This is a genomic window from Actinokineospora spheciospongiae, assembly GCF_000564855.1.
GTDB lineage: Bacteria > Actinomycetota > Actinomycetes > Mycobacteriales > Pseudonocardiaceae > Actinokineospora > Actinokineospora spheciospongiae.
Genome location: NZ_AYXG01000101.1, coordinates 1 through 57,259, shown reverse-complemented (window position 1 = coordinate 57,259; position 57,259 = coordinate 1). Strand labels below are relative to the sequence as shown.

Genomic DNA, 57,259 nt, shown 5'->3' with positions numbered 1-57,259 from the left:
CGGCCTGCACCTGGTCGCCTCCATCGGCGGCGGTGACATGCCGGTCGTGGTGTCGATGCTCAACAGCTACTCGGGCTGGGCCGCCGCCGCCGCGGGCTTCCTGCTGTCGAACGACCTGCTGATCATCACCGGCGCGCTGGTCGGCTCCTCCGGTGCCTACCTGTCCTACATCATGTGCAAGGCGATGAACCGCTCGTTCGTCTCCGTGATCGCCGGTGGCTTCGGTGCCCCGACCGCCTCCGGCGCCGCCCAGGTCGACGGCGAGCACCGCGAGATCGACGCGGCCGGGGTCGCCGAGCTGCTCACCTCCGCGCGCACGGTCGTGATCACCCCCGGCTACGGCATGGCCGTCGCCCAGGCCCAGCACCCGGTGGCGGAGATGACCCGCCGCCTGCGCGCCCAGGGCGTCGAGGTCCGCTTCGGCATCCACCCGGTGGCCGGGCGCCTGCCCGGGCACATGAACGTGCTGCTGGCCGAGGCGAACATCCCCTACGACGTGGTCCTGGAGATGGACGAGATCAACGACGACCTCGCCGACACCGACGTGGTCCTGGTGATCGGCGCGAACGACACCGTCAACCCGTCCGCAGCGGAGGACCCGGCCAGCCCGATCGCGGGCATGCCGGTCCTGCACGTGTGGGAGGCGCGCAACGTCGTGGTGTTCAAGCGGTCGATGGCCTCCGGTTACGCCGGGGTGCAGAACCCGCTGTTCTTCCGCGAGAACACCCAGATGCTCTTCGGCGACGCGAAGGACCGCGTGGTCGACATCGTCGCGGCGCTGCCCGCCCCGGTGTCCGCAGGCTGAGCAACCGGTGGCCGGTCACTGCCCGCGCACGGGCGGTGACCGGCCACTGTCGTGCGTGCGGTGCTTGAGCGCGCGTCGGAGGGGGTATGGGAGGAGTGACCGGTATGTCCGCTGAGGATGGGAAGCACACCATGGCACCCGACACCACCCGCCGCTCGCTGCGCATGCTGGCGGCCACGGCCGTTCTCGGACTGCTCCCGCTGCTCGCCGCCTGCGGCGACGACGACGGTGACGACGACGACCGCGACGACGACGGCATGCGCGCCCGCGCCGCCGTGGTCATGACCATCACCGACTGACCCACCCCGACCACCCACGACGCCCGGTCCGGATCACCCGGACCGGGCGTCGTGGCGTGTCCGCCGGATCAAGACTGCCTGGTCAGCCGCAGGTCCGGTCCGTCGCGGGGAGTGCTCCGCCGAGCAGGTGGTCCCGCACCGCCGTGTCGACGCAGGAGTTGCCCGCGGCGAGGTAGACGCCGTGGCGGAACGCGCCGCGCAGGGTCACCAGGCGGGAACCGGGGAGGGCGCGGTGCAGGGCGAGCTGCCCCGCGTGCGGGGTGACGGGGTCGCCGTCGGCGCCGACGACCAGGACCGGGGCGCCGGTGTCGATGGTCGTGGGCGGTTCGACCGGGCGCACCGGCCAGAACGCGCACGGGGTGATGTTGCGGGTCAGCGGACCGAACAGCGGTTCGGCGGCGCGGTGGGCCTGGATGTCGCGGAAGTAGGTGGCCGGGTCGCGGGACGCGGCCCGGTCGGCGCACAGGATGGGCGTGCCCGCCCGGTCGGTGGCCGGACCAGCACCGGTGAGGACACCGGCCAAGGTGTGCTCCAGGGCCGGTGGCGGGGTGACGGCGATCCCCCGGGCCGCCGCGTCGAGCGCGCGCACGGTCGCGGTGAGGTCGGCCTGCGCCTCGGGACTGTCGTCGTAAAGACCTGCGAGCAACAGGTAGGGCAGGACGTGTTCGTCCACTGAGTACTGTCCAACGCGCAGCGGTCCCCGGGTGGCGGTCTGGTTGATCCGGTTGACGGTGGCCAGGACCGCGTCGGCGTCGGCGCCCAGTTCGCGGGCCGCCGCCGAGCCCGCCCAGTGCCGCAGCGCGGCGGCCATGGCGGGGGCACTGCGCCGCAGCAGGTTGGGTCCGTGGACGGCGGGGTCGACCGCGGAGTCCAGCACGAACCGGTCGGCGTGCGCGCCGAACATCTGGAGGTACACCGCGCCCAGGTAGGTCCCGTAGGACACCCCGAGGTAGGAGATCCGCTCCTCGCCGAGCGCCCGCCGGACGAGGTCGAGGTCCCGGGCGGTGTTGCGGGTGGAGGCGAAGGGCAGCCGGTCGCGGTCGGCGGCGCAGCCCGCCGCGAGCCGCCGGGCCAGGTCCGCGCTCTCGGTGAACGCCCGCCGGTCCGGACCGGCCGACCGCAGGAAGGTGTCGGTGTCCCAGTCGCAGCGCAGCGGCGCGCTGCGCCCGACGAACCTCGGGTCCACCCCGACGAAGTCGTAGCGCGCGGCGACCTCCGGCACCGCCCCGGCCAGCAGCACCTGCTCCATCCCCGGCACGCCCGGCCCGCCCGGGTTGACCACCAGCACACCCCGCCGCCGCGCCGGGTCGGTCGCCCGCACCCGCGCCAGCGCGATGTCGATCGACCGCCCGCGCGGCTGCCGGTAGTCCACCGGGACGCGCACCCGACCGCACTGCGCGCCCGCCTCGTCCAACGCCGCGCCCAGCGGGTCGTCCGGCCCGGTCGAGCACCCGTGCCAGACCACCCCCGCAACCCCCGACTCCGCCAGGGCCGGGGGAGCGCCCACCACGGCCCCCACCGTCAGCACCACAGCCGCGGCCACCGCCACTCGACGCACCAGAACCCCCTTCGTAGGTGGTGTCGAAGGTAGGAACCGGCGGCGCCCTGGGCGATGGGGCAGACCCCCGCAACAGTCCGGTGGCCCGCCCCACCTGTCACCGCCCGCACGGCCCCGGCGGGCTGTCAGCGGCGGCTCTCGATCTTCAGGTCCCCCCTCATCACGGTGCGGATGTGGTCACTGGCCAGCAGGTCGTGCGGGAAGCCGAGGTCGATGGCGCTGGCCTCGTCGAGGCGGGCCAGGTGGGCGGCGGTGAGGTCGACCTCCAGGGCGCCCAGGTTCCCCTCCAGCTGCTCGGGGGTGCGGGCGCCGATGATCGGTGCCACCACGTCCGGGTTGCCCAGGGTCCAGGCCAGCGCGACCTGCGCGGGGGTGTGGCCCAGCTCCGCGGCGACCTCCCGCACGACGTCGGCGATCGCGAGGTTCCGCTCGTTGACCAGGCCCAGGCCCGCGTTGAAGCTCCTGCGGGTGCCCTCCCCGGTGTCCGCCGCGGTCAGGTCGGCGCGGCTGTACTTGCCGGTCAGCAGACCGCCCGCCAGCGGCGAGTACGGGGTCACCCCCAGCCCCACCGCCCTGGCCATGGGGATCAGGTCGCGCTCCGCGGCCCGGTTGAGCAGGTTGTACTCGACCTGCAACCCGACCAGCGGCGACCAGCCGCGCAGATCGGCGATCGCCTGCATGCGCGAGACCTCCCAGGCCGGGGCGTTGGACATCGCCACGTACAGCACCTTGCCCTGGCGGACCAGGTCGTCCAGGCCGCGCAGGACCTCCTCGACGGGTGTGGTGAAGTCCCACACGTGCAGGTGGAGCAGGTCGAGGTAGTCGGTGCCCAGCCGCCGCAGGCTGGTCTCCACCGACGCGAACAGGCTCTTGCGGTGGCTCCCCGTGGAGTTCGGGTCGCCGGGCCTGCGCAGCGTCGTGTACTTCGTGGCCAGCACCAGGCCCTCGCGGTTGTCCCGGGTGAACTCGCCCAGCCAGCGCTCGGCGCTGCCGCCGGTGTAGGTGTTCGCGGTGTCGACGAAGTTCCCGCCGCGCCCGACGTAGGTGTCGAACAGCGTGCGCGCCTCGTCCTTCTCCGCGCCCCAGCCGAACTCGGTGCCGAAGGTCGCCGTGCCCAGCGCCAGCGGTGAGACCCGCAGCCCGGAGCGGCCCAGCAGCCGGTAGCTGTCCAGGGTGAGCGACATCGTGTCCTCCTGTGCTCGTGATCCGCCGTCGGGACCGAGTCTGCGACCGCCGCGACCCGGGGGTAAGGGAGAGGACTTCCTGGGAAGAGCAGTCCCACCCCGGCTGTTGGACCGGGCATGACGACCCGCACGATCGACCCGGCGCAGGAGTTGGCCGCGTTCCTGCGGACCCGGCGCGAACGCCTGGACCCGCGCGACTTCGACCTGCCCCCGCGCGGGCGGTCCCGGCGGACCCCCGGGCTGCGCCGCGAGGAGGTCGCCGAACTGGCCGGGGTCAGCGTCGACTACGTCGTGCGGTTGGAGCAGGCCCGCGGGCTGCGGCCCTCGGCGGAGGTGGTGGAGGCGCTGGCCGGGGCGCTGCGCCTGGCCCCCGACGAACGCGCCTACCTGTTCGACCTGGCCCACCAGCGCCCCCGCACCGCCGACCGGCCCGCCACCGCCGCGGCGCCGCCCCTGGCCCGGCTGGTCGCCGACCTGTCGCCGCTGCCCGCCATGCTGATGAACCACCGCTTCGACATCCTCGCCTGGAACAGCGAGATGGCGGCGCTGCTGGTGGACTTCGGCACCCTGCCGCCGTCGCAGCGCAACGCGATGTGGCTGTGCCTGCTGCACCCGGAGGTGAGCCGGTTCCACGACGACCGCGAGCACGTCGTGCGGCAGGGCATCGCCTACCTGCGCGCTGCGTGGGCCGCGCACCCGGAGGACGCGGAGTTGACCGGGCTCATCACCGGGTTGACCACCCACCACGAGGAGTTCGCGCGGCTGTGGGCCGAGCGGGACGTCAAGGTCAGCGGGCGTGGCCTCAAGGTGGTGCGGCGCCCCGACGTCGGGGTGATCGCGTTGGACTTCGAGGTGCTGGTGCCGGTGCAGGACCCGGACCAGCGGTTGATGATCTGCCGCGCGGCCGACGAAGTCAGTCAGTCCGCGCTGGACCGGCTGTGCGCGCGGTGAGGTCGAGCCGTCAGCCCTGTGGGCCCACGGCCAGGTGACGCCGGAACCAGGCGGTCAGACCCGCGTCCACCTCGCGCGCCTGCGGCAGCTGCGGTGCGGGCTCGATGCCGGGCTCCTCGGCGAGCGGGTGCGCCAACCCGGGGATCGACAGCAGTTCGGCGCGTTCCCCCACGGCGTCGACGAGGTCGACCGCGTCGGCCCGCAGCGCCGGGTGGTCCAGCTCGCCGCTGACGACCAGCAGCGGCGCGCGACCGGCGATCGCCCCCGCCCTGGCGACGAAGTCCAAGCCGTCGACGACCTCTGTGGACTCGGCGTCGTACGCGTATTCCCCCGGGAAGAGGTCGACGACGGACCGCATCCGGATGGCGGCGTTCACCACGGCGCCCGCCGCGACCGGGATGTCGGTTTCGGCGAGCACCCGCAGCGCGACGGCCCCACCCAGCGAGCCACCGAGCACCCCGATGGGACCGCCGCCGACCGGCAGCTGCTCGCGGATCGATGCCAGCGCGGCCGGGAACTCCTCGGTCGCCTGCCGGACGAACGGGTGCAGGAACGACATCAGGGCGTCCTCGCGCATCAGCGCCACGATGGCGTCCGTGCTCCCGTCGACCATCCGCGCCCCGCACATCGGCATCCCCAGGTGCACCCGCCACGCGGGCAGGTCGAGCATCGGCAAGGCGGCGGCGAACGCGGCGTCCGACCTCGGCGGGTCCATCATGTGCCAGCTGACGACCAGCGGCGCGGCGCCACCGCCCGCGGGCGGCAGCGCGGTGAACGGCACGCCCGCCGCCGTACCCGTGATCATGGGGTCCATGCGACCAAGGTAGGGCCGCCACCGGGCGTCGGGCCCCGCTTACGCCACCGGCGGAATCAGCACAGCGGCCACGCGCGGCCCACCCGCCGTGGCCCGCGAGGTGGTGTAAGTCCGAGCCGGGTGGGGCACCCGGTGGAAGAGGGTGTTGACCAACCCGCGCGAGCAGGGAAGATTACCCGTGCGGCCCCGGCGTCAGGTGTGTTACCTTGGGTAACAGTAACCTCGGGTAACATTCTCCATGACGTCAGGAGGCCCCATGACCAGCGTCGATCCTCGTGGCCGCACGGACGTGTTCGCGCCGGACCGGCAGGCCGTCGCGCGCACGCTGCTGGACTCCGCGCGCACCTCGTCCTACGACCCCGTGGAGGAGGTCGACTGGGAGACCCCGCTCGACACCGCCTACCACGGCGCGAGCCCGGAGTGGAGCACCCTGTACGGCACCTCGTACTGGGACGAGATGACCCCCGAGCAGCAGCGCGAGCTGACCCGCCACGAGGCCGCGTCGGTCGCCAGCACCGGCATCTGGTTCGAGATGATCCTGCAGCAGATGGTGCTCAGGGACTTCTACGCCAAGGACCCGACCGACCCCGCGTTCCAGTGGGCGCTGACCGAGATCGCCGACGAGTGCAGGCACTCGATCATGTTCGCCCGCGGCGCCGCCAAGCTGGGCGCCCCCGCCTACCGGCCGCGCCGGGTCGTCGTGGAGTTGGGCCGCGGGTTCAAGACCCTCGCCTTCGGGGAGGCCGCCTACGCCGCCATCCTGGTCGCCGAGGAAGTCCTCGACGTGATGCAGCGGGACTGGATGCGCGACGAGCGGGTGGTGCCGTTCGTGCGCACCATCAACAACATCCACGTGGTCGAGGAATCCCGGCACATGAAGTTCGCCAGGCAGGAGACCAAGGAGCGGCTGGCGGGCGCGAGTTGGGCGCGCAAGCAGTTCAACGCCCTCGTGGTCGCGATCGCCGCGTACGCCATCGTCACGAGCATGTGGAACGAGGACATCTACGCCAACGCGGGCCTCGACGCCGAGCGGGCCCGCCGCGAGGCCAAGGCCAACGAGCACCACAAGGCGATGCTGCGCTCCAGCTGCGCCGGGCTGATGGAGTTCCTGCACTCCGCGGGTCTGCTCACCCGTGCCGCCACCGTCTTCTACAAGCGCGCGAACCTGATCTGAGCCATGGCCTTCGCGATCACCCAGACGTGCTGCAACGACGCGTCCTGCGTCTCGGTGTGCCCGGTCAACTGCATCCACCCGGCACCGGGTGAGCCCGACTTCGGCAGCACCGACATGCTCTACATCGACCCGGGGACGTGCATCGACTGCGGCGCGTGCGTCGACGCGTGCCCGGTGGACGCGATCTTCCCGGTCGCCGCCCTGACCGGACCGCTCCAGGTCTACGCCGGGATCAACGCCGAGTACTTCGCGGGCCGGGACGTGATCGCGGAGGCCGCCACGCCGAACCTGCACCCCTGGGGGCCGCCTGCGTTCGAGCGCACGATCCCCGGCAACCCGGCGCCGCTGGAGGTGGCGGTGGTGGGGACCGGTCCGGCGGGCATGTACGCCGTGCAGGACCTGTTGCTGCGCACCAACGCGCGCATCACCCTGATCGACCGGCTGTCCGTCGCCGGTGGCCTGGTGCGGTTCGGTGTCGCACCGGACCACCCGGCCACCAAGAAGATCGGCGAGGCGTTCGCCCGCTTCCACAGCCACCCCAGGCTGCGACTGCGGTTGGGCGTCGAGGTGGGTCGGGACGTCACGACGGCGGACTTGACGGCGCGGTACGACGCGGTCGTCTACGCCGTCGGCGCCTCCTCGGCCCGCACCCTCGGCATCCCCGGCGAGGACCTGCCTGGCAGCCTGGCCGCCACCACCGTCGTGGCCTGGTACAACGGCCACCCGGACGTCGCCGGGGACGCGGTCGACCTGTCCGCCGAGCGCGTGGTCCTGGTGGGCAACGGCAACGTCGCGGTGGACGTGGCGCGCATCCTCACCGCCGACCCGGACGCGCTGGTGGGCACGTCCATCGCCCCCGCCGCGCTGACCCGGTTGCGCGAGAGCAAGGTCCGCGAGGTCGTCCTCCTCGCCCGCCGGGGCCCGGAGGACGCCGCCTACACCCGCGCGGAACTGATCGCCCTCCTCACCCGGGACGACGTCGACGTGGTCGTCGACTCCGAAGACCCCCGCACGGTGCAGACCATCGCCGAAGCGGCTCCCGCCGACAAGGCGGCGCTGCTGCGCGGGGTGGCCCAGGAGGCCGTGGACTGGTCCGCCCCGCCCGCGGCCGGCCGCAGGCGCATCGTGCTCCGCTTCCACTCCGCGCCCTTCGAGGCGCTCGGGGACACCCGGGTGCGCGGGCTGCGCGTCTCCGGTGCCGACGGCATGGTCGAGATCGCCGCCGACCAGGTCGTCCGGTCGGTCGGCTACCACGGCACCCCCGTGCCCGGCCTGCCGTTCGACGAGCTCACCGGCACCATCCCGAACGCCGACGGGCGGGTGGCGGGCAGGCCGGGGGAGTACGTCGTCGGCTGGATCAAGCGCGGCCCCACCGGCGGCATCGGCACCAACAAGGCCGACGCCGCCGAGACGGTGGACGCGATCATCGCCGACGCCGCCGAGGGCAGGCTGCCCAAGCGCAACCGCCGGTCCGTGACCGCCCTGGTGTCCCGCCTGCGCAGCCGCGTCTGACCCGCTGCCCGCCACCGCCCCGGCGGTGGCGGGCAGCGTCGGAACCCGTTCCCCCGCGCCATTCCGGCGCTCCCTCTGCCCATCCGGGTCGAAGATGGCGAAGCACCAGTCTGCCCAGAAATACATTTATTAGCTATCAACTATAAAGATATCCAGGTCACCGATCACCGCAGCGGGCGGACCGCTGCCGGAGGGTGACCGCTACCGGATGACGACCGCTGCCGGAAGGCAGGTCACCGCCGGATAGTGACCGCTGCCGGAGGACAAGCCACTGCCGGACGGCGGACCGGGGAGCACCCGGGCCGCCGTCCGGCCGGTGGTCACCGCGCCGGGAAAGCCTGTTCGTCCGGCTGGCACACGGTCCCCTTCGCCGGGACCGCGAGGTTGATCAGGTAGTCGGTGGCGATGCGGTCGGCGCAGGCGCTGCGGCCGAGGATGGTGTGGCCGATCGCCTCGACCGTCACCAGGCGGGCGTTGCCCAGCTGGGTGGACATGCGCTGCGCGAAGGTGTGGCGGGTCGCCGGGTCGTGGGTGTTGTTGACCAGCAGCACCGGGTTCGGGGTGCGGCGGTTCCAGGGGCCGGTGTACCGGTCGGCCCAGCGCGCGGCGAACGGCCACTGCACGCAGACCCCCGGGTCACCCCAGGCCAGGCCGCGGCCGAAGGTGGGCATGGCGCGGTCCCACGCGTCGGCGATCGGGGGCACCAGGCCGGGCCAGTGCAGGAACGGCTTGTCCGCGCAGTTCACCGCGGCGTAGGAGTCGTCGCCGGTGTAGGGGGAGTCCGGGAGGGCGTCGACGACGGGCTCGAAGGCGTTGGCGGGCAGGGTGATCGCGGGTGTGGCGGCTGTCCGGGCCTGGGTCCCGCTCGGGTGCAGGGCGTCGTAAGCGGATTGCAGGAGGATCGCCACGGTCGGCAGGTCGATCGTCTGGTTGTAGACGGCCCTGGACATGAAGTTGGTGAACGCCTCGAACGTCATCCGCCAGTCCGGGCTCAGCGCAGGGAAGCGCAGCGTGCCGTCCCGCTCGGCGGTTTCCCGCAGTTCGGTGAACTTGGCCTTGGCGTCGCCGCTGAACGCGCACGCCGCCGGGCCCGCCAGGTCGCACTGGGTCAACACCTCGTCCAGCACCAGTTCGAAGCTCTCGGTGCGCTGCCGGTCGTACTCCAGGCCGTTGGTGGTGCGCAGCCGGGGGTCGACGTTGCCGTCCATGACGATCGCCCGCGCGTTCTGCGGGAACAGGTTGGCGTACGTCGCCCCGATGAGCGTGCCGTAGGAGAAGCCGAGGAAGTTCAGCTGCGCGTCGCCGACCCCGGCCCGCAGCAGGTCCAGGTCGCGGGCGACGTACTCGGTGGACATGTGGTTGAGCAGCGGCCCGCCGAGCTGGGCGCAGGCCCGGCCGTAGTCGCCGTAGGCGGCGTTGGTGCTGCGCTCCTGCTCGTCGGTGAGCGGGATCGCGGAGATGCGCGCGTTGAGGGCGTCGAAGTTTTCCTGGGTGGTGAAGCAGCGCACGGGCGAGCTGCGTCCCACCCCGCGCGGGTCGAACCCGATCAGGTCGAACCGGGACAGCACGTCGGCGGAGAGGTAGCTCTTCATGGCCTTGGGCAGCGCGTAGCCGCTGCCGCCCGGGCCGCCGGGGTTGAGGAACAGCGACCCGATCCGGGTGTCCGGGTTGTCGGCGGCCCGGCGCATCAGCGCCAGTTCCACCGTGCCCAGCTGCGGCCGGGCCGGGTTGATGGGGACCGGGTACCGCGCGCAGGAGTAGCGCAGCACCTCGTTGGCGGGCAGGCTGACCAGGTCCTCGTACGCGCACGGCCCCCAGGCCACGGGGGCGGGTGCCGCGGGTCCGGCGGCAGCGGGTGCCGCGACGGCCCCGGTGGCACCGACCACCAGCGCCGCCACGGCGACCAGCCGTCCGAGTGATCTTCGGGAATGGGTGCTCATCGTTGACTCCTCCCAGGACCCGCACACGATGCGGGCTCGGGAAGGATCACACTGCGGCGGTGTCCGCCGACAGCGTCCGACAAGTCCAATCGTCTTCGGCGAATGGACGCGCTCTCGCATTCTTGTCAATCCCGCACAGGCGTTTTCGTGGTGGTTCCGTGCTTTTCCCGTGAAGATCCCGCGTGTCGGGTCTGTTGTTGCTCGACAACGTTCTCCGGCTGTGGCTAGCATGTTTTCGACACTGGGGAGTGGCCGGGAGTCGCGGGCGGGGGCCGCGGCCCGGCCTTCGACCGCCGGCGGGGGCCGGCTCGTTGTGGGGATTTCCATTCGCGTGGTGCGTGCGCCGCGGGCTTTTCGCCCGCGCGTTCGGTGGCGCGCGTCCGCATTGCCGTCCGAGGGGCGGCGGGGAGGTCTGTGGCGTGGTCGACGAGATGGTTGTCCGGGCGCAGCGGTTCATCAACTCCTATTCCGTGGCCGGGATTCCGAAGGTGGCGGAGAACGGCAAGACCGGGTGGCCGGTGATGTACGCGCTCACCCGCGCGCTGCAGTACGAACTCGGCATCACCGCCCTGTCCGACAGCTTCGGACCCACGACGCTGGCGGCGCTGCAATCGCGGTTCCCGGTGGTCGACGCGGGCACCAGGCACGCGAACGCCTACCGGATCGTGCAGTCCGCCCTGTACTGCAAGGGGTACGACGGCGGCAACATCGACGGCACCTTCAACTCCCGGGTCTCGACCGCCGTCACCCGCCTCAAGCAGGACATGGGCGTGTCCGCCGCCTATCCCGGTGACGGTGTCACCCCGAAGGTGTTTAAGGCGCTGCTGACCATGGACGCCTACGTGACCCTCTCCGGTGGCGGGGAGCAGATCCGGTCCGTGCAGCAGTGGCTCAACGGCCGCCACCAGGCGCGCCGCAACTTCTTCATCATCCCGTGCGACGGCCACTTCTCGCGGGACGTGCAGAAAGCGCTCGTGTACGCGATCCAGTACGAGATCGGGATGGGCGACGACGTGGCCAACGGGGTCTTCGGGCCCGGCACCAGGGACGGCATCCGGGCGCACCCGCTCGCCACCGGCAGCACCGGCACCTGGGTGTCGCTGTTCAGCGCCGCGCTGGTCTTCAACCAGCGGCCCGGGGTGGCGTTCACGAGCGCGTTCGGCAGCGACCTCGCCGCGGCGGTCCGGAGCTTCCAGGCCTTCGTCGCGCTGCCGGTGACCGGCACCGGGGACTTCGCCACCTGGGCGTCGCTGCTGGTGTCCACCGGGGACGCGACCCGGCGGGGGACCGCGGCCGACTGCGTCACCGAGGTCACCGCGGACCGGGCCGTCGCCCTGCGCGCCGCGGGGTACCGGGTGGTGGGCCGCTACCTGGCCAACGCGCCGGGTTCTTCGCTGAACAAGCAGATCCAGCCCGGCGAGTTGCAGCGGCTGCGGTCGTTCGGGCTCAACTCGTTCCCGATCTACCAGACCCTGGGCGGGTCCGCGGACTACTTCAGCCACCAGCAGGGCGTGGCCGACGCGCTGGCGGCGGTGCAGCGGGCGCGCCACCACGGGTACCGGCCGGGCACCCGGATCTACTTCGCGGTCGACTTCGACGCGCTGGACCACCAGGTCACCGAGGGCGTCCTGCCGCACTTCCGGGCGATCGCGGCGACCGCGGCCCAGTACGGGGCGGAGTACCGGGTCGGGATCTACGGCCCGCGCAACGTGTGCAGCCGGGTGGCGGCCGAGGGGTTGGCCGACGCCAGTTTCGTCTCCGACATGTCCACCGGGTTCTCCGGCAACCTCGGCTACCCCATGCCCGCGAACTGGGCCTTCGACCAGATCTCCACCATCTCGGTCGGGTCGGGCAGCGGGGCCATCGAGATCGACAACAACATCTCCTCCGGTCGCGACCCCGGCCAGTCGAGCTACGACCCCGAGGTCCCCGACAGCGCGCTCGACGTCAGCTTCGACCCGGCGAAGCGGGACGCGCTGCTGGCCGACGTGCGCGCCTACCTGGAGGGCCGGGGGGTGCCGGAGACCGGTGGCGACGGGTGGCAGGCCCTCACCCTCAACAGCACCACCGAGGCCGTCGACGTGGTGCTCGCCCTGGACTGGCTGATCACCCGCCTGGCCCGGTCCTACCGCATGCGCAAGGCCCTCATCCAGTGCCCGCTGCTGTGGGAGTACCGCGCCTACAACGTCGGGGACCCCGCGGCCGACGCGCTGGTGCGGCAGTACCACGAGGGCACCGGGGTCGGCCCGGCCGATTCCAGCACCGGGCTGGGGCAGGTCTTCGCCCGCACCGCGATCACCGCCACCAACCACTGCGTCCGGCAGGGTGTCATCGGCGGTCAGCTGAGGAACCCCGACGCCGACGCGGACCTGTGGGAGGTCTGGCAGAAGCTCAACGGCGACCCCGTGTACAACGTCGGCGTCATCCCCGCGGTGCACGTCTGGGGTGCGGCGGACATCGGGGTGGCCCGGCCGAACCCGCTGACCAACGAGGACGACAGCAGGCGGATCATGGCCCGGTACAACGGGACCGCGAACAGCTCCGTCGGCTACGGCGTCGCCATGGTGGACCTGTACCGGATCTTCGAGAGGTACCAGGCGCCGCTGCGCTCGTGACGCGCGGGAGATCGGGGGGACGTGGTCGGGGCTCGGCGGGTGGCTGCCTGGGCGGCGGCCACGATGGCCAACTGGCTGCTCGGGCACCTGGCGCTGGTGCCGCTGATCCTCCTGGTGTACGCGATCGGGCAGGGCCTGCTCGCCCCGGCGGGTCTGGTGGTCGCGGACTGGCGGTACACCGGGCAACCGGGCGTCGACGCCGTCGTCGGCGGCGTGGGCGTGGTGTTGGTCGCGGGGGTGTACCACCTGGTCAACTTCGGCTTGGCGTTGCTGTGGGGGGTGCCGTGGGGGTGGAGGTGGGCCTGGGGTGGCCTGCTGGTCCTGCTCCCGGGCACCCTCGCGCTGGCCTGGCCGTCGCTCTGGCACTGCGTCCAGTGGTTGTGAACCGTCCCTGACCCGGAAGGCCCTGTCATGTCGGAAGAACTCGCCGCACCCGAGCCCACCTCCGTGTTCGGCCGCCGGGCGCTGCTGCGCGCCGGCGTCGGTCTCGCCGCGGTGGCGGGGATGGGCGCGGTGTCCACCACCCCGGCCGCCGCCGCGCCCGCGGCGCCGCCGGTGCGCGCCCCGCGCGACCCGCGCACCGGTGCCACCAGTGCGAACGGCTGGCCGGTCGAGTCGTCCGCCGACGCGGGCGGGGCCGTGTGGACCCGCCCGGTCCCCGGCAGCGACCTGCGCGTCCCGCTGCGGGTGGGCGCGGTCGAGGCGGTCCTGGTGCACGTCGTCCGCCGCTACCACTACGAGGTCGACGCGTTGCGCGCGGACGAGGTGACCGGCTTCCGCGCCACCGGCCTGTCCCGGCGCGGTCCGGACAGCAACTTCGGCTCGGGCACCGCGGTCGCGATCCGCCCCGGCTGGTACCCGCCGGGCACGACCGGTGACCTGACCGGGTTCCAGCGCGCCGTCGTCGCCGACATCGTGGCGTCCTGCGAGGGCGTCGTCCGCTGGGGCGGCACGTTCGCCACCCCGTGGGAGGCGCACTTCCAGATCGACGTCCCACCCGGGGACCCCCGCCTGACCCGGGTGGCCGAGCTGGTCGGCACGGGTCGGGGTGCGGGGGCGCTCGTCCTGGGCGCCTGAGCCGCCGGGCGCCAGTACACGATCCGGGACTGTCCGGACGCCGCCGACCACGTGACAATCGAGCCATGCCCCACGACGCCGACCCGGACGGTCCACCCAGCGTGCTGGTGGTGGGGGCCGGGATCGCCGGGCTCGCCGCGGCGCGGGCGCTGCGCGGACTCGGCCACCCCGTCACCGTCCTGGAGGCGCGCGACCGCGTCGGTGGGCGGATCTGGACCGACGGGCACGGGGTGGACCTCGGTGCGCACTGGATTCACGGCACGGACGGCAACCCGATCACCGAACTGGTGGAGGACCTGGGCATCCCGCACAGCTACGTCGGTGGCGACAGCGCCTACACCGGGGGGTTCGACAACCTCGACCTGTTCGGCGCGGACAACCGCCCGGCGGGCCACCGCCACAAGAGCCGCACCCGGGAACTGGCCGACGACGTGCTGCACGAGCTCGAACAGCGGGCCGAGGCCGCGCGCCGGGGGCAGCACCCGGACACGCCGCTCGGCGAGGCCGTGCGCCAGGTCCTCGCCGAGCGCCGGTTGTCCCCCGAGGACGAGCAGGCGGTCCGCTACCACCTCAACGTGATCCTGCGCGAGGACGTCGCCGAGGACCCCGACAAGCTGTCGCTGAAGCACTGGGAGGACGGCTACCTGGTCTACGGCTACGGCGACAGCGTCCTGCACGAGGGCTACCGGTCGGTCGTCGACGCCCTCGCCGAGGGGCTGGACGTCCGGCTGGGCCACGTGGTCACGCGGATCGACACGGGGGCCGTGCCCGTGCGGGTGACGACCGACCGGGGTGGTTTCGAGGCCGACAAGGTGCTGGTGACGTTGCCGCTGGGGGTGCTCAAGGCCGACGCGGTGCGCTTCGAGCCCCCGCTGCCCGAGGCCAAGCGGACGGCGGTCGCCCGGTTGGGCTTCGGCACCTTGAACAAGATCGCCCTGCACTACCGGGAACCCTTCTGGCCGAAGGAGCAGTACGTCTTCGGCTACCTGTGCCGCGACACCGACCGCCACCCCACGGTCGTCATCAGCATGTGGAAGTCCCACGGCGCACCGGTCCTGGTGATGCTGCTCGGCGCCTCGCTCGGCCGCGAGCTGGAAACCTGGTCCGACGAGGAGGTCCGCACCTACGCCACCACCATCGTCGCGGACGTCTTCGGCGCGGGCGTGCCCGCGCCCGAGCACATCTCGCGCACCGCGTGGTCCGCCGACCCCTTCGCCAGGGGTTCCTACACCTGCATCGGCGTCGACGCCTCACCGAGGGACATCGGCACCCTCGCCGAACCGGTCGGCGACCGGCTGTTCTTCGCCGGTGAGGGCACCAACCCCCACCACTGGGGGTGCGTGCACAGCGCCTACGAGTCCGGCCTGCGCGAAGCGGCGCGGATCAGCGGGAACCCCGCCACCCACACCCCGCCGAACGCGGGCACCTCCCGCCGCCGGGCGCGCGACACCGACCGCGTGCTGCGCTTCGCGCGGATGCGGATGGCGCACGTCGGCGAGCGGGAACTGGCCGAACGGGTGGCGTGCCTGCGGGACAGCGCCGACCCGCACGGGGTGCGGCTGTTCACCTCGCTGGCCGACACCGAACTGGAAACCCTCGCCTCGATGTTCGACGAGATCCCGTTCACCGCGGGCGATTCCCTGTGCCGCGAGGACGACGCCGCGCACGGGGTGCTCCTGGTGGCCGGCGGCGAGGTCGAGGTCGACTTCGGCGGCGTCTACGACCGCGCGGTCCTGGGCCGAGGTGCCCTGCTCGGCCACCACGACCTGTTCGCCGACGCCCGCACCACCTCGGTCACCGCCCTCAGCGACGAGGTCCTGGTGTTCTACCTGGACCACTACCGGTACCGGAGCTTCCTGCACGCCTTCCCCGAGGTCCTGATGCTCATGATGGCGGACCTGGTCAAGCGGTGGGAGCAACTGGAGAGCGCCCTCGGCCCCACGACCCTGCGCCGCTAGGGAGGCGGTGCCGACCCGGTCACCGGGGGGCGGTCACCCCCTGGCCGCGGAACCCCGCCGGAGCGGCAGGAGCAGCGCCGCGCTGATGAGGAGGAACACGCCCGACGACACGGCGTTGAGCAGGTTGTCGGTGGCGCTGTGCATGTCCAGGTGGCGCAGGTGGTAGGCGGTGTGGAAGACGTTGAACACCAACCAGGCCGCGCCGGTCGCCCGGACCAGGGCGGTGTCGGCCGCCCTGCCCGCCGCGAGCAGGGTCAGCACGGCGAAACCCAGGTAGAGGGCGCCGACGTCGGAGGACAGGTGCTGGTTGTAGGGGCCGAGCACCGGCAGCCACCGCAACCCGAAGCCGGGGAAGGAGCCGTACCAGGCCTCCGGGGCGAAGTAGGCCCACCCGCCGATCCCCAGCGCCACCACCCCGAGCACGACCAGCAGCACCCGGCGGGTCCCCGGGCTCACCGCCAAGCCGGCCCCCCGCCGGACCCGGCGCACCTCGTCACCGCGACTCACATTCGCCTCCCGTTCCCCTGGGTTCTACCCCGGGACGCGGGGGAGCACCTGCCGTCGGGCCAACAAGACACGATCGGGCGGTGCGACGGGTACGAGGTCACGGGAGCCGGGCGACGGCGGCGGCGGCGAGGGTGCGCGCGGTCTCGCACAGCGCCGCCTGGTCGGTGCCGCCCGGGTCCTTGAAGTCGACGACCACGATTTCCTCGCGGTCCTCCTCGGTGCCGTGCAGCACCGACGGCGGGGTGTAGAACCTGTGCACGACCTGCACCTGGCACGTCTTCCCGGTCGCCGCGATGACCGCGTCGCGGTCGCCGACGCGGATTCGCGTGCCGACCACGTCCGCGTCGTCCTCGATCGGCCACTCCCGGCTGAAGTGGACCCGCACCGTTCTGCGGTCGTGGTCCCAGTCGCACTGCCAGCCGCCGAGGCTCGCGTCACCGGCTTCGACCGATCCGAGAGCGGTGGCCACATCGGACCCCGACAGCAGGGCGCAGGCGTCGACGTGGGCCAGTGACCAGGAGGGGAGGGGTTGGGCGCGGTGGGGGAGCGGGCCGTTGGCGAGCATCTGCGCCACCGTGCCCACCACGGCTTCGGAGATCGCGCACACGGGGGTGTTCTCCGCGTCGTCCAGCGGCCGGGACGTGATGACCACCCGGTTGAGGTCGGCCAGGGGCAGTGCGCGGGTGCAGGCGCCGTCGCGGACGTCCGGGCGTTCGATCCCACCCACCTGCCCCGGTGTCGGTGGCCGGGGCGGGTACCGGAGCGGGCCGGTCAGGTCGAGGTGGGTCTGCACCTGCCCCGCCTCGTCCGGCAGCGTGGTGGTGACGACGCAGGTGCCGAAGTTGCCCAGTTCCGGGTCGATGAAGGCCTCGCCGAACCCGGCCAGGGCGTCGGTGGACAGCGCGGCGCAGGGGTCGGCCGCGGCCGGGTCCGCGCCCAGCGTGCCGGGGAGGTCGCCGTCGCGCTCCGGTGGGCCCGCCGTGAGGGCGAAGGTGGTCACCAGGGCGATGGCGCCCACGCCCGCGGCCGCGGCGGCGAGCCTGCGCCGCCGGCGACCCGGCGGGCCCGGCCGCCGCGGGGGGACCTCCTGCCCGCCAGCGAGCGCGAGGGTGGCCTCGGCCGCGGTCGGGCGCCCGGCCGGGTCGACGCGCAGCAGGGCGGTGAGCACCGGGCGGAGCCGGTCGGCGCGGCGGAAGGGGTCGACCCGGCCCGCGGCGGCGCGGCGCATCTGCACGAACGGGCCGTCTTCCCCGGTGCCCCAGGGCGAATGGCCCTCCACGGCCGCGTACAGCGTCGCGCCGAGGGAGAACACGTCCGCGGCCGGTCCGGCGTCGTGGCCGTCGGCCACCTCGGGGGCCACGTAGCCGACGGTCCCGGTGAGCTGCGCGCCGCCGGTGCGGGTGACCTCGGCCCAGCGCGCGATGCCCAGGTCGGTCAGCTTCGCGGTGCCGTCCCCGGTCACCAGGACGTTGCCCGGCTTGACGTCGCGGTGCACGATCCCGCGCGCGTGCATGGCCGCCAGCGCGTCCGCCAGTTGCGCGCCGATGCGCGCCACCAGGTCCTCCGGCAGCGGCCCGTCGGCCTCGATCACCTGCTCGAGGCTGCGGGCGGGCAGGTACTCGGTGACCAGCCAGCGCTCCTCGCCGTCGACGACCGTGTCGAAGACGGTGACCACGTTCTGGTGCAGCAGCCCGGCGCCGATCCGGGCCTCGCGGCGGATCTGCCCGGTGTCCCCGTCCCGGGACCGCTTCAGCGCGACCGCGCGACCCAGTTCCAGGTCGGTCGCGCACCAGACCACCCCCATCCCGCCTTCGCCGAGCTCTTCGTCCAGGCGGTAGCGGTCGGCGATGACGTGGTCGGCTCGCACCGGACCAGTCTAGGCAGCGCCGGTGCCCGGCGCGGTCGGCCCCGGACCGGGGCACCTGAACGGACCACCGGGCGCGGGGGACCGGTCCCGCGCACCGGGGGTAGAACCGGGGCGACGCCGGGAGTGCCCGCGTCGGAACAGGGGGGCGATGATGCTGGAACGAGCCTGCGCGTTGGCACTGGTGGCGGTGGTGGTCCTGCCGGGCACCGGCTCGGCGACGGCGGCGGCCGGGCGGGTCCTCGCGGTCGGGCCGGGCGCCCGGTACGCCACGCCGCAGGCCGCCGCCGACGTCGTGCGGCCCGGCGACACCGTCGCGATCGCCGCGGGCACCTACCCGGGCGGGCTCACCATCCGCACCGACGGCACCCCGCGCCGCCCCATCACCTTCACCGGCGTCGGCGGCCCCGCCGTCATCACCGGTGCGGGTGGGCCCGACGGGCTGCTCGCGGTGGGGAACCACTCCTGGCAGCGGTTCCTGAACCTGGCGGTGTCCGGCTCGCGGGGATTCGGTGCCCACGCCAACGGCGGCCACGACCTGGAGTTCGGCGGCTTCACCGTCGACGGCTCCCGCGACGGCGGGCTGGTCCTGGTCGGCACGTCCCGCGTCTCGGTGCACTCCTGCGACATCCACGGCACGAACGCGCGGGGCACCTCGGCCGACCACGAGGCGCTGAGCATCGCGTCCGGTTCCCGCGACGTCGAGGTCCGGCACTGCCGGGTCCACGACAACGGCGAGGAGGGCATCGACGTCAAGTACACCGACCACGCCCGGGTGAAGATCCACGACAACGTGGTCACCGACAACCGCGGCCCCAACATCTACGTGGACTCCGCGACCTCGGTCGACGTGTACAACAATGTCGTCTCCGGTGCGGAGAACAGCACCAAGGCGGGCATCGCCCTGGCCGTCGAGGACTACTCGACCACCAGGCGGCTCGCGGAGGTCCGGGTGTTCAACAACGTCTCCACCGGGAACGCCCAGGCCGGGCTGAGCCTCTGGGTGGAATCCACCGGCACGATGTCCGACGTCCAGATCGTCAACAACACCTTCGCCGGGAACCGGCTCGGTGCGGTGGTCATCGACGCGGACCGCTTCCGCGGCCACAACGTCCTGCGCAACAACATCTTCGCCGAGGGACCCGTCGACACCGGCCCCTTCATCAGCGACCACAACATGACCGGCGACCCCGGTTTCGCCGACCCGGCCGGGGGCGACTTCCACCTCACCGCGGGCTCGCCCGCCGTCGACGCCGGCTCACCCCGCCTGGCCCCCGCCTTCGACCTCGACGGCACACCCCGACCGGCGGGAGCGGGCCACGACGTCGGCGCGTACGAACTGGGCGGGACGACCACGCGACCAGGGCTCGGGCTTCGCCGCCCGGGTTGTGCTGGCCGGAGCTGACCTGGCCCAGGGAGGCGCTGTGCCCGGTGGACTCGGTGAGCTGCCCGCCGCCGGGCAGCGGTCAGGGCGCGTTCGGGTCGTCCACGAGGTCGAGGTCGAGCGGGACGAGTGTGGTGGAGGAGATCAGCTCGCGCAGCAGGTTGACCGTCAGCGTCAGCCCGACCGGTTCGCCCACCTCTTCGCGCAGCAACCCATGGACACCGCTCGCGGCGAGGCGGCCGCGGACGCCCGCGATGGTGTGCTCCACGCGCTTGGTCGTCCAGTTGGCGGCTGGCCGCAGTTCCCGGAGCTGGTCGGCGGCCTGCTGCCGGGACAGCGGCTGCGGGTGCGGGTCGTGCAGGAGGTAGCGCCTGCCGAGGACGACGAGGGCCAGCCGTTCCTCCTCGGTGAGGCGCCAGCGCTTCGGCGGCTGGGTGATGTCGTTGGGGCGCGGGGCGAGTTGGCTCCCGCCCGCGTCGGCGACGTACAGCTCCACCAGGTGTTCGCGGCCCCGGGAACCGCGCAGGAACAGCGGCGTGTACCCGGGGGCGAGGGGGAGCGGTTCGCCGTCTCGGTGCAGCAGCGGGGAAGCGGGCAGGCGGATGGGGGAGCGACCGGTGTTGGTCACCCACCAGCGGCCGCCGCGGTGGTCGAGCACGCCGTGCTCGCGGCTGACGGTCACGTCGTTCTCCCCGACGCACACCTCCACCCGCGGTCGGTTGCGGCCGAACCGGACCCGCCTGCCCTCGCTCGGCTCGACGGTGACCCCGCCGGTCAGCGTGAGCGCGGACAGCCCTCCGGGCGGGACCCGCGCCGCACCGAGCACCAGGCTCCGCACGGCGATCGGCTCCACGGGCGCGAACTGCATGTCGATCTCCCCAGGCGGTTGTGCGTAGTCCGACCACGATATTCCGGTCACCCGGGACCGGTCCCGAGCGGCGGGCCGGGGATCTGCCGCCGCCGCGGGTGGGCGCGTGGAACCCTGACGGGCAAAGGCCATCGCCCCTCGACTTGGCGGTTCGGGCTGTTACCTTTTCGCTCATGCAGCGTGGGGACATGATCGCGGGGCGTTACCGGCTGGAGGAGCAGATCGGTGCCGGGGGGATGGGTGTCGTCTGGCGGGCCACCGACTCCGAACTGCGGCGGGTGGTGGCGCTCAAGCGGTCCACCGGCGGGAACGACGCGCAGCTTCGGCGGGAGGCGCAGATGGCCGCCGGGTTGCAGCACCCGAACGTGGTCAGCATGTACGACGTGGTGGTCCACGGTGCCGACCGGTGGCTGGTCATGGAGTACTTCCCGGCGCGCAGCATCGCCGCCACCCTCGCCACCACCGGCCCGCTGACGCCGCGGGCCGCGGCCGGGGTGGGCGCGCAGATCGCCGCCGCGCTCGTGGCCATGCACGACCGCGGGATGGTCCACCGCGACGTCACCCCGGGCAACGTGCTGGTGGCCGAGGACGGCACCGCCAAGCTGACCGACTTCGGCATCGCCCACTGGGCCGAGCTGACCAACACCGGCGACGCCAGGGTCGTCGGCACCCCCGCCTACATGGCGCCCGAGGTGGCCAACGGCACCCCGGGCGGCCCGGCCGCCGACGTGTTCTCCCTCGGGGCCACCCTGTTCGCCGCCGTGGAGGGCCACTCCCCGTGGGGACCGCCGAGCCACGACCCGCACGCCCAGCAGCGGCGGGCGATGGCGGGCGACCGCTGCCCCACCACCCGGGCCGGGGCGCTCGAACCGCTGCTGTCCGACCTGCTCGCCCACCACCCCGACGTCCGCCCGACCCTGCGCGCGGCCAAGATGCAGTTGGAGGTGATCTCCGGGATCACCGTCCCGATCAACCCGATGGCGGGCACGGCGGACGGCGCGACCGTCCCGGTCGGCCCGCCACCGCGCAAGCGGGGTGTCCTTGTCGGGTCGGCACTCCTGGCCGCGGCGGTGGCGGCGGGAGCGGTCGTCTACGCGAACAGCGGCTCGTCCTCCCTCGCCTCCCCGCTGGTGGGAAACGGCAACGTGGGGGACAAGCGCACCGCCGACCCGTGCTCCCTGCTCGACCCGAACTCCCTCGCCCGGTTCGGCAACCACGTGGTGCGGAAGGACACCGAGTACGGCGAGTTCAACCGCTGCGGCATGACCGTGCGGCTGGGCAAGGAGGAGAAGGACGTCGGGGAGGTGTGGGTCCGGATCGTGAACCCCGACGAGTACCGATCCCAGCCCCACACCCCCGGGGAACTCGAGGCGGGCGAGTTTCCCCCCGAGCGCAACGGCGAGTGCGAGCGCCCGATCACGCTCCCGGACGGCAACCGGGTCGTCGTCACCGCCCGGAACCAGGGCGGGCACCCGTCCGAGCTGTGCTCCATGGCCTCCGACGTGTCGGGCAGCGTGCTGTCCAAGCTCGGCCAGGCCACCCAGATCCCCCGTCGTGGCAAGCCGTTCGACCCGCGGTCCCTGGCGAACGCCGACGCGTGCGCCACCCTCGCGGAGGACGAACTGGCCACGGTGTTCACCACCCCGGTGACACCGGAGCCCGACTTCGGCAACTGGACCTGCTACTGGCAGACCGACTCCTTCGACCTCACGCTCGTGTTCAGCCGGGAGTGGCCCGAGGATGCCGATGACGACGAAACCACCGTCTCCACCGGGGTCGGCGAAGCTCACGTCGGCACCGACTCCAATGCGGACGAAGGCGCCACGGGGTGCGAGATCGAAATCATCCACCGCAGGTACGTCGAGCACACCGCGATCAACGACGACTGGATGGAGGTCGCCACGCTCAGCCTGGACAGCGAGGACGGCAGCGTCCCGGAAGAAGCCCTGTGCGAGAAGGTGACCGCGCTCGGCCGGTTGATCGCCCCCCGGTTGCCCGGTCGCTGACGCCCACCGTCGACCTGGCCCACCCCTTCGCGGGCACCGCCGTGGAGGGGTGGGCCGACGGTGAGGCCGGGATCGTGGCCCCCGCCGCGGCGCCGCTCGCCGGGTTCACCCGGGCGCAGGTCGCCGACGCGCTCGACCGGGCCCGCCGGGCGCTGATCAGCGCCCGGATCGACCCCCGGGTCCTCCACGGCACCGACGTGCACCTGCTGGCCGACCAGTTCGCCGCGCCGAAGCGGGCCGAGGTGCTCGCCTCCCCGCACCTGCGCACCGCGATCGCCGAGGGCAGCACCCTGCTGGACGGGGTGCCGGTCAAGGTCACCGGCACCATGACCGTCCAGGCGGGCCGACGCGGCGAGCTGATCATCGACATGAACCACTCGTTCGCCTACGCCTTCACCCCGCGCAACCGGGCGGTGCTGACCGGACCGATGCAGATCATCAGCGTCGTCCGGGCCCAGTCCCAGTACGGCTTCTACGGCTTGGCCGACTGGCCGGGCGTCGGCCGGGGGCTGACCCCGTTGGACCACTCGCGGTTCTTCTACTCGATGAGCTGCTCGGCCGCGGTCCGGGGCTACCTGGCCCCGGCGGACGCCGAGCTGGTCAACCCGGGCGGCGCCACCCCCGAGGAGGACCGCAAGCGGATCTTCGACCCATCGCTGCCGATGCCCGACCCCAAGGGAACCTGCTGACCGGGAGGGTCGTGACGCCGGAGAACTCCGAGGTGGTCAGCTTTCGCCCCCGGCCGCAGTGGGCGGAATCGTGGCTGCTCTCCCCACTTCTCGGGTGAGGTGGGCCTACTCGTCTGCGCATTCCGTGGGAAGAATCCGGACGCCCCGTGCTCGGTGGTGATCGGTCACCACCGAGCACGGGGCGTTGTCAGGGCCTCCGGTCTGCCGGTTCGGCTCGTCAGCCGCCGATCTGCTGTCGAATCCAGCCCAGGTTCGCCGCGATGCCGGTGTAGAGGGTGGTGGTGGCGCACTCGCCGCCGTTGTCGCCGGGGCCGTGGGTTTCACCGACCAGGGTCCAGTTGCCCCGGGTGCCCACGACGGCCGGGCCGCCGGAGTCGCCGTGGCAGGCCGAGTGGGCGCGGTCGCCGGAGACGCAGATGTCGGTGGACGTGCCGCCACCGGCGGCGCACCGACTGGCGGGCAGCAGGGTCAGGTCGATCTCCTGCAGCGTGGTCGGCGTGTAGCAGGACGGCCAGCTCAGGCAGCCCCAGCCCAGCAGGCGCACCGCGCCGCCGGGGGCGGGGTTCGCGGTGGCCATCCGCACCGGCGCCTGGCGCGAGGCGGTGGACAGGTGCATCAGCGTCAGGTCGGTGCCCGCCCGGTTGACCCGCCGGTCGACGCGCAGCAGTTCACCGCCGGAGTTCTTGTTGGTCGAGCCCACCCGGGCCTGGCTCGCGCTGCCGCAGTGGGTGGCGGTGACGACCCACTGCGGGGCCACCAGGCTGCCGCCGCAGCCGTTGCTCAACGAGACCATCCAGGAGTAGGTCTCGGTCGCGTTGTGCCCGCCTATGACGTTCGGCTGCATCCCGCCCGACGGCTCGGCCGAGGCCGAGGCCGAGCCCGCGATCGAGAGCACCGCCGCACCGGCGACAGCCAGGGCTGCGAGGAATCTGCGCATGAGAGCCTTCCAATCGGCGTGGGAACGCCGTGCAGGGGATGGGCGAGGACGATTCGCGAAATGTCGGTCCAGTGGAGATGAAATCATCCCGGGTGCTTTCGCCTCCTGAATATGCACCAGCTCGCGATCCGGGCACAAGGTCACCGATCCCATTGCCTGGGAAGGATTTTCCCAGTTGGCCCGGGTGTTCGTCGACCTTATGGCGCACGCTTATGGCTCGGACGGCGGTCGGATTATCCGGTTCGGTCGGCGACGCCGTCCACCCGACGAAAGTAGTGATGACACGTGCTCCGGCGTCCACCGATGTGCTTGCCCCGGTTTGTCGAAACCACCTTTTCCGCACCACCTCGTCCGCGAACGCCATTCGCACCGGTCGCGCCGTCGTCGGCGGCGCCCCTCGACGCCGCCCTGCCGAACCGCCCGCCCGCGATTACTGTGCGGGCATGCCCGCTCCCGGCCGGTCGTCTCCCGCCCTGTGCCCGTGGTGCGCGCCGAGGGGGGACCGCTGAGGTGGCCGGTGTCGTGGTGGTGGGGGCGGGGATGGGTGGGCTGGCCGCGGCCGCGCGCCTGGCCGCGCTGGGACACCGGGTGACCGTGGTGGAGCAGGGCGACACCCACGGCGGCAAGCTGGGCACCCTGCGCCGGGACGGGTACACCTTCGACACCGGCCCGTCGCTGCTGACCATGCCGCAGGTCTACCGCGACCTGTTCGCCGCGACCGGGGCGCCCCTCGACACCGTGGTGGACGTGGTGCCGGTGGACCCGGTGTGCCACTACCGCTTCGCCGACGGCACCGAGGTCGACCTGCCGCACGCCGAGGAGGACGTGCCCGCGGCCCTGGCGGCGGCGTTCGGGGAGCGGTCGGCCGCGCAGTGGCGCCGGGTCATGGCGGACGCCGCGCACCTGTGGGGCCTGGTGGGCGAGTCGGTGCTGCAGCGCCCCCTGGGCGGGCTGGGCGACCTGGTGCGCCGCTCGGCCAACCCGCGCGACCTGGCCGCGATCGCGCCGTGGCGGACGCTGCGCGCGCTCGGCCGCGCCCGGTTCGACGACCCCCGGCTGCGGGTGCTGCTGGACCGCTACGCCACCTACAGCGGGTCGGACCCGCGCCGGATTCCGGCTGTGCTGAGCGTGGTGCCCTACGTCGAGCAGCACTTCGGCGGCTGGTACGTGCGCGGCGGCCTGCGGGTGCTGGGCGACGCGCTGGCCGACCGGTGCCGCGAACTGGGGGTGCGGTTGCGCTTCAACGCCCCGGTGACCGGAATCGACGCCACCCCCACCGGGGTCAGCGGCGTGCGGCTGGGCGACGGGGAGCGGATCGCCGCGGACGTCGTCGTGTCCGATGTGGACGCCGAGGTGCTCTACCGCGACCTGCTGCCCGCCCGGTCGGCGCGCCGACCCCGGCGGGCGCTGCGGCGCGCGGTGCCCTCGCTGTCCGGGTTCGTGCTGCTGCTCGCCCTGCGCGGGCGCACCCCCGGTCCGCGCCACCACCACCGCGTGCTGTTCCCCGCGGACTACGACGCCGAGTTCGACGCGATCTTCGGCCGCGCGCCGCGACCCGTGCCCGACCCCGCGGTGTACGTCTGCTCACCCGACGACCCCGCCGTGGCGCCCGAGGGCGACGAGGCGTGGTTCGTCCTGGTCAACGCCCCGCGCCAGGGCCCGGTGGACTGGCGGGCGCCCGGGCTGGCCGACGACTACGCCGACCGGGTCCTGCGGGTGCTCGCCGAGCGCGGGCTGGACGTGCGCGACCGGGTGCGCTGGCGGGAGGTGCGCACCCCGGCCGACTGGGAGCGCGACACCGGCTCGGTGGGCGGCTCGATCTACGGCACGTCGTCCAACGGGCCGCGCGCCGCGCTGCTGCGCCCGCGCAACCGCGGCCCCGTGCCCGGCCTGTTCCTCGTCGGCGGGTCGGCCCACCCGGGTGGCGGCCTGCCGCTGGTGGCGCTGTCGGCCGCCATCGTCGCCGGGCTCATCGGACCGGCCTGACCCGCCCGCCCACGGTCATCCGGCGGATGACGAGCGCGGCGCCGATGAGCTGCAGGTGGGCGGGATCGGCCGGGTCCAGCGCGGTCAGCGCGACGGCCTTGCGCACCCGGTAGTCCACGGTGTTCGGGTGCACGTGGAGCCGCACGGCCGTCTGCCGCCGGTTCAACCCGAGCCGCAGGTAGGTTTCCAGCGTGACGAGCAGGTCCGGGTGCTCGTCGAGCGGCGCGAGCAGGGCGCGCAGCGCACCGCTCGCCGCGGTCGGCCTGGTCAGTTGGTACTCCAGGACGACGTCGGCCAGCCGGTAGAAGCCGGGGCCTCGGCCGAACACGCTCGCCAGTTCCAGGATCTCACCACCCTGGCGGACGGCTCCGGCGACGCCCGGTGGTTCCGCGGCGACCCCGGCGGCGGTCACCTCGACGCCCGCGGCGCGGCTGAGCCCGTCGACGACCGCCTCCGCCGCGGACCAGTCCTCGCCCGCGAGCAGTGCCGTGCCGCCGGTCGTGTCGAGCAGCGAGAGCACCGGTTCCCCCACCGCCGCCGCCAGTTCCTGCTCGGCCCGGTGGACCTTGCGCTGCGCGGCCATCGTGGCGTCCACGCCGGGCTCCGTCTCGTCCTCGTGCGCGGCGAAGGCCAGGCGCAGCACCAGGTAGCGCGGCGCGAGCCGGACACCGGCGCGGCGCGCGGGTTCCTCCAGCGGGTCGCCGCGCAGCAACGCCGACACCAGCGTGTGGCGGCGCTGCTGCTCGCCGCTGTCCAGCCTGCGGCGCTCCTCCAGGTAGGCCGCCGCCGAGGCGGTGCCCGCGCCGTGGATGTAGCCGAGCACGAGTTCGGTGAACGCCAGGACGTGGTCGAGGTCCTCGGGTCGCGCGTCGGCGACCATCGCGCGCCAGGTTTCGAGCATCCCCATGCTGTACGCGCCCATGACACCGTCGAGCGCCATCCCCTCGCCCGCGCGCCGGGCGGCCGACACCGTGATCGGCCCGACCAGCTCCCCGGGCGACGGCGCCGCCCGGTCGCGCACCGACTCGGCGAAGATCCGCAGGTTCTCCTCGGTGACCGCGGCGATGGTGTCGAGCAGCTCCGCACTCGAAAGCCGCTGGTAGGCACCGATTTCCCGGCCGAACCGCTCCACCAGCCGCCGCGCCATGCGGCGCCGCTCGGCGAACAGCCGCTGGTAGAGCACCCGGCCGCCGATGGTCAGCGCCTCGTTGTCATCAGTCACAACTCCCGTCTACCACTGTTGGGTCGGGGGCCGGTGTCGCCGCGGGCCGGTCTTGGTGAGGATTGACAAGACAGGGAAATCCGATGGGGAGAACGAGAGGAAAATCCATGGGGGTCAAGACCAAACGGGTGCTGCGGGCACTCACCACCCTGGTGCTGGCACTGGCGTCGGTGACGTCGCTGTCGAGCCAGGCGTCGGCGGCGGGCGGGCGCGACGAGCGGGCCACGTTCGTCAACTTCTGGGGGCGGCTCGACTACGAGGTCCACCTGCCGCCGTCCCACCGGCCGGGCACGCCGCTGCCGGTGCTCGTCGCCCTGCACGGGTGCGACATGACCGGCTACGGGGACAACTCGATGAAGGCCATGACCCGGTTCAACGACCTCGCGGACGCCCGCGGGTTCATCGTCGTCTACCCGACGCAGAACCGGCTGTGGAACATCAACGGCTGCTGGAACGGGCTGCTGCCGGGCAACCAGAAGCGCGGCAGCGGGGAACCGTCGCTGCTGGCGGGCGCCACCCAGGCCGTCGTGGCGCGGTACGGCGCCGACGCCGAGCGGGTCTACGCCGTCGGGGCGTCCGCCGGTGCCGCGATGGCCGTGGTCCTCGGGGTCACCTACCCGGACGTCTACGCGGCGATCGGCAGCCTCGCCGGTGGCGAGTACGCCGCTGACCGGGTCATCCTGGGCGGTCGGGACAAGGTCAGCCCGGTCGACACCGCGAAACTCGCCTACGCCGAGATGGGCCCGCGGGCCCGGCAGGTGCCGACGTTCATCGCGCAGGGCGACGCCGACACCACCGTCGAACCGGTCTTCGGCGACCGCCTGGTCACGCACTGGGCCGCCATCGACGACCTGGCCCGGGACGGCGTGCTCGACGGCGACGTCGACGACGTGGCCGACTCCCGGCAGCGCGTGGTGGAGCCGGGCGCCTACCCGTACGTCAAAACGGGCTACACCGACGCGGGCACCGGCGAACTGCTGATCGAGAAGTACAGCGTCGAGGGCCTCGGACACCGGTGGCCCGGTGGCGGGGAAGGCGCCTACGCCGACCCGATCGGGCCGGACCTGAGCACCCTGGTGTGGGACTTCTTCAGCGGCCGCTCACTGCCGTAGTCCGACCGGTGTCGACCGGGGCAGGCGGCCGGTGACCCACGGGGGGTCTGGCCGCCTGCCCTCGCAGCCCGGGTGAAAAAACTCCCACCGGCCGGGTTCGGCGAATGGGCTCCGGTCGACGGTCCACCTGCGACGACGATCTTCGACAGGTGAAGCTGTTCTCGCGGGGCAGGCAGGCCGCGGCGGAGCCGGTCACCGCACGGGACCAGGTGCTCGGGGCGTTGTGCCCACCGGTGCCCTGCTGGCCGCGGTGCGCAGCCCGGTGGGCCTCTGGCTCACCGCAGTGGAAGCCTTGCTGCTCCAGGAGAATTCGCGGCCTCGACCGCCGCCGACCCGCTGGTGCGCGGACCAGCCCACCGCCGCGCGGTCGCCGAACCGGTGGCGCGGGCGAACGAAGACCTCTGAGGCAGCACGACGAGTCCGCTGTCGGACGGCAACTCCCACCGGATCGCCACCTGCGGCAGCTCATGGCTCCGGACCGACCGCGTCGGTGTTCGTCGTCACCGTTGAGCCGCTTTCGGGGTCACCGGGTTCCGCGCCGCCGCCGGTCCAGGTCGGCGGCGGCGCGGAACCACGCCTCGCCCCACGGGCGCAGGCCCGAGGGCGGGACGCCGAGCGCCTGCACGATCCGGTCGAGCGCGTCGACCGGGGGGAACGCCCGCCCGCTGACGTAGGTGTGCACGGTCGAGCGGGGCAGGCCCGCCCGCCGCGCGAGGGTGCTCAGGCCGACCCGCGCCTTGCCGGTGCCCCGGGCCGCCCGCCGCCGCAGCAGGTCGAGCTGTTCGACCAGCCCCGCGTCGTCGGTGACCCGGTCGGGGTCCGGGCACCACTGCTGTTCGAGCACCCCCATCAGCTCACGAGCACGCAGGTGGCGCGGTTCTGCCAGTTCACGCCGCCGAGCCGCAGGTCCGCGCTCTGGTCGACCCAGGTGCTGTGCGCCCCGCCGCGCGGGCAGTCCCGCGCGTCGTACACCATCACGTCGCACTGGCTGTAGGTGTGCACCGAACCGGCCCGGTTGTCCCAGCCCCACCCGGCCAGGTTGTAGAGCCCGTTCACGTCCCCGGTGGTGGCGGTGCAGTTCCCCAGCCGGTAGAAGGTGATGCAGGCGCCGGAGTACCCGGCGTCGTCGTAGAGGGTGTACTCGGCGACCGAGCCGGACACCCGCCCGACGGCCTGGCACGCCACCGCCGGGGCCTGCGCCGCCACCTGGGCCGACGCCGCCTGCGGCCCCACCACCAGCGCCGCCGCGGCGGTCAACGCCACCCCGGCCACCTTCGCCACCCCGCGCGCCACCCTGTTCCCGATCATGTTCGGCTCCCTCGTCCGTTCGGCTTGCGCTGTGCGGCCATACTGGGACGCGGGCACTGCGGATCGCTTGCGACGTTTCCGCATTCCGCGGGTCAGGGGCGGTACGGGGGAGGTGGCGGCGTGTTGCGCCTGCTCGGGGAGGTGGCGGTCCACGCGGGCGGGCACCGGGTGGACCTGGGGCCCGCGAGGCAGCGGTGCCTCCTCGCCGCGCTCGCCCTCGACGCGGGCCGGGTGGTGCCGGTGGACCAGTTGGTCGAGCGGGTCTGGGCCGAGGACGTGCCCCGGCGCGGCCGGGCGACGCTGCACAGCTACCTGTCGCGGCTGCGGCAGGCGCTCGCGGGCGTGGACTGGCTCGAGATCGCCCGCAGACCCGGCGGCTACGCGCTCGTCACCACCGGGGCCCGCGCCGTCGACGTGGTCGCCTTCCGCGACCTGTGCGCGCGGGCCCGGTCCGAACCCGACCCCGCCGAAGCCGCCCGGCTGCTCACCGACGCGCTGGACCTGTGGCGCGGGGAGGCGCTGACCGGCCTGGACAGCGCGTGGGCCGCCGTCGAACGCGCCGGGCTCGACGAGGAGCGGATCGCGGCCCAGTGCGACCTGGTCGACGCGCGGTTGCGGACGGGCCACGGCGAACACCTGGTGGCCGAGCTGGCCACCAGGGTCGCCAACCGGCCCCTCGACGAGCGCGTTGCCGGTCAGTACATGCTCGCGCTGCACCAGGCTGGGCGCACCGCCGACGCGCTGGCGCACTACCGCCGGATTCGCGACCGGCTCGTCGAGGAGCTCGGCACCGAGCCGGGCACCCGGCTCCAGCAGTGGCACGGCACCCTGCTGGCCGCGGGCCGGGCCCCGACGATCACGCCCGCCGCGCTGTGCCGCCAGTTGCCGCGCGCCCCCCGGCGGTTCGTCGGCCGCCACCGGGACCTGGCCCGGCTGGACGCCGCGCTGGCAGGCGTGGACCCCGGCGCACCGGTGGTCATCTCGGCCCTGACCGGCGCGGGCGGGATCGGCAAGACCTGGCTGGCCCTGCACTGGGCGCACCGGCACGCCGACCGCTTCCCCGACGGCCAACTGTTCGTCGACCTGCGCGGCTTCAGCCCCGAGGGGGCGCCCCTGCCCGCGGCGGCCGCCGTCCGCGGTTTCCTCGACGCGTTCGGCGTGGAGCCCGCGCGCATCCCGGTCGACCCGCACGCGGCGGCCACCCTGTTCCGGGGGCTGGTCGCGGGCAAGCGGGTGCTGGTGGTGCTGGACAACGCGGCGGACAGCGCCCAGGTCGCGCCGCTGCTGCCCGACAGCGACCGCTGCACGGTCCTGATCACCAGCCGCACCGTCCTCACCGGCCTGCTCACCCGGCACGGCGCGGGTCACCTGCCGCTGGACGTGCTCTCGGCCGGTGAGGCGCGGGCACTTCTCGCCGACCGGATCGGCACCGACCGGGCGACGGCGGAGGCCGAGGGGCTGGACCGGCTCGTCGAGCTGTGCGGCGGCTTCCCGCTGGCGCTGAGCCTGGTCGCCGCCCACGCGCTGACCCGGCCGCGGCTCACGCTGGTGGGCTTGGCCGCCGCGCTGGGCGACCTCGGGCTCGAAGCGCTCGCCGACACCGACCCGGCCGCCAACCTCCGGGCGGTGCTCTCGCTGTCGCTCACGGTGCTCACCCCCGAGCAGGCCACCGCCTACGCGCTGCTGGGCACCGCGCCGGGCCGCGACATCGGCCTGCCCGCCGCCGCGAGCCTGCTCGGCCTGCCCGAGACCGCCGCGGCGGCGGTGCTGCGCGCCCTGGAACAGGCGTCGCTGCTCACCGGCTCGGACACCGGGCGCCACCGGATGCACGACCTGATCCGGCTGCACGCGGGCGAGACCGCCCAGGACCTGCCCGCCGACGTCGTCACCGCCGCGCTGGACCGGTTGACCGACTTCTACCTGCACACGGCGCGCAACGCCGACGCCGTCTTCAACCCCGACCGCCCCTCGCTGGACCTGGCCCCACCGGTGGCGGGCTGCGCCCCGCTCACCGCCGAGGACGACGCCGCGGCCACGCGCTGGTTCAGCGCCGAGCGCGACAACCTGCTCGCCACCCAGCGGGCGGCGGCGGACCGGCAGCTCCACCGGGTCACCTGGGGCCTGGCGGGCGCGCTGGAGACCTACCTGCGCAGGCGCGGCCACCTCCGCGACCGGCTCGCCGTGTGGACGGCCGCGGTGGACGCCGTGGCCCACCTGTCCGACCCGACCGCGCACGTGCGCGCCCACCGGCTGCTCGGCCGCGCGCACGCCGACCTCGGGCAGCACGACGAGGCGGGCCGCTGCCTGCGGGCCGCGCTGGCGCTGGCCGAGCACCACGACGACGACCTCAACCAGGCCCACACCCACCGGACCCTCGCCTCCGCCGCGATGTCCAGGGGGGACAGCCACCAGGCCCGCGACCACGCCGAGCACGCGCTGCGCATCTGCCGCACCCTCGGCGACCCGCTGTGGGAGGCGGGGGCGCTCAACGCGGTCGGCTGGTACGCCGCGATATCCGGCGACCTCGCCGCGGGGCGCGAGCACTGCCGGGAGGCCTACGACCTGTTCCTGCGCCACGACAACACCGAGGGGCAGGCGACCACCCTGGACAGCCTCGGCTACATCGCCCACCACAGCGGCAGGCACGCCGACTCGGTCGACCACTACCTGACCGCGCTCGCCCTCCTGCGCGAAATCGGCTCCGCGGCGGAGGAAGCGGACACCCTCGACCGGCTCGGCCACGCCCACGCGGCACTCGGGCAGCACGATCGAGCGCGTGCGGCCTGGCAGAGCGCGCTGGGCAGGTACGAGGAGCAGGGCCGCGAGGGCAACGCGCGCGAACTGCGGGCACTGCTCCACTCCGCCCGAGTGGACACGCCTGCGGAGGGGGCGGGCGGGTAGACCGCAGGCGCGCCGCCGCAGAGGTGCGCGCCACTCGAACGAGTGAATCCTCTTCGGTCGGCGGCCATCGCCCGGGAAAGCGGACGGTTCTGTCGGTGGTCTGGGGCATCCTGGTTTTCAGGTCGACCGGGGGAGTGAGATGTCCGCAACCGTCGAATGGCAGGCACAGCACCGAAAACGGCTGCCGGTGGTCGCGCTCGCCGTGCTGGCGGTCGTGCTGCTGCCCGCGTGGACCGCGGCCGTGTCCACCGCGGACAGGGCACCCGCCTACGACCACAGCCGGGCGAAGGCGACCCGTGCGGCGGTCCTCGCCGATCCCTCCGCCACCGAGGTCGCCGTCAAGTTCCGCGCCGACCGCGCCGTGCGCGTCCGGGACCGGCGGCCGGTGGCCCAGGACGCGCGGGACGCCTCGGCCGTGCGGACCGTGCTGAGCAGGCACCCCGGCGCGTCGATGCGCCCGATGACACCGCTCCCGGAAGACGTCGTCACCGGGGAACGCCTCCGGCTGGAGCAGCGCGCCGACCGAGAGCTGCCCGACCTCAACTCGTGGTTCACCATCACCGCGCCCGGCGGCGCCGGCGCGCTGGTGGCCGACCTCAACGCCCTGCCCGCGGTCGAGATCGCCTACACCCCACTGCCACCGCGGTCACCCGCGGCCGACCCGTTCCGCCCGAACCAGGTCTACCGCAACACCGTCGGCGCGACCGCGGGCACCGGGATCGGCGCGGACGCGGCCAACGCGCGGCCCGGGGGCGGGGGCGAGAACGTCACGGTGACCGACATCGAGGCCGGGCACGCGGACCGGGTCGCCGTCCGCCCCGGCGCGATCGCGGCCGGGCGGACCCACGCGCTGGCGGTGATCAGCGACGCCGACGTGCCCTCGGCCGACCGCACGGTCCGCGCCTGGGGGGCCAACGGGAGCGGCCAGCTCGGCACCGGCACGACAGCGGGCAGCTCGGTGTTCACGCAGGTCCCGGGGCTCGCGGGCGTCGAATCGGTGGCGGCGGGCACCGACTTCTCCGTCGCGCTCACGACCGACGGCACGGTGTGGACCTGGGGGGCCAACGACCTCGGCCAGCTCGGCCTCGGCGACACGACGGCCAGGCAGGCGCCCGTGCCGGTCCCCGGGCTCGCAGGCGTCAGGAGCATCAGCGCGGACGACGCCCACGTGCTCGCCGTCCGCTCCGACGGCACGGTCCGCGCCTGGGGCGACAACTCCCACGGCCAGCTCGGCGCACCGCCCGCCGGGGTGCCGTTCAGCACGACCCCGATCGCGGTCGACGACCTCTCCGGCGTCTCGACCCGGCCGGGCGGGGTCGCCGCGGGCCGCGACCACTCGGTGGCGCTGCTGGACGACGGCACCGTGCGCGCCTGGGGTGCCAACGACAGCGGCCAACTCGGCGACGGCTCCACCGCGGGCAGCGCCACACCGGTCGCGGTGACGGACCTGGGCGCCGTCGCCCAGGTCGGCGCGGGCGGCGGGCACAGCGTCGCGCGGCTGCTCGACGGAACGCTGGTGGCCTGGGGCGACAACTCCCACGGCCAGGTCGGTGACGGGACCACCACCACGCGCCTCACCCCGGTCCGGGTCGACGACCTCGACTCGGCCACGGACGTGGCCGCGGGCGACCAGCACACCGTCGCCGTCACCGAGGGCGGCGCGCTGTGGGCGTGGGGCGCGAACGGCAGCGGCCAGCTCGGCACCGGCGGCACGGCGGACGCGTCCTCCCCGTCCGAGGTGCGGTCCCCGCCCGGCGACACGGCCACCCGGTCGCTGGTGGGCGCGGGCACGGCGTTCAGCCTGGCCGTCGGCGCTGACGGCGCGCTGTGGGGCTGGGGGACCAACGGCAGCGGTCAGCTCGGCGACGGGAGCACCACCGGCAGCCCGGTGCAGAAGCGCGCGGCGAGCCTGCGCAACCTGTGGAACACCTGCCACGAGGACCTGGCCGACCGCCCCGCGCCGGTGCGCTTGCAGACGATGGTCTCCTCGCCGTGCACCCCCGCGGGCGTGCACGGCACCGCGGTCATCGGGATCGTGGCGGCCCAGGCGGACAACGGCCTCGGCGTCGCCGGAATCCTGCCGCGGGCGCGGTTGCAGCTCGCCAGCGGCGCCGAACCCGGCTCGATGACCCTCGCCAGGCAGCACTCCGAGCCCGGCGACGTGATCCTCGTCGAGATCTCGTCCTACGACCGCGAGACCGGCGGCTGGTACCCGTGGGAGGTCGACCCGGCGGTCTACGACGAGGTCGTCCTGGCCACCGCGGCGGGCATCACCGTCGTGGAGGCCGCGGGCAACGGCGGCAACGACCTCGACGACCCCGACGACCCACTGGCCCGCACCGTCATGGACCGCCCGGACTCCGGTGCCATCGTCGTCGGGGCCGGAGAGCCGCCCGACATCCCCGGCACGGCCGAGTGCGTGCCCGGCAGGCCCGCCGAGCGCACCTCGATGCCCTTCTCGACCCACGGGTCGCGCGTTGACCTCCAGGCGTACGGCAGGTGCGTCGCCACCCTCGGCGGCGGTCTCGACCCGCTCCAGGACCTGACCCCGACCGAGACCGACCCGAACCGGGTGTACTGGAGCAACATGAACGGCACCTCGGGCGCCTGCCCCATCGTGGTCGGCGCGGTGGGTGTGGTGCAGAGCATCGCCCAGGAGTCCGGACCCCCGCTGACGCCGGTGCGGGTCCGCCAACTCCTCAAGGCCACCGGCGCCGCGCAACCGGCCGCCGACCCGCGCCACATCGGCCCCCAACCGAACCTGGAGGCCGCCATCGCCGCCCTCCGATGAATGTCCACGCTGGACGAGACCGGTGCGTCATGTGAAAAGAACTCCGAAACCGGGATGAAATCGATCTTGGGGAAGTTCGCGGTGTCGTCCAATCGTCGATGAAACCCCCCGATCGTGGTATCGGAAAATGAAAACATGTCCTTGTCTGCCTGGGATTGGGTGTGCGCGAACCGGGGTATCCCACTGCCACGGAACCGGCGGATGGAAAAGATCTCCTGCCGCCGGCTGGCTTCTCCACGGCACAGGAAAGGAACCTGCGATGTCCGAAGCCGACGTCATGCCCCTGCGCACCGCCTTGGCCAAGGTTCGTGTCGCGAAACCGCAGGACAAGCCGAAGGCGGCGTCGGACGCGGGCAGGCTCGCGATCGACGTGGTGCGGGAAATCGACGACAGGCGGATCGCCAAGCAGTTCGTCGACCTGTTCGAACACGACCTCCGGGAGGTCGTCGAGGAGGACGGGATCGCGGAAGCACCCAGGGCTTCCGCCTGACCCCAGTGGTGCGCCCGGCGGTATCCGGAACTCCGGTTCGTGCGGGGTTCCACCGAATGGAGTTCGGGCAGCGGCTCCGGTGTTCGCCATTGCGGAGCGGAAAGTTCTTCGTCACGACGTCACCGGCTGTTCAGTTGCCGTCGCGGGCGAGGTTGTCGAGGCGGCGCAGTTCCGCGCGCAGGCTGTGCGGGGCGGTTTCGAGCAGTTGTCGGATCGTCTCCCCGGCGAGCGGGGCGTAGCGGAGCACGTCCTCCGCTGTGCGCTCCAGTTTCAGCAGTTCCAGCAGCGCGGGCACGTGGTCCTGGCGGCAGGCCCGCGCGTGGGCCACCGCCAGGTAGAGGTCGGCCTGTTCGTCGGCCGGGTGCTGGTTGTCCACCCTGATCTTCTCGGCGAGGTCGACGGCGAGGTCGACGTGACCGAGGCGGATCATCGAGCGCACCTCGCCGATCTGCGCGGAGACCGGGCCGAACACCGGGTGGCCCGTCAGGACCTGCCGCTCGGCCAGCTTCTCCGCCCCCCGCAGCATTTCCTGGCAGGTGGTCACGTCGTTGGCCTGGGCCGCGGCTTCGGCTGCCAGCAGGTGCAGGGCGCCTTCTGCGGCGTAGCGCTGCCGGGCGGGCACCGGGGCGCAGGCGAGCGCTTCCAGCGAGGCGAGCGCCAAGCGCTGGGCGTCGGCGGCGAAGCCGAGGCCGAGCAGGGAGCGGGCCGCGCCGTGCCCGCCGACGCCGGTCAGGACGGCGTCCTCGGCAGGCAGGGTGAGCGCCAGGCACTGCGCCGCCGCGACGTGGGCGAGCCAGTGCTCGTTGGCGTGGCTGAGCACCGCGCGCGCCAGTTGCAGGGCCTGCACGTGGGCCCGCCGGGCGCCGGGCAGCTCGCGCGGCTGCTTCCCGGCGCACCACGTCATGGCTTCGCGCGTCCCGTTCAGCAGCGAGGCGACGTCGTGCGCGATCGCCCCCAGGTTCCGGCCCGGCGCGTGCCACCGCGACCAGACACCGGCGACCCGGCGGTCGAGCACGGGCACCCTGGGCGGCCCCGGGACCCGCGATCCTCCCTCCCGCACGCCGAGGAGCGAGCGCCAGAGCAGGTGGACGAAGTCCTGGCGCCCGGCCGGTCGGGCGTCGAGGTCGAGACCGGTCGGCAGGTCGACCAGTTCCGACCAGCTCTCCACCCGCAGCGCCTCGGCGATGCGACCCAGCACCTCCAGGCTGTCCAACGGGCGCATTCCCTTTTCGATCTGCCTGAGCCATTCCTGGCTCCGCCCGATCAAACCGGCCAGTGTTCTCCTGGACAGTCCTTTCGACCGGCGACGCTGCTCGATCTTCCTGCCGTCAGGCACAACGCGCATGGGAATGGGCCATCCCTCTACGGCGAGTGGGCGAGTTCGGTCGGAAAATCATCATCCGCTGATCCGATGGTGCGGGCTAGCGCCTAACGGGTGTGATCCTCGACTTAGGGTTTGCCTCACCTCGCGCTCGAACCGCGTAAGAAGAACCCGGTGAAGTATGAGGTGGTGACAAGTGCGGGCTTCCGATTGGGAATCTGTAACTCACCTCACAACTCCCGCGCTGATGTGCGGGCGCGGATCAATGCGCCCGCGGGACCGCCGGGTACTTTTCCGGTGCCCGGCCGCGTTCCCGTCCGGGGTCAGCCCGCCTGCCACAGCGCCGGGTCGTGGCGCAGGATCTCGGTCATCCGCCTGCGCAGTGCGGGTGAGGGCTCCAAGCCCAGTTCCCGCGAGATGCGCTCGCGGTGGCCGTGGAACGCCTGGACGGCTTCGACCTGCCGCCCGCAGCGGTACAGGGCGACCATGAGCTGCTCGTGGAACTTCTCCCGGAACGGGAAGACCATGGTCAGCTCGCGCAGCTCGGCGACGACGTCCTGGTGCCTGCCGCTGGTCAGCGCCGTGTCGACCAGTGCCTCGAACAACGCCATCCGCGACTCCTGGAGCCGGGCGCGGGCCAGGTGGCCGCGCAGCCCCAGTTCCAACCCCTCGAAGGGTTCGCCGCGCCACAGCCGCAGGGCGGCTCTGGCCAGTTCCGGCACCTCGCCCGCGGCGGTGCGCCGCCGCCGGTGGGCGGTCGCGGCCAACCCCTCGTAGTCCTCGACGTCGAGACCGACGCCGGTCATCCGGAGCCGGTAGCCGCCCTGCTCGGCCGCGATGTCGATGCGATCACCGACGCCCCAGCGGGCCAGGTCCCCGCGCAGCCTGCTGACGTGCGCGTGCAACGAGCCCACCGCCCCCGCCGGGGGGTCGCTCGGCCACACCTCGTCGACCAGGCACTCCCGGGAGACGAGGTCGCCCGCGTTGACCACCAGCACCACGAGCACCCTGGCCCGCAGGGACGACCGCACGACGACCTCCCGCCGCCCGGTTCCGATCACCATCGGGCCAAGACACCGGACCTGCATGCACATCCTCCTCCGCCTGCCCCACCCGACCTCATCCTGACGCGGGCCCGCCCGGTGGTGAGCCAGCACCGCAGCGGTGGCCGGCGGCAATTGGACGTGAAACAAGTTCCCAACAGCGCGGGTGTTCCATCACCGACAGTCGCCGGTTCCGCTCGCATATTCCCCCGTTCCCCCAGGTGAGCGGACGCCTGTCACCGAACGTGCCTGTCGGTGGGATGTCAGCGGGCGCGTCCGGATTTCGTCGGCCCGTCGTCGGAGCCGTTCCCTAGCGTCAAGCACGACCTCGACCGGTGATCCGCGCGTTCGGGGAGCCCCCGGCCACCCGGGCGGCCCCGGGACGCGACCGAGAGCGAAGGGACCCGACCGGGTATGAGCAGGGATTCGACGCCACCCCCGCCCGCGCACCACCGCTCGGGCCGCGGGCACCCCGTGGTGCTGATCCACGGCCTCGGCGGGACGTGGCCGATCTGGCGCCCCGTCCTGCGGTTGATCGAGGAGCACTGCGACGTCCTGGCGCCGACGACGGCGGGGCACTGGGGAGCCCGGTGGCACGGCCCGGTGCGATCGCCGATGCCGGAGGTCATGGCCGACGAGGTGGAGGCCTGGATGGACCTGGCCGGGTTCCGGCAGGCGCACGTCGTGGGCCACTCCCTGGGGTCGTGGGTGGCGCTGGAACTCGCCCGCCGCGGCCGGGCGCTGTCCACGACCGTCCTGTGCCCACCGGTGGCGTGGCGGCACGCCTGGCACCGGGCGCGGCTGATCGCGCAGCTCAGCTCGATCTTCCTGGCCGCCCACCTGACGATCCCGTACGCGCCGTTCCTGATGCGGTGGGCGCCCGTGCGCCACACCGTGTTCCGCTCGGTGGTGGAACGGGTGGACACCCTGTCCGCGGACGACGCGGTGGAGGTGCTGCGCGGGTTCGTCCGCGCCGACGCGTACTGGCCCGCCATGCGGGGGCTGGTCGGGTCGGCGGGCGTGCGCCCGGTCGACGGCCGCGCCCACGACGTCCACGCCGCCTGGGCGCTGGAAGACCGGATGGCGCCCGCGGCGGTCTACGCGAAGCCGCTGGTCGACCGGGTCGGGGTCATGACGCACAGCGTCATCCCGAGGAGCGGTCACCTGGCCCTGTGGGAGAACCCGCACGCCGTCGCCGAGCTGATCCTGGACCGCGTCGGCGCGGTGTCGCGGCGACCGCCGCCGGTCCGCGAACGATGACCCCGCCGCCCGACCCCCACCGGGAGCCCGGTCGGTGCCGGGCCCGCCGCGTTCACACCCCCACTGGCCGAAGGAGCGGACGTGCACAGCCACCACAGCAGGAAAGTCGTCGGCAGCAGGAAAGTAGCCGACAGCGGGAAAGTGGTCGACAGCAGGGTGTTCGTCGACGAGGTCCCCCCGGGCGCCGACTCCGGGATGACCGGCATGGAGGCGGTCATGTGGCGCACGGGGCGCGAGCCCCTGCTGCGCTCGCCCATCGTGCTGGTGCACGTGCTCGACTCGGCGCCCGACTGGTCCCGCCTGGTCGAGGAGTGGACCAGGTTGACCGTCCAGGTCCCCCGGTTGCGGGAACGGGTGGTCGAGCCCGCGGGTGGGATCGGCACCCCGCGCTGGGCACCCGACCCGCACTTCGAGTTCGACCACCACCTGCACCGGGTCCGGCTGCCCGCCCCCGGCGACCTCAGGCAGCTACTGGACTTGGCCCAGCTCATGGAGCGCACCCCGTTCGACCCCTCCCGCCCGCTGTGGGAGGCGGTGCTCGTCGAGGGGCTCGACGGCGACCGGGCCGGGTTCCTCCTCAAGCTGCACCACAGCAGCATGGACGGTCTGAGCGTGCAGCGGATGATGTCGCTGGCCTTCGGCCGCGCACCGGACGAGCGACCGGGACCGGGACGGCTGCGGGTGCTCGAACCGCTGGACGGCGAGGACCGCGAGCGGCACGGCCTGCTGGGGCGCTCGGCGGCCGTGCTGGGCGAGGGTCGCAGGCTGGTCGGGCGGGTGCTGCGGCAACCGTTCGGCACTCTCCTGCACGCGCAGCGGCTGGTCGATTCGGCGTTCCGCGTCCTGCTCCCCGGCCTGGGCGATACCTCCCCGCTACTGGCCCGGCGGAGCACCTCCCGGCGGTTCGACGTGTTGGAGGTCCCCCTGGACGTGATGCGGGAGACCGCTTCGCGCCACGGGGTGTCGGTCAACGACGTGTTCGTCGCCACGGTGCTCGGCGGGATACGGCGCTACCACGAGGGGCACGGCGTCACCCTCGACACGCTCCCCGTCGCGATCCCCATCGCGATGGAGAACGGTGCCCGCTCCAGCGGGAACAGCTTCACCGTCGGCCGGTTCCCCGCCCCGGTGGGGGAAACCGACAACGCCCGCCGGATGCGCGTGGTGAGCGACCTGATCGCCTCCGCCCGCGCCGAGGAGGCGGCGGCGGCCCCGGTGCACCTGGCCGAACTGCTCGTTCCTCTTCCCACCCCGGCCGTCATCCCGCTGTTCCGCCGCGTGGCAGGCGCTCACGACGTGCAGCTCAGCAGCATGAAGGCGTTCACCGAGCCGGTGTACCTCGCTGGTGCGCGGGTCCAGCGGCTGTACCCGTTCGGCCCGCTCCCCGGGGGCGCGATCTCGGTGACGATGGTCTGGTTCGACGGCAACTGCTGCATCGGGGTCAACCTCGACCCGGCGTCCGTCGCCGAGGCCGGGATGCTCGTCCGCTGCCTGGAAGTGGAGTTCGAGGCGGTGGTCGACGCGGTGCGCAAGGCCGGGCGGTGACCCCACCACCGGCGTGACCGGTTCCCGTCCTCCCCGGCCGAGACCCGGAACGACCCAGACCGATACGAGAGGTGCGGTGTGATGGCACAGTTCGACACAGGTGGGCGCACTCGCTGGGGGCGCTTCGCCGGAACCCTCGGTGCGGGACTGGCCGGGGCGGCGGTGCTGGTGTTCGGCATGGCCCAGGGCGCGGTCGCGGCGTCCTTCGCGGTGTCCGGCGTCAGCTTCAAGGTGAGCGCCGACAAACTCGTGGGCGACGGGTTCGTCCAGCTCGTCGGGGTGGACCAGGGGTCGGGCGCGGCGCACCCGGTCGCGGTGAGCGGGTTCCGCGGCGCGGTGCTGGACAACTTCTGCCAGTCGGTGCTGCTGCGCTCGGTCCCCGTCGTCGGGGACATCACCCTGGTCATGGTCTCCGCGGGCCCGGGCGGGATGGCCGCCACCGACCTGGTCATCGGTGTCGCCGGGCTCAGCGGCGACCTCACCCTGGTCAACCCCCAACTCGGCGTCGACGCGGCCCGCCTGGACAGGGGGCCGGTCAAGGGCGCCGCGGGCAGCTTCGGCCTCCAGGCCGACCGGGCCACGATCGTGGGACTGCGCCAGACGTCCTGGAGCACCAGCGCGCAGACGATCCGGCTGAAGAACATCGACCTCTCGCTGCGCAAGGGTGACCAGGGATGCTTCTGAGCGGCGCGTGGACCCCGACCCTGGCGGGCCTGCGCCCGGCGGCCCGCCGCTGGGCCGCGGCGGCGGGCGGGCAGCGCAGGGTGTTCGCCCGCTGGCGGCGGGGACGCCCCTTCCGCGCGGGGGTGTTCCTGCTGCTGTCGGCGGTGGCCATCGCGGTACCGCCGTACGCCACCTTCCGCGTGGGCGACGCCGTGATCTCCATCAGGACCCTCGGCGGTGTCTCGGCGCTGCTGATCGGCGCCCTCATGGCGATCTGCGGCCTGTCGCTGTGGGTGCGACCGCAGTACCGGATCGCCGCGGGCACCACGGCGGCCCTGCTCTCGCTCGTCGCGCTGGTGACTAGCAACCTGGGCGGGTTCCTGGTCGGCACCCTCAGCGGCCTCATCGGCAGCGCCCTCGCCCTGGCCTGGACCGACCGACCACGAGCGGGGCAGGGGGCAGCCGGGCAGCGGTGGTGGCGGTCGGTGCCCGGCGCACCGGGGGAACACTGAGATCCACCTCGTGCGAGCGGGCGGAGAGCCCCGGTGGGCCGGTGTCGCATCTGGACCCCGCGAACGGTGGCCCGCCCGGACCGGGTGCGTGCCCACCGGAACGTGTCGCGGGAGCGGCCACACCGGCACCGAGCCGCGTCACAGTGTGCTGCGGCACAGCGCGGTATCGACTACGGTCAGTGCGTCAGGCCCTTGCCTGTGGTGTGCCGGGAAGCCTGGTCGGCGCCTGGATGACCGCACCCCTGGAGGCGCCCGTGGCCGACGAGAACCCCATGCCCGACCCCGCTCCGCAGCGCCCGCCCGGTGCCACGGCCCGCGCGCTCGACCGGCGGTCCTGGCCGGAAGCCAGCCGCGCCGCCGACATCCTCCGCAAGGAGACCGTCGGCGGCGTGCTGCTGCTCATCGGTGCGCTCGTCGCCCTGGTCTGGGCGAACTCCGCGTGGGCCGACTCCTACACCGCCCTGCGCGAGCTGCGGGTAGGGCCCGCGGCCTGGCACCTGGACCTGTCCCTGGGGACGTGGGCGGCGGACGGGCTGCTGGCGATCTTCTTCTTCGTCGCCGGGCTGGAGCTCAAGCGCGAGTTCGTCTCCGGTGACCTGCGCGACCCGCGCCGGGCGATCGTGCCGGTGGCCGCCGCGGTCGGCGGCGTCATCGTCCCCGCCGTCGTCTACGCCCTGGTCAACCTCGGGAACCCGGGGGCGCTCGGCGGCTGGGCGATCCCGACCGCCACCGACATCGCGTTCGCGCTGGCCGTGCTCGCGGTCATCGGGCACAGCCTGCCCTCGGCGCTGCGCACCTTCCTGCTCACCCTCGCCGTCGTCGACGACCTGATCGCGATCGTCATCATCGCCGTGTTCTACACCGACGACCTGTCGATCGGGCCGCTGCTGCTCGCCCTCGTCCCGCTCGCGGCGTTCACCGCGGCGGTGCAGCGGCGCATCCGCTCCTGGTGGCTGCTGCTGCCGCTGGCCGCCGCGACCTGGGCCCTGGTGCACGCCTCCGGGGTGCACGCCACGGTGTCCGGGGTGCTGCTCGGGTTCGCGGTGCCGGTCATCCGCCGCCGCGCCGGGGAGGGCCCCGGGCTGGCCGAGCACTTCGAGCACCGCCTGCGCCCGGTGTCGGCGGGCCTGGCGGTGCCGGTGTTCGCGTTCTTCGCCGCCGGGGTCACCGTCGGCGGGGTGAGCGGGCTGGTGTCGGCGGTGACCGACCCGGTCGCCCTCGGCGTCATCCTGGGGCTGGTCGGGGGCAAGGCGGTGGGCATCACCCTGGCCACCTACGCGGCGGTGCGCTTCACCCGCGCCGAACTCGACAGCGACCTGCGGTGGCTCGACGTGGTCGCGGTCGCGGTGCTCGGCGGCATCGGGTTCACCGTGTCCCTGCTCATCGGGGAACTCGCCTTCGGGCTGGGCACCCCGCGCGACGACGTCGCCAAGATCGCCGTGCTGACGGGGTCGGTGGTGGCCGCGGTCTTCGCCACGGTGCTGCTGCGCCTGCGGGTGCGGGCGCACCGCCGGATCTGCGAACAGGAATCCGTCGACGCCGACCACGACGGCGTACCCGACGTCTACCAGCGCGGCGACTGACCCGGGTTCCGTTCAGGCGCCCAACCACCGGTAGTGCAACCGTGGTCGGCCGACAGTCCCGTAGTACGGGACGCGGTCGGCGCTGCCCGCCAGGACCATGTACTCCAGGTAGCGGCGGGCGGTGACGCGGGACAGCCCCACCCGCGCGGCCAGGTCGACCGCGGTCAGGCCGGCTCCGCCCGCCGCCCGCAGCGACCCGCGCACGGTGTCGAGGGTGCTGCCGCTGATGCCACCCGGGGGAGCGGGCGGGGTGCGCGGCACCGCCATCGCCCGGTCCACGTCCTCCTGGCCGTCGAACCCGCCCGCCGCCGCGCGGTACTGCGCGTACCGGACCAGGCGGTGGCGCAGGTGCTCGCCGGTGAGCGGTTTGAGCAGGTAGTGCAGCACACCGAGGGAGACGCAGGCGCGCAGCCCGGCGGGGTCGGGGGTGTCGGCCACCGCGATCACGTCGACGTCCAGGCCGGTCGCGCGCAGCCACCGGAGCAGGTGCACGCCCGACCCGTCCGGCAGGCGCGGGTCGAGCAGGACCAGGTCCACCCGCCGGTGCACGAGCGCGCGCCGGGCCGCGGAGGCGGTGTGGGTGGTGGTCACGACGGTGAAGCCGGGCAGGCCCTCGACCTGGCCGCGGTGGGTGCCCGCCGCGGTGCGGTCACCGTCCACGACCAGCACCCGGAGGGGGGCCGCAAGGTCAAGTATGTAGTTCGACATTGTCGTACACGATACCCGATAGGTCGACAATGTCGAACCGAGTGTTGATTTAAGGAAGCCGGTCTGCGTACAGTCGGAACACGGCGGACGACAACGAGGAGAACGCCCGGCCACCCCGGTGGGTGTCGGTGTCCACGCCGGACACATGTACCCCCTGGTGGCGTGTGTTTCCCCTGTAGGTGCCACTCGACGTAGAGGAACACCGATGTCCTTCACCACGCGCAAATCCCTGGTCAGCCTCGCCTCCGCCATCGCGCTGAGCGCCGGTGCCCTGACCGTCGCGACCGGGGCGGAAGCGGCACCCGTCGCCGTCGCTCCCGCCGCCGTACCCGTCCACGGTGTCGACCCCACGGACGCGAACCTGCGCCAGCCGGTCGGTGACCTGGCCTTCAGCCAGGTCACCATCGCGGATTCGCAGACCCCCGGCTTCGGCGCGGCCACCATCTACTACCCCGACGACACCACCCACGGCACCTACGGCGGCGTGGCCGTCGTGCCCGGCTACACCTCACCGCAGAGCGCCGTCGCCTGGCTCGGCCCGCGCCTGGCCTCCCGAGGCTTCGTCGTGATCACCATCGCCACCAACAGCATCTACGACCAGCCGACCACCCGGGGCCGGGAACTGCTGTCCGCACTGGACTACCTGACCACGTCGTCCCCGGCCGCGGTCCGGCAGCGGTTGGACCCGCAGCGGCTCGCCGTCATGGGGCACTCGATGGGCGGCGGCGGCGCGCTGTACGCCGTCTCCCAGCGGACCACCATCAAGGCCGCCGTCCCGCTGGCACCGTACAACCAGGACAAGACCTGGCAGACGGTCAAGACCCCGACCATGCTCATGGCGGGCAGTGCCGACAACGTCGCAGGCATCGGCACCTTCTCCCGCCCGTTCTACCGGAGCATGACCGGCGCCCGCGAACGCGCCCTGGTCAACGTCCAAGGCGCCGACCACGGCACCTTCGTCCGCGAGAACGCCACGATCGGCAAGTACGCCACCGCCTGGCTCAAGCGCTTCGTCGACGAGGACACCCGCTACGACCAGTTCCTCTGCCCCGCCCCCACCGGAGACGGGCTGACCGAGTACACCGCCTCCTGCCCCAACGCCTGATCCCGGCGCCCTGCTGACCGTCAAGCCGAAGCGGGCCTGATCCACAGGTCCCGGTTGCCCGCGATCACCACCCTGCCGTCGCGCAGGGTGGTGATCGCGGTGGCGGGTTGCTGGGCGCAGCCGAGGGAACCGCGGGCCCAGTCGGTGGTGGTCCGGGTCCAGACGGTGGAGCAGTACGTCTGGTTCTGCTCCGGCACGTGCGGCAGGTAGGTCCTGCCGAGCAGGACGGGCAGGCCGCGGGCGTCGACGGTGGCGGCGACGATCCCGCCCTCGCCGAGGGCGGCGGTGTCGTCGAGGCGCCAGTCGCCCGGCGTCCCGGAGATGAGCACGGGCCGGTTCGGGCCGCGCTCGGCCTCGGCGGAGCCGAAGAGCAGCCAGCGGTCACCCACCGGCAGCACACCCTTGACGTTGGTGGACTTCGGCAGGTCGTCGAGGTGCTCGACGGTCCAGGTGCGCCCGGCGTCGGTCGAGGACCAGATGCTCAGCGGCGACCCGAAGGTGACGGCGACGACGGTCGAACCCGCCGCCGCGACCGACCACGGCAGGTCGGTCGCGTGGGTGCTCGCCGGGTCGCGCGGCAACGGGACCTCCGCCACCGTCGCGCCGTCATCGGTGGAAACCCACGCGATCGGGCTGCTCGCGGGCTCTTCCGCCGTCCCCACGGCCACGAGCATTCCACCCGCGCGCGCCAGACCGGTGACCCGCTGGACGTTGCCCGGCTTCGCCAACCGCACGACCTCGCCGGTGCGGTCGAGGCGCGCGAACTGCCCGCTCTCGTACACCCCGATCACCGAATCCGCAGGCCCGGCCACGACGGAGGTGGCCGCGAGCCCGCCACCGGGCCAGCCGCGCCCGCGCTCTCCCGCGAAGTCCCCGCCGCCCGCCGACCCGTCGGGTGCGGGGCGGATGTCCAACCGGGCGCACCCGGCGTCCGGCAGCCAGTTGGCGCTGACGTTCCGGTAGCCGTTGGCGTAGGTCCCGACACCGACGACGCAGTCGCCGACCGGAACCAGGTCCCGCAGACCGACGTTCTCCGGCACCCAGTCGCCGTGCGCCCAGGGCGCCTGCACGGCCCCCGGGTGCGGCGCGAACCCGAGCGGCGCCGACTCCTCCGCCTTGCCGCACCCCACCAGCACGATGGCGAGCAGAGCCGCCAGAACTCCCCCAGTCCTGTTCACCGCTCCACTGTGCCACAGGGGTTCGGGCGGTGTCCTCGCTCGCCGCGCACCGGCTTCAAGCGGCCGGGTCGGAGCGGTGCCTGCCGAGGTCCAGGGAAAGCCAGACCACGGCCGTGCCGACGACGGCGTGGAGGGCGCTGGTGAGCGGGGAGTCGGGGAGCGGGGCCAGGAGGGCGAACAGGGGGAATGCCCCGGTGTAGAGCCAAGAGGCGACGGTGGGGGCGGTCCTGGAGCGGATGAGGAAGGCGCCGAAGAGGACGCTGCCGACGGCGAAGAGGGCGGCGCTGGCGAACAGGGCCGGGCGGGTGGGGCCTTCGAGGAGGGTCTGCAAGGCCGGTTGGGGCAGGTGGAACAGGGCCAGGTTGAGGGTGAAGGCCGAGGCGCCGAAGAGGCCGAGGCCGATCAGGTTGGTGGCGAAGGCGGTGAGGGCGAAGCGGTCGCGGGGGTGGGCGTGGCGGAGGTAGAGGGCGATCAGGAAGGGGAAGGCGAGGGCAGGGGACACGCCGACGAGGGTGCTGGTGGGGGCTGTCTCGCCGGTGAACCCCTCGATCGCACCCGGCACGCCGATGAGCGCACCCGCGGCGATGCCGCTCGCGCGGCCGAAGCGGAACAGGCCCGGGGGGACGGTGGTGCCGGTGGTCGGGGTGGTCAGAGTGGCCATGGTGGCTCCTTTCGTCGGGGTGGACGGTAGGAGCGGCGGGGCCGGGTGATCGAGTCCCAGCGGGCCACACCGCGATGGCCGGGTGGCACGTGCCGGGTGGCCACACCGCGTCGCGGGGCCGCGACCGGCGGGTGGGTGGGCCGTAGCCTGGGCCGCATGGTCAGGGCGGTGTCAGCGGCGGTCTACGGGGTGGTGCTCGCGGCGGGGGTCTACTACGCCATGGTGCACGGAGACGCTGTGGACGTCCTCGGGTTCGGCGGGGTCATGCTCGTGCTGTTCGGGGTGTTGGCCGTGGGGCGGGAGTGGGACCCTCGGCTGTCGTTGGCGGTGGACGTCGTGCTGTTCGGGCTGGCCGCCGCCACGGACGGTTCGGGGTTGGCGAAGGCGCTGTTCGTGCTGGTCCCGTTCGCCGCCCACCTGGCCTTCGGGCGCCGGGTCGGGTTGCTGGCGGGCGGGTTGTGCGTGGCGGGGATGGTCGTGGTCTTCCAGGTGGTCGAGCCGGGGTGGCTGGGGGAGGCCGAGTACGTCAACGACCTGCTCATGTTCGCCGTCGGGCTCGTGCTGGCCCTCGCCATGGCGGAGACGGCGGCGGGGGAGGCGCGGGTCCGCGCGCGGCTGGAGGAGCAGGCGGCGCGGGTGGCGGAGCTGTCGGCCGCCGCGGAGCGGACCCGGATCGCCCGGGACCTGCACGACAGCCTCGGGCACCACCTGACCGCCGTGGCGGTGCAGTTGGAGCGGGCCGACGCCTTCCGGGAGCGCGACCCCGGGGTGGTGGTGGAGGCCGTCGCCGAGGCGCGCGCGTCGACGCGGAAGGCCTTGGAGGACGTCCGGCGGTCCGTGCGCCTCCTCCGGGCGGGCTTCCGCCTCGAACCGGCACTGCGCGAGCTGGTCGGGTCGACGACGGGCCCCGCGGTCGCGGTGGAGTTCCACGGGGACGAGGAAGGTGCCGACGAAACCGCGTTGACCACCCTCTACCGGGCCGCCCAGGAGGCCCTGACCAACGCCCGGCGACACGCCCGCGCGTCGGAGGTCCGCATCGCCGTGCACTTCGACCCCGCGTGGGCCCGGCTGGAGGTGGCCGACGACGGCCGGGGCACCGGCGGTCGCCGCGAGGGCCACGGGCTGTCCGGCATGCGGGAGCGGGCCGTGCTCGCGGGCGGCGACCTGGAGGTCAGCAGCACCGGGCACGGCACCACGGTGACGGTCGTGGTCCCCAGGAGGGCCGGGTGACGCGCGTTCTCGTGGTGGACGACCAGCGCCTGATCCGCGACGGCATCGCGTCGCTGCTGTCCATCCAGCCCGGCATCGAGGTCGTCGGCACCGCCGTCGACGGCCGCGACGCCGTCGACCGGGCCCTGGCCACCACCCCCGACGTCATCCTCATGGACGTGCGCATGCCCGTCCTCGACGGCGTCGGCGCGGTCACCATCCTCCGCGACCGCCTGCCCACCACCAGGATCATCATGCTCACCACCTTCGACGACGAGGAGTACGTGGTCCGAGCCCTCACGGCGGGCGCGGCGGGCTACCTCCTCAAGGACCTCCCCGCCCCCGACCTCGCCAACGCCGTCCGTCTCGCCCACGCCGGGGTCGCCCAACTCGACGCCACCATCGCCACCCGCCTCGCGAAGTCCCTCACGGCACCGAAAAGCCCACGGGCACCGCACACCCCACCCCTGACCGGGCGTGAACGGGACGTCCTGCGCCTCGTGGCAGGCGGCGCGACGAACAAGGAGATCGCCGGGCACCTCTACGTCAGCGAGGGCACGGTGAAGAACCACATCTCCCGCATCCTCACCCGCCTCAACCTGCGCGACCGCACCCAGGCGGCCGTGTACGCCCGCGACCACGGAATCATCTGAGGCGCATCGATCGCTCCGCCTGCGGTCGGGTGTGAACCCGTACCGCGATCACCGGAGCGGGATGTCCCGGCCGTGTTCGGCTTCGGGGCGGGGGCCGAACCAGCGGCGGTCGGCCTCGCTGATGGCCACGTCGTTGATACTGGCCTCGCGGCGGGACATCAGGCCGGTTTCGGTGAATTCCCACAGCTCGTTGCCGTAGCTGCGCCACCACTGACCCCGGTCGTCGTGCCACTCGTACTGGAACCGCACCGCGATCCGGTTGCCGCGGAAGCCCCACAGGCCCTTGCGCAGCGCGTAGTCCTGCTCGCGCTCCCACTTGGCGGTCAGGAACTCCACGATCGCTTCCCGCCCGGTGACGAAGGTGTCGCGATTGCGCCACACCGAATCCGGTGTGTACGCGAGGGCCACCCGACCCGGGTCGCGCGTGTTCCACGCGTCCTCGGCGGCCTGGACCTTCCGCAGGGCGCCTTCCTCGTCGAAGGGCGGGAACGGGGGACGGGATTCAGACATGGCGGTGTTCCTGCTCAGCTCAGGGGCATCTAACGGTAAGAAGCTATGCAATCCGTTAGAAGAGTAGGCGCGACGATCGGCTGGTGTCAACGGGTGAACTGCGCCCCATCCGTTAGAAGAGCTAGGGTGAGGTGTGACCGCCGATCAGCTCACCCTGCCCCCGCTGCTGGGGCAGGCACCGCCGATCGACCTGGTGAACACCATCTGGGCGGACCGGCACGGCATCCACGACTCCCTCGCCACCCCCCGGGACGCCCGCCACTGGCTCACCGCACTGGCACCACAACCGTCCAACCCGGCAAACCTGTCCGACAACGGACTGGCCCGCCTCCGCGACCTGCGCAACGCCCTGCGGCGACTGGCCGCCGAGCGAACCGCCGACCCCCGCTCCCGAGCCGCGTCCGCGATGACCTCCCTCGACACCGCGCTCCACACGGTCAACCACAACGCCCGCACGGCCCACACCTGGCAAGCTCTCGAACTGACCGACGACGGCACCGTGACCGAGAGGACGTACACCTCCGGATCACCGGACGACCTTCTCCTGCGCGCCTTCGCCACCGAGGCCGTCACCCTCTTCGGCCAGTGGAACGACCTGGACCTGCGCGTCTGCCTTGCCCCCGGCTGCGTCCTCTACTTCCTCAAGGACCACCCGCGCCGAGAGTGGTGCTCAACCGCCTGCGGCAACCGCGCCCGCGCGGCCAGGCACTACGCCAGACACAGCCGACCTGCCGCCACCGAATAGCCGCAGCAGGCCCGAGAGGACCACTTCGCCGTGAGCCGTCGCTGCCGGAGGGGCGTCGGGTCAGGTGGTCGATCGCGGGGGGACGTTGCGCAGGCGCTCAATGGTTTCGTCCATCCAGTCCACCCAGGTCTGGGACATCATCTCGCCTGCTCGGCGGACGGAGTCGACGATCAGGGGGTCGAGGTCGTCGCCGGTGTGGTGGGCGGTGGCGGCGGCGATCTGGTCGCGCAGTTCGGTGGCGAGTCGGTCGCGGTCTTTGGCGTGCAGGTCGCGCAGGACCTGGAGTTGGGTGATGGTCTCCTGGGGCGGGCGGGCGCCGTAGAAGAAGAAGCGGACCATGAACGGGACGCGGACCGGGTCCAGGTCGGTGACCAGCTCGCCGGTCCAGGTCTCGAACGCCGTTCGGCCCGCGTCGGTCACCGAGTACACCCTGCGGTCGGGGCGGCCCTGTTGGGGTTCCACCTCGGACACCACCAGGTCGTCCTTCTCCAGTTGGCCCAGGGTGCGGTAGATCTGGCTGAGTTGGGCGGGCCAGACGAAGTTGATGCTGTTCCTGATGGCCGAGGCCAGGTCGTAGCCGGTCATCGGGTGGCGGAGCAGGAAGCCGAGCAGGGCGAACTTCAGCATCGGGTTCCTTCCGGCGGGCGCAGGCAGGAGGGTACCAATCGTCACCCGTCGTCCGCGTGCCGTGCGAACCAGCTTTCGAGCAGCGCGGTCACCTGCTCGGGGTGTTCGCGGTGCGGCCAGTGCCCGGCATCGAGCCAGTGCACTTCGGACTCGTCGCAGCGGGCGGCGCTGGGGTCGACGAGGCGGGTGCTGAACGCGCCGTCGCGGTGGCCCCAGATGAGCTGGGTGGGCACGCGCACCGGGGTGTCGGGCTGGGCGCGGATCGAGGCGGGCAGTGACCGGAACATCGCCCGGTACCAGAACAGTGGCCGTTGGATCGCGCCCGGGTGGCGCCAGACGGCGCGGTGCTTGTCCAGGTCTGCCTCGCTCAGGTGGGCGCCGTGCCTGAGCATCGCCGCCAGGACCGCGCCGCCACGGGCGCCGAGGACCGCCTCGGCCAGGCCGGGGACCTGGAACACCGCCATGTACCAGCTCCGCGCCACCTGGGAGGGCATCCGCGTGAGGGCGCGGGCGAACACCCGCGGGTGCGGGCAGTTGACGACGGTCGACGACCGGAGCAGGTCGGGCCGCTCGATGGCCACCGCCCAGGCGACCGCGCCGCCCCAGTCGTGCCCGACCAGGTGCACCGGCGCCAGGCCTTGGCGCTCGATGAGCAGCACGATGTCCTTGACCAGCAGGGGCATCGCGTAGTCGGCGACCGCCGCGGGTTTGGACGACAGGCCGTAGCCGCGTTGGTCCGGCGCCACCACCCGGTGCCCGCGCCCGGCGAGCGCGGTCATCTGCTCGGCGAAGCTGAGCCACAGGTCGGGCCAGCCGTGCAGGAACAGCACCGGGGGACCGTCCTGCGGGCCCGCGGTCTCGACGTGCAGCAGGACGTCGTCGACGTCGACGAACTGGGGCTGGAACATCCGGTTCTCCTCGCTCGGGCGGGTTCAGGCGATGCCGAGGACGGTGGCGACCGTCGCCGACAGGGGACCGGGGTCGCGATCCCGCAGCGGGCGCAGGACCCGCCGGGCGATGCGCGGGGAGCCGAGCGACGACACCGGCCGGTGGAGGTTGAGCACGTCGTTGAACGCCGACGCCACCTCTGGGTCCACCGCCGCCGCCCGTTCCAGCCGGTCGCGGTAGCCCTGCCCGAGTCGCGTCGTCCACGGTGTGCGGACGCCTTCGGTGCGGCACCCGTGGCGGAGGTCTTCCCCGAGGGCGAGGCGCCAGGCCTCGGCGGACGTGGCGGCGACCGCTCGCGCCGCGCGGCGCTCGAACCCCGGCGCTCCGCCCCCGGTGGCCAGGACCCGGCCGAGTGCGATCGCCGAGAGCGCCGCCACGCTCATCCCCTGGCCGTAGACCGGGTTCGACGCGCAGGCCGCGTCGCCGAGCGCGACGACACCCCGTGGTGCCTCGCGCAGGCGGTCGTAGTGGCGGCGGGTGTTGCTGCGGACCCGGAAGGCGCGCACCGGGCCGACCGGGGTCGACCGCCGCAGCGCCTCGGCCACGACCGGCGCGGCCATCCGGTCGGCGAAGTCGCGCAGTCCTGCCGTGTCGGTCGGCATCGGCGGGCCACCGCCGACCGAGCCGAACGAGATGTGCAGCAGGCCGTGCTCGATGCGCAGCACCACCCCGCCCACCGACGAGCCGGACTCGGCCTGGCCACCGAGGACGGCCAACCACTCGGGTTCGAACGACGGGTCCGGCTCGGTCACCACGCTGGCGTACCGGACGTCGGAGTGCACCACCGACACCGGCGGCGGCCGGTGCCCGATCCGCTCGAACCACCGCGGCAGCGACGAACCCCGGCCCGACGCGTCGACGACCAGGTCCGCGCCCAGGTCGCCGCCGGGTGTCCGCACCCCGGTGACCCGACTGCGGGTCCGATCGGTCACCAGCCCGAGGACCGCCGTCCCCTCCCGCACGACGACGTTCGGCAGTGCCCGTACCCGGCTGCGGACCGCGTGTTCGACGAGGACCCGGCTGGCGGCGAAGCCCGCGCTCCACCAGGAGGGTATCCGGATCGTCGTGCCGCCCCGGACGACGAACAGCGAACGGTCGCCCATCGCCGGATCACCCGAGCCCGGGGTGATCGCCCCCTCGGCGGCCAAGTCCGCGCTCAGCCCGGGCAACAGGCCGACCAGTGCCCGCCGACCGGAACCCAGGAGGCCGTGCGCGTGCTGCGACTGGGGCGTGGAGCGCCGGTGCCCAGGACCGTCCGGGAGTTCGTCCCGCTCGACCACGACCACCTCGTCGTAGTGCTCGGACAAGACCCGGGCGGCCACGAGACCTGCGATCCCGGCACCGAGCACCACGGCCCGGTCCTGCCTGTCATATGTCACGCATCATATATAACTTGTGGAATAGGTTGGGTCAACCCCGTGCGCTGCCCCTCGATCCGCGTACGAACGACCAGCGCCGCCACCGGAACTCCGGTGGCGGCGCTGGTCGGTTGAGGTATGGGGTTACCGGTGAACCGCGCCCCTGCGGCCGTACAGACCGGCTGCCAGGGCCACGCCCGCACCCGCCAGGGCGACCTGGAACACGATCTCGATCCAGTCGATGCCCCGGGTGTCGCCGACGCCGAGGGCGTTGGCCAGGAAGGTGCCGATGATGGCGGCCACGATGCCGATGCCGATGGTCAGCCAGATCGGGATGTGCTGCTTGCCCGGCACGACGAGCCTGCCGAGCGCCCCGATGATCAGACCGACGACCAGTGCGCTGATGATCCCTGAGACAGTCACGTCCACTCCTTCGACGACGTTCGCCTTGCCGGGGAAATACCCCGCCCGCCCGTCCCTCAATCGGCCCAACGCCGAATTCGCGGGCGATCACCACCACGCCGGTCCGCCCTGCGCGTGAGCGCGCAGGTGGGCGGTACGTTCGTGCGGGAGGGGAGCGGTGGATTCGATGTCGTCACACGGTGGGCCGGGCGAACCGGTGAGGACCACCCGGGGCGGGCGCACGCAGGCCGAACGCCGCGCCGAGACCCGGCGGGGACTCGTGGCGGCGGCGATCGCGCTGTGGGCGGAACACCCGGTCGCGGACGTGTCGCTGGATCGGCTCGCCGCCGCCGCGGGCTGCACCCGTGGAGCCTTCCACGGCAACTTCGCGGACCGCGCCGAGTTCGTCGACACCGTGCTGGCGGCAATCGTCGCCGAGGCGGGGCGACGGCTCGCCGCCGCGGTCGCCGCGGCTCCCGACCCGTTCGCGGGGCTGACCGCCTACATCGCGGAGAGCGTCCGGTTCATCGCGGATGAACCAGCCAAGGCCTGCGCGCTGGCCGCCATCGTCCGGCACCGGGAGGCGGCGGGCGGCGTCGAGTACGCCGACCTGGCCCGCGACGGGTCGGTGGAACTCGTCGCCCTGCTCCGGGACGGGCAGCGGGCGGGCCTGGTGCGCGACCTGGACGTGGGGCTCGCGGCCGAGGTCATCCGGGTCGCGCTCGACACGCAGATCCGCTCCGGCCGGGTCACCGACGCGGCGGCGGCGGAGCGGATCGGTGCGGAACTCGGCGCGTTCTTCGAGGCGGCGGTCCGCCGGTAACGCGGGAGACAAGTTATATACGACGTCGTATATTAATGCGCATGATCACCACTGGCGCACGTGAGCTGGCCGCCGCCGTCCGCGCGGGGACGGTCTCGGCGGCCGACCTCGTCCGCGACACACTCGCCTGGATCGACCGGGTGAACCCGACGGTCAACGCGATCACGCAGCGGGCCGAGGACGCCGTGGGGGAGGCTGAGGCGCTGGACGCCCGGCGGGCGCGCGGTGCGGACGTCGGCCCGCTGGCGGGGGTCCCGTTCACCGTCAAGGAGAGCATCGCCGTGGGCGGCCTGGCCACCACGCACGGCGCCCGGTTCCTCGCGCGCAACGTCGCCGCGCGGGACGCCCCACCGGTCGAGCGCCTGCGGCGGGCGGGCGCGGTGTTCGTCGGCCACACCAACATGCCGACGCTGACGATGGCGGGCATGCACTCGCGCAGCGAACTGTTCGGCAGCACGGCCAACCCGTGGCGCCCCGACCGCACGCCCGGCGGCTCCAGCGGTGGCGACGCCGCGGCCGTGGCCTCGGGCATGGCCGTGCTCGGCCTCGGCAACGACGCCGGGGGTTCGCTGCGGTTGCCCGCGAACTTCTGCGGCGTGGCCGCGTTGAAGCCCACGCCCGGCCGCTACCCGGCCGACCACCGGATCGGCTCGGACGAACCGTCCCTGGCCTCGCAACTCTTCCCGGTCGACGGCCCGATCGCCCGGACCGTCGACGACTTGGCCTTGGTCCACGAGGTGCTGTGCGGTCCGGACCCGCGGGACCCGCGCGCACTCCCCGTCCCCGCGCGGCTGGGGGACAGCCCACCCCAACCGGTGGCGCTGGTCCGCGACCCCGGCGGGGTCGGCACCAGCGCGGCGGTGTCAGCGGCCCTGGACCACGCCGCCGACGCGCTGGCCGCGGCGGGCCACGAGGTCACCGAGGTCGAGGCGCTGCCCGGCCTCGACGAGGCCCTGTCCGCCTACGGTGTGCTGGTCAACACCGAGTTCGGGCTCATCTGGGACCGCATCGCCACGGTCCTGTCCGAAGAGGACAGGAGCTACCAGCGGTTGGCGATGGACCGCAGACCCCCGGCGGCACTCCCGGAGTACATCGCCGCGACCGCGTCGCTGATGGCGGTCCGGAAGGCGCTGGCGCGGTTCGGCGAGCAGTTCCCACTCGTGCTGGGCCCGGTGTACGACCGCCTCGCCCCACCGCCCGACCTGGAACGGGCCGACGCCGAGGCGAACGAGCGCTACGGCCGGGCCATGGCGCTGAACGTGGCGACCACCTTCGCCGGGCTCCCCGCCGTCGCGGTGCCCACGGGACTCGACGGCGGACTGCCCGCGGGGGTGCAGATCATCGGTCGCGCGTACCGCGAGGACAACTGCCTCGCCGCGGCAGCGGTCGTCGAAGCGTCACGTGCCCCGCTCGTCCCGCCCCCGGTCGACGCGTGACCGGGGGATCAGACCCGCCTCGTACGCGATGATGGCGGCCTGGACCCGGTTGCGGACGTCCAGTCGGGTGAGGATGGTGCTGACGTAGACCTTCACGGTGCCCTCGACGACGTGGATGCGACGGGCGATCTCGGCGTTGGACAGCCCCGCGCCGACGAGGCCGAGCACCTGTCGTTCGCGGTCGGTCAACCCGGTGATCCGCTCGGTCGTGCGCAGGCGCGGGCCGCTGCCGGAGAGGTGGTCGACGACCCGCTTGGCGACCGGCGGGGACAGGAACGCGGCGCCCGCCGCGACCGCGCGCACCCCGGCGATGATGTCGTGCGGGTCGCCGGTCTTGAGCACGAACCCGCCGATGCCGTCACCGAGGGCCCGGGAGATGTAGGAGTCGTCGGCGAAGGTGGTCAGGATCAGGGCCTCCGTGCCGGTGCCCAGCCCGCGGATCTCCGCTGCCGCGTCCAGCCCGGTGAGCCCGGGCATGCGGATGTCGAGCACGGCCACGTCCGGGCGGTGGGCCAGGACGACGTCCACGGCGGCGCGCCCGGTGTCGGCCTCGGCGACGACCTCGATGTCGTCCGCCGCGGCGAGGACCGCGCGGACCCCCATGCGGACGACCGCCTCGTCGTCGGCGAGGACAACCCGGATCATGCCCGGATCATGCCCGCATCATCCCCGCCGGTCACGGGTCGCGGGTGAGCAGGGCCTTGTCCACCAGGCGCCCGCCCAGGAAGCACAGCCGGTAGAGGTCGTGCCGCCGCTGGTCGAACGGGTTCGGGTGCGTGCTGTAGTACCGGCAGGTCGCCCCGGCTCGCGGGGGCGGACCGGTGCCGGGGTCGTCGACGCGGGTCCGCGCGGGCAGCACGTCGGCCACCTCGGACTCGGCCTGCCCGGGGGAGAGGCGCTGGTAGTCGGTGGGGTGGAGCACGGAGGTCGCCGCGTCGAAGACGAGGTACCCGAGCATGCTGACCACGACGGCCGCGGAGATGCAGGCGGTGAGCAGGACGGTGTGGCGGGCGCTGC

At 73.3% G+C, this 57,259-nt stretch carries 50 protein-coding genes and 1 pseudogene (1 of these 51 cut by a window edge); 28 read left to right on the top strand and 23 right to left on the bottom strand.

What is annotated here, in order from left to right; all coding sequences use genetic code 11:
- Both pntB and UO65_RS35825 read left to right on the top strand, forming a co-directional pair.
- Positions 1-805: the 3' portion of a Re/Si-specific NAD(P)(+) transhydrogenase subunit beta gene (gene pntB, locus UO65_RS14125; RefSeq protein ID WP_035282696.1), read on the top strand. It extends 608 nt beyond the left edge of the window; 805 of the gene's 1,413 nt are visible here — the last part of the coding sequence; its start codon lies beyond the left edge, outside the window; the stop codon is at positions 803-805.
- A 104-nt stretch (positions 806-909) separates the two neighbouring features.
- A complete protein-coding gene (locus UO65_RS35825; protein ID WP_152552099.1) occupies positions 910-1,104 on the top strand; it encodes a hypothetical protein in 195 nt (64 codons plus the stop codon).
- Between the two features lie 82 nt (positions 1,105-1,186).
- On the opposite strand, the gene UO65_RS14120 is transcribed toward UO65_RS35825, so the two are convergent.
- Positions 1,187-2,662 (bottom strand): alpha/beta hydrolase, encoded by a 1,476-nt coding sequence (locus UO65_RS14120; RefSeq protein ID WP_035282694.1) that lies wholly within the window; start codon positions 2,660-2,662, stop codon positions 1,187-1,189.
- A gap of 125 nt (positions 2,663-2,787) precedes the next feature.
- Positions 2,788-3,846 (bottom strand): aldo/keto reductase, encoded by a 1,059-nt coding sequence (locus UO65_RS14115; protein ID WP_035282693.1) that lies wholly within the window; start codon positions 3,844-3,846, stop codon positions 2,788-2,790.
- A 117-nt stretch (positions 3,847-3,963) separates the two neighbouring features.
- Between UO65_RS14115 and UO65_RS14110 the strand changes: the two genes are divergently transcribed.
- Entirely contained in the window at positions 3,964-4,797 is an 834-nt protein-coding gene (locus tag UO65_RS14110; RefSeq protein WP_035282691.1) for a helix-turn-helix transcriptional regulator, read from the top strand.
- Positions 4,798-4,807: 10 nt separating this feature from the next.
- On the opposite strand, the gene UO65_RS14105 is transcribed toward UO65_RS14110, so the two are convergent.
- The gene (locus UO65_RS14105; protein ID WP_035282688.1) at positions 4,808-5,611 is read right to left on the bottom strand and encodes a hypothetical protein; all 804 of its coding nucleotides are present in this window, start codon (positions 5,609-5,611) and stop codon (positions 4,808-4,810) included.
- A 256-nt stretch (positions 5,612-5,867) separates the two neighbouring features.
- On the opposite strand from UO65_RS14105, the gene UO65_RS14100 reads away from it, so the two are divergent.
- Together UO65_RS14100 and UO65_RS14095 are read left to right on the top strand one after the other, a co-directional pair.
- Complete coding sequence (locus UO65_RS14100; protein WP_035282685.1) at positions 5,868-6,785, top strand: AurF N-oxygenase family protein; 918 nt, start codon at positions 5,868-5,870, stop codon at positions 6,783-6,785.
- A 3-nt stretch (positions 6,786-6,788) separates the two neighbouring features.
- Positions 6,789-8,297, top strand: a complete 1,509-nt coding sequence (locus UO65_RS14095) for an FAD-dependent oxidoreductase (protein WP_035282683.1) — start codon at positions 6,789-6,791, stop codon at positions 8,295-8,297.
- 320 nt (positions 8,298-8,617) lie between these two features.
- Here UO65_RS14095 and UO65_RS14090 read toward each other — a convergent pair whose 3' ends face one another.
- Positions 8,618-10,237: an alpha/beta hydrolase gene (locus UO65_RS14090; RefSeq protein ID WP_035282681.1), complete on the bottom strand. Its 1,620-nt coding sequence runs from the start codon at positions 10,235-10,237 to the stop codon at positions 8,618-8,620.
- Between the two features lie 419 nt (positions 10,238-10,656).
- Here UO65_RS14090 and UO65_RS14085 point away from each other — a divergent pair, with 419 nt between their 5' ends.
- The 4 genes from UO65_RS14085 (at position 10,657) to UO65_RS14070 (ending at position 15,887) form a co-directional block, all read left to right on the top strand.
- Positions 10,657-12,852: a glycoside hydrolase domain-containing protein gene (locus UO65_RS14085; protein WP_035282679.1), complete on the top strand. Its 2,196-nt coding sequence runs from the start codon at positions 10,657-10,659 to the stop codon at positions 12,850-12,852.
- Between the two features lie 39 nt (positions 12,853-12,891).
- A complete protein-coding gene (locus UO65_RS14080) occupies positions 12,892-13,236 on the top strand; it encodes a hypothetical protein (protein WP_152552098.1) in 345 nt (114 codons plus the stop codon).
- Positions 13,237-13,263: 27 nt separating this feature from the next.
- Positions 13,264-13,929: a hypothetical protein gene (locus UO65_RS14075; protein WP_052021167.1), complete on the top strand. Its 666-nt coding sequence runs from the start codon at positions 13,264-13,266 to the stop codon at positions 13,927-13,929.
- A 65-nt stretch (positions 13,930-13,994) separates the two neighbouring features.
- Complete coding sequence (locus UO65_RS14070; protein WP_035282675.1) at positions 13,995-15,887, top strand: FAD-dependent oxidoreductase; 1,893 nt, start codon at positions 13,995-13,997, stop codon at positions 15,885-15,887.
- 33 nt (positions 15,888-15,920) lie between these two features.
- Here UO65_RS14070 and UO65_RS14065 read toward each other — a convergent pair whose 3' ends face one another.
- Both UO65_RS14065 and UO65_RS14060 read right to left on the bottom strand, forming a co-directional pair.
- On the bottom strand, positions 15,921-16,343 hold the full coding sequence (locus UO65_RS14065) for a hypothetical protein (RefSeq protein WP_035282768.1): 423 nt from the start codon (positions 16,341-16,343) through the stop codon (positions 15,921-15,923).
- A 148-nt stretch (positions 16,344-16,491) separates the two neighbouring features.
- Positions 16,492-18,261, bottom strand: a complete 1,770-nt coding sequence (locus UO65_RS14060; RefSeq protein WP_052021166.1) for a protein kinase domain-containing protein — start codon at positions 18,259-18,261, stop codon at positions 16,492-16,494.
- A gap of 148 nt (positions 18,262-18,409) precedes the next feature.
- On the opposite strand from UO65_RS14060, the gene UO65_RS14055 reads away from it, so the two are divergent.
- Positions 18,410-19,663, top strand: a complete 1,254-nt coding sequence (locus UO65_RS14055) for a right-handed parallel beta-helix repeat-containing protein (RefSeq protein ID WP_035282673.1) — start codon at positions 18,410-18,412, stop codon at positions 19,661-19,663.
- A 61-nt stretch (positions 19,664-19,724) separates the two neighbouring features.
- Here UO65_RS14055 and UO65_RS14050 read toward each other — a convergent pair whose 3' ends face one another.
- Positions 19,725-20,510: an FHA domain-containing protein gene (locus UO65_RS14050; RefSeq protein WP_035282671.1), complete on the bottom strand. Its 786-nt coding sequence runs from the start codon at positions 20,508-20,510 to the stop codon at positions 19,725-19,727.
- A 188-nt stretch (positions 20,511-20,698) separates the two neighbouring features.
- Between UO65_RS14050 and UO65_RS33325 the strand changes: the two genes are divergently transcribed.
- Together UO65_RS33325 and UO65_RS14040 are read left to right on the top strand one after the other, a co-directional pair.
- The gene (locus tag UO65_RS33325; protein ID WP_052021165.1) at positions 20,699-22,516 is read left to right on the top strand and encodes a serine/threonine-protein kinase; all 1,818 of its coding nucleotides are present in this window, start codon (positions 20,699-20,701) and stop codon (positions 22,514-22,516) included.
- Positions 22,459-23,205: a hypothetical protein gene (locus UO65_RS14040; RefSeq protein WP_035282669.1), complete on the top strand. Its 747-nt coding sequence runs from the start codon at positions 22,459-22,461 to the stop codon at positions 23,203-23,205. The genes UO65_RS33325 and UO65_RS14040 overlap by 58 nt, the downstream gene beginning before the upstream one ends.
- A gap of 217 nt (positions 23,206-23,422) precedes the next feature.
- On the opposite strand, the gene UO65_RS14035 is transcribed toward UO65_RS14040, so the two are convergent.
- The gene (locus UO65_RS14035) at positions 23,423-24,142 is read right to left on the bottom strand and encodes a S1 family peptidase (RefSeq protein ID WP_035282667.1); all 720 of its coding nucleotides are present in this window, start codon (positions 24,140-24,142) and stop codon (positions 23,423-23,425) included.
- 510 nt (positions 24,143-24,652) lie between these two features.
- On the opposite strand from UO65_RS14035, the gene UO65_RS14030 reads away from it, so the two are divergent.
- Positions 24,653-26,128 (top strand): phytoene desaturase family protein, encoded by a 1,476-nt coding sequence (locus UO65_RS14030; RefSeq protein ID WP_035282665.1) that lies wholly within the window; start codon positions 24,653-24,655, stop codon positions 26,126-26,128.
- Here the strand turns inward: UO65_RS14030 and UO65_RS14025 are convergent.
- Positions 26,112-27,350, bottom strand: coding sequence for a PucR family transcriptional regulator (locus UO65_RS14025; protein ID WP_035282663.1), 1,239 nt, complete (start codon positions 27,348-27,350; stop codon positions 26,112-26,114). The genes UO65_RS14030 and UO65_RS14025 overlap by 17 nt on opposite strands.
- Before the next feature lie 107 nt (positions 27,351-27,457).
- On the opposite strand from UO65_RS14025, the gene UO65_RS14020 reads away from it, so the two are divergent.
- Complete coding sequence (locus UO65_RS14020) at positions 27,458-28,462, top strand: extracellular catalytic domain type 1 short-chain-length polyhydroxyalkanoate depolymerase (RefSeq protein WP_052021164.1); 1,005 nt, start codon at positions 27,458-27,460, stop codon at positions 28,460-28,462.
- Positions 28,463-28,985: 523 nt separating this feature from the next.
- Here UO65_RS14020 and UO65_RS14015 read toward each other — a convergent pair.
- Positions 28,986-29,312, bottom strand: a complete 327-nt coding sequence (locus tag UO65_RS14015; protein ID WP_035282660.1) for a helix-turn-helix domain-containing protein — start codon at positions 29,310-29,312, stop codon at positions 28,986-28,988.
- On the bottom strand, positions 29,312-29,770 hold the full coding sequence (locus UO65_RS14010; protein ID WP_035282658.1) for a hypothetical protein: 459 nt from the start codon (positions 29,768-29,770) through the stop codon (positions 29,312-29,314). The genes UO65_RS14015 and UO65_RS14010 overlap by 1 nt, the downstream gene beginning before the upstream one ends.
- Before the next feature lie 120 nt (positions 29,771-29,890).
- On the opposite strand from UO65_RS14010, the gene UO65_RS14005 reads away from it, so the two are divergent.
- From UO65_RS14005 to UO65_RS13995, 3 genes are all read left to right on the top strand, one after another.
- A complete protein-coding gene (locus UO65_RS14005; protein WP_035282654.1) occupies positions 29,891-32,671 on the top strand; it encodes an AfsR/SARP family transcriptional regulator in 2,781 nt (926 codons plus the stop codon).
- 139 nt (positions 32,672-32,810) lie between these two features.
- Positions 32,811-35,462, top strand: a complete 2,652-nt coding sequence (locus UO65_RS33320; protein WP_146241209.1) for an RCC1 domain-containing protein — start codon at positions 32,811-32,813, stop codon at positions 35,460-35,462.
- A gap of 259 nt (positions 35,463-35,721) precedes the next feature.
- A complete protein-coding gene (locus UO65_RS13995; RefSeq protein ID WP_035282651.1) occupies positions 35,722-35,952 on the top strand; it encodes a hypothetical protein in 231 nt (76 codons plus the stop codon).
- 130 nt (positions 35,953-36,082) lie between these two features.
- Here UO65_RS13995 and UO65_RS13990 read toward each other — a convergent pair whose 3' ends face one another.
- Together UO65_RS13990 and UO65_RS13985 are read right to left on the bottom strand one after the other, a co-directional pair.
- Positions 36,083-37,297, bottom strand: coding sequence for a helix-turn-helix domain-containing protein (locus UO65_RS13990; RefSeq protein ID WP_084175555.1), 1,215 nt, complete (start codon positions 37,295-37,297; stop codon positions 36,083-36,085).
- 299 nt (positions 37,298-37,596) lie between these two features.
- Complete coding sequence (locus tag UO65_RS13985; protein ID WP_052021162.1) at positions 37,597-38,337, bottom strand: AfsR/SARP family transcriptional regulator; 741 nt, start codon at positions 38,335-38,337, stop codon at positions 37,597-37,599.
- Positions 38,338-38,730: 393 nt separating this feature from the next.
- Between UO65_RS13985 and UO65_RS33315 the strand changes: the two genes are divergently transcribed.
- The 5 genes from UO65_RS33315 (at position 38,731) to nhaA (ending at position 43,879) form a co-directional block, all read left to right on the top strand.
- Positions 38,731-39,576, top strand: coding sequence for an alpha/beta fold hydrolase (locus UO65_RS33315; RefSeq protein ID WP_052021161.1), 846 nt, complete (start codon positions 38,731-38,733; stop codon positions 39,574-39,576).
- Positions 39,577-39,717: 141 nt separating this feature from the next.
- Positions 39,718-41,121 (top strand): wax ester/triacylglycerol synthase domain-containing protein, encoded by a 1,404-nt coding sequence (locus UO65_RS13975; protein WP_035282642.1) that lies wholly within the window; start codon positions 39,718-39,720, stop codon positions 41,119-41,121.
- A gap of 81 nt (positions 41,122-41,202) precedes the next feature.
- A complete protein-coding gene (locus UO65_RS13970; protein ID WP_035282640.1) occupies positions 41,203-41,805 on the top strand; it encodes a DUF6230 family protein in 603 nt (200 codons plus the stop codon).
- Positions 41,796-42,296 (top strand): DUF6114 domain-containing protein, encoded by a 501-nt coding sequence (locus tag UO65_RS13965; protein WP_063935938.1) that lies wholly within the window; start codon positions 41,796-41,798, stop codon positions 42,294-42,296. The genes UO65_RS13970 and UO65_RS13965 overlap by 10 nt, the downstream gene beginning before the upstream one ends.
- Positions 42,297-42,568: 272 nt before the next feature.
- On the top strand, positions 42,569-43,879 hold the full coding sequence (gene nhaA / locus UO65_RS13960) for a Na+/H+ antiporter NhaA (protein WP_035282751.1): 1,311 nt from the start codon (positions 42,569-42,571) through the stop codon (positions 43,877-43,879).
- A gap of 12 nt (positions 43,880-43,891) precedes the next feature.
- Here the strand turns inward: nhaA and UO65_RS13955 are convergent, their stop codons facing one another.
- Positions 43,892-44,587 (bottom strand): response regulator, encoded by a 696-nt coding sequence (locus tag UO65_RS13955; protein WP_035282638.1) that lies wholly within the window; start codon positions 44,585-44,587, stop codon positions 43,892-43,894.
- 205 nt (positions 44,588-44,792) lie between these two features.
- On the opposite strand from UO65_RS13955, the gene UO65_RS13950 reads away from it, so the two are divergent.
- Positions 44,793-45,692 carry an alpha/beta hydrolase family protein gene (locus tag UO65_RS13950; RefSeq protein ID WP_035282635.1) on the top strand — a complete coding sequence of 300 codons (900 nt, stop codon included), beginning with the start codon at positions 44,793-44,795 and terminating at the stop codon, positions 45,690-45,692.
- 20 nt (positions 45,693-45,712) lie between these two features.
- Here UO65_RS13950 and UO65_RS13945 read toward each other — a convergent pair whose 3' ends face one another.
- Entirely contained in the window at positions 45,713-46,870 is a 1,158-nt protein-coding gene (locus UO65_RS13945) for a hypothetical protein (RefSeq protein WP_152552097.1), read from the bottom strand.
- 55 nt (positions 46,871-46,925) lie between these two features.
- On the bottom strand, positions 46,926-47,531 hold the full coding sequence (locus UO65_RS13940) for a hypothetical protein (RefSeq protein WP_052021160.1): 606 nt from the start codon (positions 47,529-47,531) through the stop codon (positions 46,926-46,928).
- 156 nt (positions 47,532-47,687) lie between these two features.
- Between UO65_RS13940 and UO65_RS13935 the strand changes: the two genes are divergently transcribed.
- Positions 47,688-48,761, top strand: coding sequence for a sensor histidine kinase (locus tag UO65_RS13935; RefSeq protein WP_035282631.1), 1,074 nt, complete (start codon positions 47,688-47,690; stop codon positions 48,759-48,761).
- A complete protein-coding gene (locus UO65_RS13930) occupies positions 48,758-49,393 on the top strand; it encodes a response regulator (RefSeq protein WP_035282628.1) in 636 nt (211 codons plus the stop codon). The genes UO65_RS13935 and UO65_RS13930 overlap by 4 nt, the downstream gene beginning before the upstream one ends.
- Positions 49,394-49,441: 48 nt before the next feature.
- On the opposite strand, the gene UO65_RS13925 is transcribed toward UO65_RS13930, so the two are convergent.
- On the bottom strand, positions 49,442-49,903 hold the full coding sequence (locus UO65_RS13925) for a nuclear transport factor 2 family protein (protein WP_035282625.1): 462 nt from the start codon (positions 49,901-49,903) through the stop codon (positions 49,442-49,444).
- A gap of 133 nt (positions 49,904-50,036) precedes the next feature.
- Here UO65_RS13925 and UO65_RS13920 point away from each other — a divergent pair, with 133 nt between their 5' ends.
- Positions 50,037-50,648, top strand: coding sequence for an ABATE domain-containing protein (locus tag UO65_RS13920; RefSeq protein WP_052021159.1), 612 nt, complete (start codon positions 50,037-50,039; stop codon positions 50,646-50,648).
- Between the two features lie 60 nt (positions 50,649-50,708).
- Here UO65_RS13920 and UO65_RS33310 read toward each other — a convergent pair whose 3' ends face one another.
- From UO65_RS33310 to UO65_RS13900, 4 genes are all read right to left on the bottom strand, one after another.
- Positions 50,709-51,275 (bottom strand): PadR family transcriptional regulator, encoded by a 567-nt coding sequence (locus UO65_RS33310; RefSeq protein ID WP_052021158.1) that lies wholly within the window; start codon positions 51,273-51,275, stop codon positions 50,709-50,711.
- Between the two features lie 41 nt (positions 51,276-51,316).
- Entirely contained in the window at positions 51,317-52,183 is an 867-nt protein-coding gene (locus UO65_RS13910) for an alpha/beta fold hydrolase (RefSeq protein ID WP_035282623.1), read from the bottom strand.
- 24 nt (positions 52,184-52,207) lie between these two features.
- On the bottom strand, positions 52,208-53,602 hold the full coding sequence (locus UO65_RS13905) for an NAD(P)/FAD-dependent oxidoreductase (RefSeq protein WP_152552096.1): 1,395 nt from the start codon (positions 53,600-53,602) through the stop codon (positions 52,208-52,210).
- Between the two features lie 123 nt (positions 53,603-53,725).
- Positions 53,726-54,004 carry a GlsB/YeaQ/YmgE family stress response membrane protein gene (locus UO65_RS13900; RefSeq protein WP_035282621.1) on the bottom strand — a complete coding sequence of 93 codons (279 nt, stop codon included), beginning with the start codon at positions 54,002-54,004 and terminating at the stop codon, positions 53,726-53,728.
- Between the two features lie 196 nt (positions 54,005-54,200).
- Between UO65_RS13900 and UO65_RS33305 the strand changes: the two genes are divergently transcribed.
- Positions 54,201-54,806, top strand: a complete 606-nt coding sequence (locus UO65_RS33305; RefSeq protein WP_161784465.1) for a TetR/AcrR family transcriptional regulator — start codon at positions 54,201-54,203, stop codon at positions 54,804-54,806.
- Positions 54,807-54,847: 41 nt separating this feature from the next.
- Positions 54,848-56,242, top strand: coding sequence for an amidase (locus UO65_RS13890; protein WP_035282738.1), 1,395 nt, complete (start codon positions 54,848-54,850; stop codon positions 56,240-56,242).
- On the opposite strand, the gene UO65_RS13885 is transcribed toward UO65_RS13890, so the two are convergent.
- Both UO65_RS13885 and UO65_RS36740 read right to left on the bottom strand, forming a co-directional pair.
- Positions 56,204-56,887 (bottom strand): response regulator transcription factor, encoded by a 684-nt coding sequence (locus tag UO65_RS13885; protein ID WP_052021155.1) that lies wholly within the window; start codon positions 56,885-56,887, stop codon positions 56,204-56,206. The genes UO65_RS13890 and UO65_RS13885 overlap by 39 nt on opposite strands.
- 31 nt (positions 56,888-56,918) lie before the next feature.
- Positions 56,919-57,259, bottom strand: a pseudogene (locus UO65_RS36740) (hypothetical protein); the annotation flags it as partial.

Coding starts and splice junctions, on each gene's coding strand:
- UO65_RS35825 (WP_152552099.1), top strand. CDS start 910: ATGTCCGCTGAGGATGGGAAGCACACCATGGCACCCGACACCACCCGC.
- UO65_RS14115 (WP_035282693.1), bottom strand. CDS start 3,846: ATGTCGCTCACCCTGGACAGCTACCGGCTGCTGGGCCGCTCCGGGCTG.
- UO65_RS14110 (WP_035282691.1), top strand. CDS start 3,964: ATGACGACCCGCACGATCGACCCGGCGCAGGAGTTGGCCGCGTTCCTG.
- UO65_RS14105 (WP_035282688.1), bottom strand. CDS start 5,611: ATGGACCCCATGATCACGGGTACGGCGGCGGGCGTGCCGTTCACCGCG.
- UO65_RS14100 (WP_035282685.1), top strand. CDS start 5,868: ATGACCAGCGTCGATCCTCGTGGCCGCACGGACGTGTTCGCGCCGGAC.
- UO65_RS14095 (WP_035282683.1), top strand. CDS start 6,789: ATGGCCTTCGCGATCACCCAGACGTGCTGCAACGACGCGTCCTGCGTC.
- UO65_RS14090 (WP_035282681.1), bottom strand. CDS start 10,237: ATGAGCACCCATTCCCGAAGATCACTCGGACGGCTGGTCGCCGTGGCG.
- UO65_RS14075 (WP_052021167.1), top strand. CDS start 13,264: ATGTCGGAAGAACTCGCCGCACCCGAGCCCACCTCCGTGTTCGGCCGC.
- UO65_RS14070 (WP_035282675.1), top strand. CDS start 13,995: ATGCCCCACGACGCCGACCCGGACGGTCCACCCAGCGTGCTGGTGGTG.
- UO65_RS14055 (WP_035282673.1), top strand. CDS start 18,410: ATGATGCTGGAACGAGCCTGCGCGTTGGCACTGGTGGCGGTGGTGGTC.
- UO65_RS14050 (WP_035282671.1), bottom strand. CDS start 20,510: ATGCAGTTCGCGCCCGTGGAGCCGATCGCCGTGCGGAGCCTGGTGCTC.
- UO65_RS33325 (WP_052021165.1), top strand. CDS start 20,699: ATGATCGCGGGGCGTTACCGGCTGGAGGAGCAGATCGGTGCCGGGGGG.
- UO65_RS14035 (WP_035282667.1), bottom strand. CDS start 24,142: ATGCGCAGATTCCTCGCAGCCCTGGCTGTCGCCGGTGCGGCGGTGCTC.
- UO65_RS14020 (WP_052021164.1), top strand. CDS start 27,458: ATGGGGGTCAAGACCAAACGGGTGCTGCGGGCACTCACCACCCTGGTG.
- UO65_RS14015 (WP_035282660.1), bottom strand. CDS start 29,312: ATGGGGGTGCTCGAACAGCAGTGGTGCCCGGACCCCGACCGGGTCACC.
- UO65_RS14010 (WP_035282658.1), bottom strand. CDS start 29,770: ATGATCGGGAACAGGGTGGCGCGCGGGGTGGCGAAGGTGGCCGGGGTG.
- UO65_RS33320 (WP_146241209.1), top strand. CDS start 32,811: ATGTCCGCAACCGTCGAATGGCAGGCACAGCACCGAAAACGGCTGCCG.
- UO65_RS13995 (WP_035282651.1), top strand. CDS start 35,722: ATGTCCGAAGCCGACGTCATGCCCCTGCGCACCGCCTTGGCCAAGGTT.
- UO65_RS13990 (WP_084175555.1), bottom strand. CDS start 37,297: ATGCGCGTTGTGCCTGACGGCAGGAAGATCGAGCAGCGTCGCCGGTCG.
- UO65_RS13985 (WP_052021162.1), bottom strand. CDS start 38,337: ATGGTGATCGGAACCGGGCGGCGGGAGGTCGTCGTGCGGTCGTCCCTG.
- UO65_RS33315 (WP_052021161.1), top strand. CDS start 38,731: ATGAGCAGGGATTCGACGCCACCCCCGCCCGCGCACCACCGCTCGGGC.
- UO65_RS13970 (WP_035282640.1), top strand. CDS start 41,203: ATGGCACAGTTCGACACAGGTGGGCGCACTCGCTGGGGGCGCTTCGCC.
- UO65_RS13965 (WP_063935938.1), top strand. CDS start 41,796: ATGCTTCTGAGCGGCGCGTGGACCCCGACCCTGGCGGGCCTGCGCCCG.
- nhaA (WP_035282751.1), top strand. CDS start 42,569: ATGCCCGACCCCGCTCCGCAGCGCCCGCCCGGTGCCACGGCCCGCGCG.
- UO65_RS13955 (WP_035282638.1), bottom strand. CDS start 44,587: ATGTCGAACTACATACTTGACCTTGCGGCCCCCCTCCGGGTGCTGGTC.
- UO65_RS13950 (WP_035282635.1), top strand. CDS start 44,793: ATGTCCTTCACCACGCGCAAATCCCTGGTCAGCCTCGCCTCCGCCATC.
- UO65_RS13940 (WP_052021160.1), bottom strand. CDS start 47,531: ATGGCCACTCTGACCACCCCGACCACCGGCACCACCGTCCCCCCGGGC.
- UO65_RS13935 (WP_035282631.1), top strand. CDS start 47,688: ATGGTCAGGGCGGTGTCAGCGGCGGTCTACGGGGTGGTGCTCGCGGCG.
- UO65_RS13925 (WP_035282625.1), bottom strand. CDS start 49,903: ATGTCTGAATCCCGTCCCCCGTTCCCGCCCTTCGACGAGGAAGGCGCC.
- UO65_RS33310 (WP_052021158.1), bottom strand. CDS start 51,275: ATGCTGAAGTTCGCCCTGCTCGGCTTCCTGCTCCGCCACCCGATGACC.
- UO65_RS13910 (WP_035282623.1), bottom strand. CDS start 52,183: ATGTTCCAGCCCCAGTTCGTCGACGTCGACGACGTCCTGCTGCACGTC.
- UO65_RS13890 (WP_035282738.1), top strand. CDS start 54,848: ATGATCACCACTGGCGCACGTGAGCTGGCCGCCGCCGTCCGCGCGGGG.
- UO65_RS13885 (WP_052021155.1), bottom strand. CDS start 56,887: ATGATCCGGGTTGTCCTCGCCGACGACGAGGCGGTCGTCCGCATGGGG.